Origin of the sequence: Niallia taxi (assembly GCF_004005475.1) — a bacterium.
In the GTDB taxonomy this organism is placed as follows: Bacteria; Bacillota; Bacilli; order Bacillales; family Cytobacillaceae; genus Niallia; species Niallia taxi.
In genome coordinates this window covers 57,672-115,342 of record NZ_RZTZ01000013.1, presented here as the reverse complement: position 1 = coordinate 115,342, position 57,671 = coordinate 57,672, and the positions used below count along the sequence as shown (strand labels likewise).

General features: G+C 37.9%; 56 protein-coding genes, 1 pseudogene and 1 riboswitch (2 of these 58 cut by a window edge). Of the genes and pseudogenes, 41 read left to right on the top strand and 16 right to left on the bottom strand.

Annotation, left to right across the window (positions count from 1 at the left end; genetic code table 11):
- From EM808_RS22740 to manA, 10 genes are all read left to right on the top strand, one after another.
- Positions 1-919: the 3' portion of a zinc-dependent dehydrogenase gene (locus tag EM808_RS22740; protein WP_235856694.1), read on the top strand. Its footprint begins 161 nt before the window's first position; the window shows 919 of its 1,080 coding nt (coding positions 162-1,080); its start codon lies beyond the left edge, outside the window; the stop codon is at positions 917-919.
- Positions 920-933: 14 nt separating this feature from the next.
- Positions 934-1,635: an SDR family NAD(P)-dependent oxidoreductase gene (locus EM808_RS22735; protein WP_127741090.1), complete on the top strand. Its 702-nt coding sequence runs from the start codon at positions 934-936 to the stop codon at positions 1,633-1,635.
- Entirely contained in the window at positions 1,632-2,372 is a 741-nt protein-coding gene (locus tag EM808_RS22730; protein WP_127741088.1) for an SDR family NAD(P)-dependent oxidoreductase, read from the top strand. The genes EM808_RS22735 and EM808_RS22730 overlap by 4 nt, the downstream gene beginning before the upstream one ends.
- Before the next feature lie 120 nt (positions 2,373-2,492).
- Positions 2,493-3,452: a sugar-binding transcriptional regulator gene (locus tag EM808_RS22725; RefSeq protein ID WP_127741086.1), complete on the top strand. Its 960-nt coding sequence runs from the start codon at positions 2,493-2,495 to the stop codon at positions 3,450-3,452.
- An 82-nt stretch (positions 3,453-3,534) separates the two neighbouring features.
- Positions 3,535-3,870 (top strand): bh protein, encoded by a 336-nt coding sequence (locus EM808_RS22720; RefSeq protein ID WP_127741084.1) that lies wholly within the window; start codon positions 3,535-3,537, stop codon positions 3,868-3,870.
- 372 nt (positions 3,871-4,242) lie between these two features.
- Positions 4,243-4,605, top strand: coding sequence for a GntR family transcriptional regulator (locus tag EM808_RS22715; protein ID WP_127741082.1), 363 nt, complete (start codon positions 4,243-4,245; stop codon positions 4,603-4,605).
- 16 nt (positions 4,606-4,621) lie between these two features.
- Positions 4,622-5,527, top strand: a complete 906-nt coding sequence (locus tag EM808_RS22710) for an ABC transporter ATP-binding protein (RefSeq protein WP_127741080.1) — start codon at positions 4,622-4,624, stop codon at positions 5,525-5,527.
- Complete coding sequence (locus EM808_RS22705) at positions 5,499-7,448, top strand: hypothetical protein (protein ID WP_127741078.1); 1,950 nt, start codon at positions 5,499-5,501, stop codon at positions 7,446-7,448. Before EM808_RS22710 ends, EM808_RS22705 begins: the two co-directional genes overlap by 29 nt.
- A 27-nt stretch (positions 7,449-7,475) precedes the next feature.
- Entirely contained in the window at positions 7,476-7,814 is a 339-nt protein-coding gene (locus EM808_RS22700; RefSeq protein ID WP_127741076.1) for a hypothetical protein, read from the top strand.
- Between the two features lie 103 nt (positions 7,815-7,917).
- Positions 7,918-8,865 carry a mannose-6-phosphate isomerase, class I gene (gene manA / locus EM808_RS22695; protein WP_127741074.1) on the top strand — a complete coding sequence of 316 codons (948 nt, stop codon included), beginning with the start codon at positions 7,918-7,920 and terminating at the stop codon, positions 8,863-8,865.
- A gap of 252 nt (positions 8,866-9,117) precedes the next feature.
- On the opposite strand, the gene EM808_RS22690 is transcribed toward manA, so the two are convergent.
- The gene (locus tag EM808_RS22690; RefSeq protein ID WP_127741072.1) at positions 9,118-9,915 is read right to left on the bottom strand and encodes a histidinol-phosphatase HisJ family protein; all 798 of its coding nucleotides are present in this window, start codon (positions 9,913-9,915) and stop codon (positions 9,118-9,120) included.
- Between the two features lie 186 nt (positions 9,916-10,101).
- Here EM808_RS22690 and EM808_RS22685 point away from each other — a divergent pair, with 186 nt between their 5' ends.
- From EM808_RS22685 to spoIIP, 6 genes are all read left to right on the top strand, one after another.
- Complete coding sequence (locus EM808_RS22685) at positions 10,102-10,878, top strand: alpha/beta hydrolase family protein (protein ID WP_127741070.1); 777 nt, start codon at positions 10,102-10,104, stop codon at positions 10,876-10,878.
- 189 nt (positions 10,879-11,067) lie between these two features.
- The gene (locus tag EM808_RS22680) at positions 11,068-12,801 is read left to right on the top strand and encodes a methyl-accepting chemotaxis protein (RefSeq protein ID WP_164849750.1); all 1,734 of its coding nucleotides are present in this window, start codon (positions 11,068-11,070) and stop codon (positions 12,799-12,801) included.
- The gene (locus EM808_RS22675) at positions 12,794-13,840 is read left to right on the top strand and encodes a sugar ABC transporter substrate-binding protein (protein WP_127741066.1); all 1,047 of its coding nucleotides are present in this window, start codon (positions 12,794-12,796) and stop codon (positions 13,838-13,840) included. The genes EM808_RS22680 and EM808_RS22675 overlap by 8 nt, the downstream gene beginning before the upstream one ends.
- 184 nt (positions 13,841-14,024) lie before the next feature.
- Positions 14,025-14,630 (top strand): lysophospholipid acyltransferase family protein, encoded by a 606-nt coding sequence (locus EM808_RS22670; protein WP_127741064.1) that lies wholly within the window; start codon positions 14,025-14,027, stop codon positions 14,628-14,630.
- Positions 14,627-15,046: a 3-hydroxyacyl-ACP dehydratase FabZ gene (gene fabZ, locus EM808_RS22665; protein ID WP_235856693.1), complete on the top strand. Its 420-nt coding sequence runs from the start codon at positions 14,627-14,629 to the stop codon at positions 15,044-15,046. The genes EM808_RS22670 and fabZ overlap by 4 nt, the downstream gene beginning before the upstream one ends.
- Positions 15,047-15,232: 186 nt before the next feature.
- Positions 15,233-16,372 carry a stage II sporulation protein P gene (gene spoIIP / locus EM808_RS22660; protein WP_127741062.1) on the top strand — a complete coding sequence of 380 codons (1,140 nt, stop codon included), beginning with the start codon at positions 15,233-15,235 and terminating at the stop codon, positions 16,370-16,372.
- Positions 16,373-16,412: 40 nt separating this feature from the next.
- Here spoIIP and EM808_RS22655 read toward each other — a convergent pair whose 3' ends face one another.
- Entirely contained in the window at positions 16,413-16,610 is a 198-nt protein-coding gene (locus tag EM808_RS22655) for an aspartyl-phosphate phosphatase Spo0E family protein (protein ID WP_235856692.1), read from the bottom strand.
- A gap of 214 nt (positions 16,611-16,824) precedes the next feature.
- Here EM808_RS22655 and EM808_RS22650 point away from each other — a divergent pair, with 214 nt between their 5' ends.
- The 4 genes and pseudogenes from EM808_RS22650 to EM808_RS22635 all read left to right on the top strand — a co-directional run.
- A complete protein-coding gene (locus EM808_RS22650) occupies positions 16,825-17,571 on the top strand; it encodes a sugar phosphate isomerase/epimerase family protein (RefSeq protein WP_127741058.1) in 747 nt (248 codons plus the stop codon).
- A 110-nt stretch (positions 17,572-17,681) separates the two neighbouring features.
- Complete coding sequence (gene bglX / locus EM808_RS22645) at positions 17,682-19,853, top strand: beta-glucosidase BglX (RefSeq protein WP_127741056.1); 2,172 nt, start codon at positions 17,682-17,684, stop codon at positions 19,851-19,853.
- A gap of 175 nt (positions 19,854-20,028) precedes the next feature.
- Positions 20,029-20,985 (top strand): LacI family DNA-binding transcriptional regulator, encoded by a 957-nt coding sequence (locus tag EM808_RS22640; RefSeq protein ID WP_127741054.1) that lies wholly within the window; start codon positions 20,029-20,031, stop codon positions 20,983-20,985.
- A gap of 126 nt (positions 20,986-21,111) precedes the next feature.
- Positions 21,112-21,369, top strand: a pseudogene (locus EM808_RS22635) (hypothetical protein); the annotation flags it as partial.
- 133 nt (positions 21,370-21,502) lie between these two features.
- On the opposite strand, the gene EM808_RS22630 reads toward EM808_RS22635, so the two are convergent.
- The gene (locus EM808_RS22630; protein ID WP_127741052.1) at positions 21,503-22,462 is read right to left on the bottom strand and encodes a tyrosine-type recombinase/integrase; all 960 of its coding nucleotides are present in this window, start codon (positions 22,460-22,462) and stop codon (positions 21,503-21,505) included.
- Between the two features lie 104 nt (positions 22,463-22,566).
- On the opposite strand from EM808_RS22630, the gene EM808_RS22625 reads away from it, so the two are divergent.
- The 4 genes from EM808_RS22625 (at position 22,567) to EM808_RS22610 (ending at position 27,985) form a co-directional block, all read left to right on the top strand.
- Positions 22,567-24,063 (top strand): aminotransferase class V-fold PLP-dependent enzyme, encoded by a 1,497-nt coding sequence (locus tag EM808_RS22625; RefSeq protein ID WP_127741050.1) that lies wholly within the window; start codon positions 22,567-22,569, stop codon positions 24,061-24,063.
- A 59-nt stretch (positions 24,064-24,122) separates the two neighbouring features.
- A riboswitch (TPP riboswitch) is annotated at positions 24,123-24,225 on the top strand.
- A 108-nt stretch (positions 24,226-24,333) separates the two neighbouring features.
- Positions 24,334-24,942, top strand: coding sequence for an energy-coupled thiamine transporter ThiT (gene thiT / locus EM808_RS22620; protein ID WP_127741048.1), 609 nt, complete (start codon positions 24,334-24,336; stop codon positions 24,940-24,942).
- 432 nt (positions 24,943-25,374) lie between these two features.
- Positions 25,375-27,090, top strand: coding sequence for a glycosyl hydrolase family 18 protein (locus EM808_RS22615; RefSeq protein ID WP_127741045.1), 1,716 nt, complete (start codon positions 25,375-25,377; stop codon positions 27,088-27,090).
- 145 nt (positions 27,091-27,235) lie between these two features.
- A complete protein-coding gene (locus tag EM808_RS22610; protein WP_164849749.1) occupies positions 27,236-27,985 on the top strand; it encodes an MBL fold metallo-hydrolase in 750 nt (249 codons plus the stop codon).
- 32 nt (positions 27,986-28,017) lie between these two features.
- Here the strand turns inward: EM808_RS22610 and EM808_RS22605 are convergent, their stop codons facing one another.
- Positions 28,018-28,560 (bottom strand): GNAT family N-acetyltransferase, encoded by a 543-nt coding sequence (locus tag EM808_RS22605; RefSeq protein ID WP_127741041.1) that lies wholly within the window; start codon positions 28,558-28,560, stop codon positions 28,018-28,020.
- A gap of 213 nt (positions 28,561-28,773) precedes the next feature.
- Between EM808_RS22605 and fni the strand changes: the two genes are divergently transcribed.
- The 3 genes from fni to EM808_RS22590 all read left to right on the top strand — a co-directional run bounded on the left by fni (position 28,774) and on the right by EM808_RS22590 (position 31,643).
- Positions 28,774-29,841 carry a type 2 isopentenyl-diphosphate Delta-isomerase gene (gene fni, locus EM808_RS22600; RefSeq protein WP_127741039.1) on the top strand — a complete coding sequence of 356 codons (1,068 nt, stop codon included), beginning with the start codon at positions 28,774-28,776 and terminating at the stop codon, positions 29,839-29,841.
- 138 nt (positions 29,842-29,979) lie between these two features.
- Positions 29,980-30,330: a hypothetical protein gene (locus EM808_RS22595; protein ID WP_127741037.1), complete on the top strand. Its 351-nt coding sequence runs from the start codon at positions 29,980-29,982 to the stop codon at positions 30,328-30,330.
- Between the two features lie 557 nt (positions 30,331-30,887).
- The gene (locus tag EM808_RS22590; RefSeq protein WP_127741035.1) at positions 30,888-31,643 is read left to right on the top strand and encodes a glycoside hydrolase family 25 protein; all 756 of its coding nucleotides are present in this window, start codon (positions 30,888-30,890) and stop codon (positions 31,641-31,643) included.
- A gap of 38 nt (positions 31,644-31,681) precedes the next feature.
- Here EM808_RS22590 and wrbA read toward each other — a convergent pair whose 3' ends face one another.
- From wrbA to EM808_RS22575, 3 genes are all read right to left on the bottom strand, one after another.
- The gene (gene wrbA, locus EM808_RS22585) at positions 31,682-32,299 is read right to left on the bottom strand and encodes an NAD(P)H:quinone oxidoreductase (RefSeq protein ID WP_127741033.1); all 618 of its coding nucleotides are present in this window, start codon (positions 32,297-32,299) and stop codon (positions 31,682-31,684) included.
- A 21-nt stretch (positions 32,300-32,320) separates the two neighbouring features.
- A complete protein-coding gene (locus tag EM808_RS22580; RefSeq protein ID WP_127741030.1) occupies positions 32,321-33,778 on the bottom strand; it encodes an aldehyde dehydrogenase family protein in 1,458 nt (485 codons plus the stop codon).
- A gap of 231 nt (positions 33,779-34,009) precedes the next feature.
- Positions 34,010-34,426 carry a MarR family winged helix-turn-helix transcriptional regulator gene (locus tag EM808_RS22575; protein ID WP_127741028.1) on the bottom strand — a complete coding sequence of 139 codons (417 nt, stop codon included), beginning with the start codon at positions 34,424-34,426 and terminating at the stop codon, positions 34,010-34,012.
- 101 nt (positions 34,427-34,527) lie between these two features.
- On the opposite strand from EM808_RS22575, the gene EM808_RS22570 reads away from it, so the two are divergent.
- Complete coding sequence (locus EM808_RS22570; protein ID WP_235856691.1) at positions 34,528-35,979, top strand: MFS transporter; 1,452 nt, start codon at positions 34,528-34,530, stop codon at positions 35,977-35,979.
- A 46-nt stretch (positions 35,980-36,025) separates the two neighbouring features.
- On the opposite strand, the gene EM808_RS22565 is transcribed toward EM808_RS22570, so the two are convergent.
- From EM808_RS22565 to EM808_RS22540, 6 genes are all read right to left on the bottom strand, one after another.
- Entirely contained in the window at positions 36,026-37,090 is a 1,065-nt protein-coding gene (locus EM808_RS22565) for a sensor histidine kinase (protein WP_205685891.1), read from the bottom strand.
- Positions 37,087-37,767, bottom strand: a complete 681-nt coding sequence (locus EM808_RS22560; protein WP_127741026.1) for a response regulator transcription factor — start codon at positions 37,765-37,767, stop codon at positions 37,087-37,089. Before EM808_RS22560 ends, EM808_RS22565 begins: the two co-directional genes overlap by 4 nt.
- A gap of 36 nt (positions 37,768-37,803) precedes the next feature.
- A complete protein-coding gene (locus EM808_RS22555) occupies positions 37,804-38,595 on the bottom strand; it encodes an ABC transporter permease (protein WP_127741024.1) in 792 nt (263 codons plus the stop codon).
- A complete protein-coding gene (locus tag EM808_RS22550) occupies positions 38,582-39,547 on the bottom strand; it encodes an ABC transporter ATP-binding protein (RefSeq protein ID WP_205685890.1) in 966 nt (321 codons plus the stop codon). The genes EM808_RS22555 and EM808_RS22550 overlap by 14 nt, the downstream gene beginning before the upstream one ends.
- A 487-nt stretch (positions 39,548-40,034) precedes the next feature.
- Complete coding sequence (locus tag EM808_RS22545) at positions 40,035-40,574, bottom strand: GNAT family N-acetyltransferase (RefSeq protein WP_127741020.1); 540 nt, start codon at positions 40,572-40,574, stop codon at positions 40,035-40,037.
- 144 nt (positions 40,575-40,718) lie between these two features.
- Positions 40,719-42,914, bottom strand: a complete 2,196-nt coding sequence (locus EM808_RS22540; protein WP_127741018.1) for a diguanylate cyclase — start codon at positions 42,912-42,914, stop codon at positions 40,719-40,721.
- A gap of 77 nt (positions 42,915-42,991) precedes the next feature.
- Between EM808_RS22540 and EM808_RS22535 the strand changes: the two genes are divergently transcribed.
- Positions 42,992-43,627, top strand: a complete 636-nt coding sequence (locus tag EM808_RS22535; protein ID WP_127741016.1) for a C40 family peptidase — start codon at positions 42,992-42,994, stop codon at positions 43,625-43,627.
- 31 nt (positions 43,628-43,658) lie between these two features.
- Here EM808_RS22535 and EM808_RS22530 read toward each other — a convergent pair whose 3' ends face one another.
- Positions 43,659-44,675: a Gfo/Idh/MocA family protein gene (locus EM808_RS22530; RefSeq protein WP_127741014.1), complete on the bottom strand. Its 1,017-nt coding sequence runs from the start codon at positions 44,673-44,675 to the stop codon at positions 43,659-43,661.
- Between the two features lie 168 nt (positions 44,676-44,843).
- Here EM808_RS22530 and EM808_RS22525 point away from each other — a divergent pair, with 168 nt between their 5' ends.
- The 3 genes from EM808_RS22525 (at position 44,844) to EM808_RS22515 (ending at position 47,067) form a co-directional block, all read left to right on the top strand.
- Positions 44,844-45,170 (top strand): hypothetical protein, encoded by a 327-nt coding sequence (locus EM808_RS22525; protein ID WP_127741012.1) that lies wholly within the window; start codon positions 44,844-44,846, stop codon positions 45,168-45,170.
- A gap of 192 nt (positions 45,171-45,362) precedes the next feature.
- Complete coding sequence (locus EM808_RS22520; protein WP_127741010.1) at positions 45,363-45,911, top strand: GNAT family N-acetyltransferase; 549 nt, start codon at positions 45,363-45,365, stop codon at positions 45,909-45,911.
- A gap of 175 nt (positions 45,912-46,086) precedes the next feature.
- Positions 46,087-47,067 carry a DUF3231 family protein gene (locus EM808_RS22515; RefSeq protein WP_164849748.1) on the top strand — a complete coding sequence of 327 codons (981 nt, stop codon included), beginning with the start codon at positions 46,087-46,089 and terminating at the stop codon, positions 47,065-47,067.
- A 258-nt stretch (positions 47,068-47,325) separates the two neighbouring features.
- Here EM808_RS22515 and EM808_RS22510 read toward each other — a convergent pair whose 3' ends face one another.
- Positions 47,326-47,835, bottom strand: a complete 510-nt coding sequence (locus EM808_RS22510) for a CBO0543 family protein (RefSeq protein WP_127741006.1) — start codon at positions 47,833-47,835, stop codon at positions 47,326-47,328.
- Positions 47,836-48,023: 188 nt separating this feature from the next.
- On the opposite strand from EM808_RS22510, the gene EM808_RS22505 reads away from it, so the two are divergent.
- The 4 genes from EM808_RS22505 (at position 48,024) to EM808_RS22495 (ending at position 50,886) form a co-directional block, all read left to right on the top strand.
- Positions 48,024-48,665, top strand: a complete 642-nt coding sequence (locus tag EM808_RS22505) for a DUF4272 domain-containing protein (RefSeq protein WP_127741004.1) — start codon at positions 48,024-48,026, stop codon at positions 48,663-48,665.
- A 188-nt stretch (positions 48,666-48,853) separates the two neighbouring features.
- Entirely contained in the window at positions 48,854-49,732 is an 879-nt protein-coding gene (locus tag EM808_RS22500; protein WP_127741002.1) for a DMT family transporter, read from the top strand.
- Between the two features lie 540 nt (positions 49,733-50,272).
- On the top strand, positions 50,273-50,410 hold the full coding sequence (locus EM808_RS28735; protein ID WP_164849747.1) for a hypothetical protein: 138 nt from the start codon (positions 50,273-50,275) through the stop codon (positions 50,408-50,410).
- A gap of 149 nt (positions 50,411-50,559) precedes the next feature.
- Positions 50,560-50,886: a YnfA family protein gene (locus EM808_RS22495; protein WP_127741000.1), complete on the top strand. Its 327-nt coding sequence runs from the start codon at positions 50,560-50,562 to the stop codon at positions 50,884-50,886.
- A gap of 48 nt (positions 50,887-50,934) precedes the next feature.
- On the opposite strand, the gene EM808_RS22490 is transcribed toward EM808_RS22495, so the two are convergent.
- Entirely contained in the window at positions 50,935-51,852 is a 918-nt protein-coding gene (locus EM808_RS22490) for an aldo/keto reductase (RefSeq protein WP_127740998.1), read from the bottom strand.
- A 258-nt stretch (positions 51,853-52,110) separates the two neighbouring features.
- Here EM808_RS22490 and EM808_RS22485 point away from each other — a divergent pair, with 258 nt between their 5' ends.
- From EM808_RS22485 to EM808_RS22465, 5 genes are all read left to right on the top strand, one after another.
- Positions 52,111-53,256 (top strand): tetratricopeptide repeat-containing glycosyltransferase, encoded by a 1,146-nt coding sequence (locus EM808_RS22485; RefSeq protein WP_235856690.1) that lies wholly within the window; start codon positions 52,111-52,113, stop codon positions 53,254-53,256.
- A 110-nt stretch (positions 53,257-53,366) separates the two neighbouring features.
- Positions 53,367-53,663, top strand: a complete 297-nt coding sequence (locus EM808_RS22480) for an antibiotic biosynthesis monooxygenase family protein (RefSeq protein ID WP_127740996.1) — start codon at positions 53,367-53,369, stop codon at positions 53,661-53,663.
- A 267-nt stretch (positions 53,664-53,930) separates the two neighbouring features.
- On the top strand, positions 53,931-54,524 hold the full coding sequence (locus EM808_RS22475) for a cell wall hydrolase (protein ID WP_127740994.1): 594 nt from the start codon (positions 53,931-53,933) through the stop codon (positions 54,522-54,524).
- Positions 54,525-54,695: 171 nt separating this feature from the next.
- The gene (locus EM808_RS22470) at positions 54,696-56,468 is read left to right on the top strand and encodes a helix-turn-helix domain-containing protein (protein WP_127740992.1); all 1,773 of its coding nucleotides are present in this window, start codon (positions 54,696-54,698) and stop codon (positions 56,466-56,468) included.
- Between the two features lie 149 nt (positions 56,469-56,617).
- Positions 56,618-57,671, top strand: partial view of a Zn-dependent hydrolase gene (locus tag EM808_RS22465; RefSeq protein ID WP_127740990.1) — the 5' portion only. 251 nt of this gene lie beyond the right edge of the window; 1,054 of the gene's 1,305 nt are visible here — the first part of the coding sequence; the start codon lies at positions 56,618-56,620; its stop codon lies off the right edge, out of view.

The window sequence follows — 57,671 nt, the reverse complement described above, 5'->3', positions numbered from 1 at the left end:
TTGCGGAACAGATATTCATAAAGTACTAGATGAAAAAGTAGCGCCTCAAACTGTTCTTGGACATGAGGTCGCAGGAACAATCGTAAAGATAGGAGCAAACATAAAGGATTATCAGGTTGGTGACAGAGTATTCGTTGCTCATCATGTCCCGTGTTTCACTTGTCATTATTGCAAAAGAGGTTCCTACAGCCTATGTCCTCAATTTACACAAACAAATCTTGATCCAGGCGGCTTTGCAGAATATATTCGAGTACCAGCATTACATGTAAAACACACGATGGGACATCTTCCAGAAGGGATGAGTTATGAGGAAGGAGCATTGGTAGAACCTATTGCCTGCTGTTTGCACGGATTTGAATTAATAGATACACATCCTGGAGATACCGTTGTTATTATGGGTGCAGGTCAAATTGGGCTCTTGCAAGTCCAATTAGCAAAAAATCTGCTTGCAGCAAACATTATTGTAATTGATATTAATCCATTTCGACTAGAAAAATCGTTGGAATTTGGTGCTGACGTGGCGATTAATAGTCTGCAGGAGGATGTCGTCACAAGCATTATGGAGCAGACAAATGGAAAGGGAGCCGACATTGTTATCATTTCAGCGGGAATTCAACAATTGCTTCCACAAGCAATGGAATGTGTGTCAAGAGGTGGTACTGTATTAGTTTTTGCTCCATTTTCAAACACAGACGTAGCCATTCCAGCAGCACGATTTTTTCTTGATGAAATAAAGGTTGTCGGCTCCTATTCATCCAATCCTTACAACTATGAAAGAGCTATCAACATGCTACGAAACAACGTATTTAAGGTAGAAGAAATGATTACACATCGTTTTCCATTATCAGAGCTGGATCTAGCAATAGCCACTGCTCATAATCCGTCGGAACAGGTTTTAAAGGTACTAATAAAACCATAGAAGGAGGGGAAACCATGTTCGATTTATCATTAAATAATAAGGTTGTCCTAGTAACAGGTGTGGACGATATGCTGGGTGCAGCTATTTGTAAAAGATTAGCGGAAGCTGGAGCAATCGTTTGGATACATCGTTTTAATACGAACGTTGCAGTCGATCTTCAAAGGGAGATTAGGGCATTCGGTGGGTTAGCTTCCATAATAACTAGTGACCTGCAAACAGCAGCTGAGGTTCAAGCGGTTGTTAAGAAAATAACGAAGGAAAATGAAAAAATAGATATACTTATTAATTATGCGGAAGAATCTGCTGATACATCCATTGATCAGCTGACACCATCAGCTTGGCAAGTGGCGTTTCGAGTGAATGTAGATGTGCCCTTTCTTTGCTGTCAAGCAATCATCCCTGTCATGCTGGGACTTAATGGTGGAACTATTATTAATATAACCTCGCAAGCGGCTAGCACAGGTGATGTTGGGCCAGTTTATGCTGCAGGTAAAAGTGCATTCCAATCCTTTACGAAGGGGCTGGCAACAGAATTTGCAGGAACAACCATTAAAGTAAAGGAACTGGTTGCACCAATTTCTTTACACAATCAGAATAGCAGCCTCCAAGTGAAAAATAAAGTAATGGCAGCAGTTGCAAATAAGATATTGCTTTTATGTTCTCCTTATTTAGATGAAGAGATAGAAGATTTGGATAAGGAGGGCGTGAATAAATGACGGTAAAAAACATTCTAATTATTGGCGGAGCAAGCGGAATTGGCAAAGAAATCGCTTTGCGTTTTGCTAAGGAAGGACATCAGGTTGCTGTTGCAGATATAAATAAGCAGACATTAACACAAATGGTCATGGACAGTGGTCACCATAATCTTGTCCCTTTTGAGGTTGATGCAAGTTGTTGGGAAAGCGTCGCGTCACTTGCAAATGAAATCAAAAAAAGGTTTGGTTTCCTTCACATACTAGTTTATTCAGCAGGTATTACTAAATCAGTGAAATTTTTGGATATTGACTGGGCTACATGGAATAAAACGATGGCTGTTAATCTGCACGGACTTTTTTACAGCATTAAATTCTGTCAACCGATACTAGAGCAGGGTGGAAGCATCATCATCATTGGCTCAGGCTCTGCCATAACAGGAACAGGTGGCGGCATTCACTATGCAGCATCAAAGGGCGGAGCCTTTGGCTTAATGAGATCACTTGTTACAGAGCTTGGCAAAAATAATATTAACATCAATGTTGTCGCCCCAAGAGTGATCGAGTCGGATATGCTTAAAAGTTTATACCCAACAGAACAATCAAAGCAGAGCTTAACAAAAGAAATCCCAATTGGCAGATTCGGAACACCTAGTGATGTTTTCCATGCAGTCAATTATTTAAGCAGTGCAAAAGGGAAATATGTGCATGGGCAAATCCTCCTGCTTGATGGTGGGAGAACGTATAAGCAATCACTATAAACAAATGCCGGGAATAGAAGTTTCCGGCATTTTTGTGCCAAGACGTGGTGATTTTAAAAAAGATATGCTGTAATATGTTCTTATACATAACATTTGTAATTTAGATTAGCGATTAAGGAGATGATAAAAGTGGAGTGGCAAGAAAAACGACAATTAGTGAAGGTTTCCAGCATGTATTATCATGATGGATTAACACAAGCACAAATTGCGCAAAAATTAGGTGTATCAAGACCAGTTATATCCAAGCTGCTGCAAAGGGCAAAGGATGAAGGAATTGTTAAAATATATATAAAGGATGAAAGTGTTCACACAGTTGAATTAGAAAGACAGCTTGAGCAATATTTTGGGCTAAGTGATGCTGTCGTTGTACCAAACAATGGACTGTCAGAGGAAATGGCCAAACGCGAGGTAGGTCAAGCAGGAGCGAGCTATATTTCCAACAATATTAAAGATGTTAAAAGCATTGGCATCTCCTGGGGAGAAACACTGGCACATCTTGTTCAGGAATATCCATATGAGCGCAGAGAGGATGTAACAGTTGTCCCATTAGAAGGGGGAATGGGAGTGAAGCAGGTGCAAATTCATGCAAATCAGCTTGCTAATGACTTAGCAAAAAAGCTGCAAAGTACTTGTACTTATTTGTATGCTCCTGCTATTGTGGAAACAGAAGAACTAAAAGAACGGCTCATGGGAATGGAGGATGTTCAAACAGTATTAGAAATCGGCCGCAATGTCGATGTTGCTCTTATTGGAATAGGAAATCCTTATGCAAATTCAACTTTGATGAGATTAGGGTATTTACAAGAACATGATTTAACACAGCTTCGAGAAGTTGGAACGATTGGCGATATAGGATTTAGGTTTTTTGATGAAAATGGCGCACCAATAAATGATTCTTTAAACACGAAAGTAATCGGGATTACGTTAGCTGAGTTTCAGAAAATTAAAAAAGTAATTGCCGTCGTGGAAGGACAACATAAAGTAGAAAGTATATTAGGAGCATTAAAAGGAAAATTTATTGATGTATTAATTACCGACGAATTAACGGCAAGTGCTATTATAAAGAAAATGACTATATAATTTATATATCTTCTTTTTTATAAGGTTTTTTGTGATCAAAACGGGTTCGAAAATTTAGACTAATTGGCGAGGAGAGGTTCGTTTGGAAATTACAGAGTTTGATGTCTCCCTTTATTGTTCACGCTGTCAAGATGAAACCCTGCATTATGTTCATTATTTAAACAATAAAATCTCAAGTACTGAGTGTACTAATTGCCACCGTAAAATTGACATGCACCTAAATCCGAAAAGGGAATTGTATAAAGAGATATATAAGCGAGTAGTTACAAAACCGACCCGTCTAACCGAGGAGTACAGTCAAGATTTAAATAAGTTTATCGTCGGTGTCCCAAAACGGGCTCTTAGTAAACCGTATCGGTTAATGAAATATGTTGACGAAACAAGAATTGCTTTAAAAAAATTTAAAAGTCATCATTGAAGCAAAGCAGGATAGAAGTTTCTATTCTGTTTTTTTTGTGTGTTAAAAATACTGTGTTTCTAAATTGAAATACAGTATTTTTTGACATTAAGGAAGTGTCCCGAATAGTACTGTTCCTATACACAAGCCTTTAAACATTTTGAAGAATAGGTAAATTGGATGTCATTTTCGGAATGCTGTGTTCCTGTATGGAGAATTTGAAAACTATTTAAGATGCTATTCTAAGTAAATAGGAGGCTTAAGAAAATAGGTAATAACCATTTTGGTAAAAAAGGAAAAAAATTCATTTTGGTACTTTTTTTCGGTTGAATTATAGATTATAATAACTGTACTACGCATAATAGTACACTTAGTACAGATGGGGGGCTGGATATGTTTGAACTGGATATTAGAAGCAGGACACCTATCTACGAACAGCTTGTAGAAAAATTCGTCGAGCTGATTGTCACAGGAGTATTGAAGGCAGATGAACAGCTTCCGTCTGTTCGCACACTTGCAACACAGGTGACAATCAATCCTAATACAATCCAAAAAGCGTATCGAGAGCTTGAAGTAAAAGGCTATATCTATTCTGTTAAAGGAAAAGGCAGTTATGTTAAGGCTTCTGAATTTATTCAAGATGACAGTAAGAAAGTCGAGGCACTTGCAAAACTGGATAAAGCAATAAAGGAAGCACTGTACTTAGGCGTATCGCCAGAGGAATTACTTTTGCATATTAAAAAGCAGATAAATTAATGGAGGTGTTAGGCCTATGATTCAATTGAAACAAGTCGTGAAACGAATGAATAAGGATGTTATTCTCGACAAAATGAGCTTGAACATACAAAAAGGAAGTATCTATGGCCTGCTTGGCTCCAATGGTGCTGGAAAAACAACCATCTTAAAATTACTCGCAGGTATTTATAAACAAAATGAAGGGACAGTTACAGTTGAAGAACAAGCTGTTTTTGAAAATTCGAAATTAAAAAGCAGAATGTTTTTTATTGCTGATTATCCCTCCTTTTTGCCTCATTACACGACTAAACAAATGGCTCTATTCTATAAGGAGCTTTACCCGAGTTGGAATGGAGAACTGTTTAAAAAAATAGGCAAACAGCTTGATATTAACGAAAATAAAAAAATCCATCACTTTTCTAAAGGTGTGCAAAGGCAAATCGCGTTTTGGCTAGCATTTGCAACAGAGCCAGAATACTTAATATTAGATGAACCGTTTGACGGGCTTGACCCGGTGATCCGCTCCAATGTGAAGAAGCTCATTGTGCAGCAGGTTGCAGAAAGGGAAATGACTGTTATCATTTCCTCCCATAATCTCTCAGAAGTAGAGGATTTATGTGATCATATAAGTATTATCCATAAAGGAAAATGCTTGATTGAAAATGATATTGATGAAATAAAGCTCGATTTTCATAAAATCCAAGTTGCTTTCCCTGAAGCAAACACCATCGAACAATTGAAAAAAAGCTTAAGTATGGTCCATTTCGAACAGCGTGGCAGTGTCAGCATGTTCATCGTAAAAGGTGAAAAAGACGATATCATCAAGCAAATCGACCAGTTTAACCCTTTATTACTAGATATCTTGGCACTCACATTAGAAGAGATATTTATTTACCAAATGGAGGAATTGGACTATGCCATTAAAGAAAATCTTTTATTATAAGCAATTATCCTTATTAATCTTTCGCAACGTTGGCTGGTTAGGTATTATCTCCTTTTTAGCACTCTTTTTTGCTGTACCGATGCATTTGATTTTAATGGATAAAAAGGATTATAGACGGTGGGAGGGAGATCAAGTATATTCGGAGATTTTTGATATTAATATCCTTGTTCAAGCTGGGATAATGATCATTATTCCTCTCCTGCTAGGGATCTTCCTGTTTCGATATATTCAAAGTAAAGCATACAGTGACTTGATTCATAGTTTACCAGTAAGCAGAAGCTTCCTGTTTCACTTTTTTACATGGAATGGCTTTCTTGTGTTAATCGTACCAATTATTTTAAACGCCATCGTTATCATGGCTGCATATTGGATTATGGATTTGCATCAGTTCATTTCATTTGCAAAAATATTCAGCTGGATTGGCATATTTATCATATTTACAGCAATTGTGTATTTTACATGTATATTTGTCGGCATGCTGACAGGACTTTCGATAACACAAGGTGTATTTACCGTATTGCTGCTTCTTTTTCCAGCAGGAATTATCTATATGGTTTTTTATAACTTCAGCAACTATGTCCACGGATTTCCTATCGACAAATACATATCTGATAAACTAATATATTTATCGCCAATATTGGCTCCTGTCATCATTTACAGTGATTACTCGGCAGTGAAGGTATTTACGTCCTATATTTTGGTATGTGTAATTCTTTATGTAGCAGCATTGCTTCTATATAAAAAGCGGAATGTAGAAACAGTTTATCAAACATTGACAGTTAGTAATTTAGGCGGATTGTTTAAATACACTGTAACAATTTGTTTTATGCTTCTGTTTGGTTTGTATTTTCAACTGATAAATCAAGGTCTGCCATATCATCTCTTTGGACTGTTAATCGGCTCATTTATTGGATATTTAGTTGGAGAAATGTTCCTTATGAAATCATGGCGGGTGTTTAACCGCTTAAAAGGTTATGTGTTCTTTCTGCTTGCAGCAATCGTTGTAGCTGTTGCAGCACCATTTCTTAACAGCAAATATGAAAAATTTGTGCCAGAGGTGGAAGACATTAAAGGTGTGAGATTAGTAGAGTCCAATAATTATTCAGACAAAAAAATAAAGGGATTAACTACTGAAGAAAATAAAAAGCTTGTAGCATTAATGCATAAGGAATTAATTAAGGCAGGTAAAACATACGATCAAGATTACTATGATGATAGTCTGAAGAAGCTGACAATTGAATACGAACTCAACAACAGAAAAGTAACAAGATTTTATACAATGATGAGAGAGGAATATAAAAAATTACTAAAACCAATTTATGAATCCAAGGAATATAAGGAGCAATTATATGATTTGGATACACAGGATAATATTATAAAAGTTACAGTCGACATGCCATATGGTAAAACTTTGAAAATAAATGACGAAAAAGAACTGAAGAACTTTCTTAAAACCTTAATGGAGGATAAACGAAACGAGTCCTTTGATCAAATGACCAATGAATATAATCTTTCAGCTAGTATAAGTGTAGATAAAAAAAATGAAACGACCGAATATTATAACTCCATTTCAGTAAATGATAGGAAAACGGTTGATTGGCTCAATGAACGAGGATTCCAAAATATTTTTGCCGTTGATTCTGAATATGTAGATAAAATGTACATCGTAAAATCAGAGGATATAGGTCTTGATTATACAGGTGCATATTTTAATGAAGAAATTGACAATAAAATAAGCAAGCTTCGAAACAAGGAAGAAGTAAGGAGTAAAGAGCAGCAAAGCGAAATTCTATCAAAGTATGTATATTCAAATGAAAAATATGCCGTTTTAACAAAGGGTAAATATCAGCTAGAAACGGAAGTCAATTTCATCTCTGAAGATGACTTACCAGACAGTGTTAAACAAAAACTGAAAAATTAACCGAAGCAGAAGGAGAGTGGATGTGCAATGGCTGATAATTACATAAACGAAGTGTATATGGCAGCTTTTGCACAGAAGCTTTTCCGTTCTGTATTCGGAATCGTTAGACAGCAGGAACTTGCGGAGCTTGTCGCTCAGAAGTCGTTGTCTGCAAGTTTGGAGAAAAGTGCCATTCTTTCGAATGAGGATTGGGAGAAATATACACTGAAGCTTGCTGTTCGCACGGCAATCAACTGTAAGAATTCAACAGATGAGCAAAAGGAGAAGCTTCTGCGGCGCTTCCATAAATATCCTGCTGCTATAAAAAATGAAATAAAGAGTAAACATAGTAAAGAAAATAAGGTTTTCAAAATGGCAGGAGGCTAATCCTGTCTTTTTTGTTTTCTTATTTTGAAAATAGATAGAAATCGCTCCATTATATGGTAGAATTAATTTGGTAAACAAACATTTAAAGGAGTTCTAACCTAATATGAATTTTGAACCTTTATTTTTTAATCCTATTTTTATGGACCGTATTTGGGGAGGGACAGAGCTGCGCAGCTTTGGATACGAGATTCCTTCTGAAACGACAGGTGAATGCTGGGCATTTTCTGCTCATCCGAACGGACAAAGCGTCGTTAAAAACGGCAAGTTCGCAGGAAAAATATTAGGCGAATTATGGGAAAATAACAAAGAGCTGTTTGGTCATGCTAAAGGAGATCGTTTTCCTTTGCTAACTAAATTATTGGATGCTAATCAAGATTTATCTGTGCAGGTTCATCCAAATGATGAATATGCTAACGTTCATGAAAATGGCGAATTAGGAAAAACGGAATGCTGGTATATTGTCGATTGTAAGGAGGGTGCTGAAATTATTTTTGGTCACCATGCCCAAACAAAAGAAGAGCTGGAAAGCATGATCCGTGAAAATAAATGGACAGAGTTATTGAATAAAGTTCCTGTGCAAAAAGGTGATTTTTTCTTTGTGCCAAGCGGGACAATCCATGCTATTGGAGAAGGGATTATCATCCTGGAAACACAGCAAAATTCGGATACAACATATCGTGTTTATGATTATGACCGAAAAGATGATAAAGGGAATACGAGAGAACTGCATGTGAAACAATCTGTTGATGTGACGACAGTTCCTCACAAAGCCGATTCCTTTGATGTCAAAGTGGAATCAAATGGCGATTTAACGGTAACTACCTTTATCGAGTGTGACTATTTCACAGTAGAAAAATGGGACATTCAAGGCACTAGCATAAATACACAAACAAAGCCGTTTCTTCTATGCAGTGTTATTGAAGGCGAAGGAAGCATTAAAAAGGATTCAGCTAGCTATCCTTTCAAAAAAGGAGATCATTTCTTACTACCTAGCGGATTTGGCAGCTTTGAAGTGGAAGGAAACAGTGAATTGATTGTTTCTTATCTATAAGCGAAAAAAGAGGCTGGGAAATAAGTATATGAATCAGTATAAAAACCGAACTATCCATTCTAATCTCGATTGGATAGTTCGGTTTCTTGTTTTTGTTTTTTTAAATACAATAATTAGAAATTTTAGCGCAATGAAACGAACTAATTTTAACTCCATATTCTATTTTGTCACAAGCTTCATTATTCAAATATGGATTTAATTTTATTATTCGTGTTTAGAAAGGTTATCTTTTGTTTTGTCCCAGCCTCTTTATTAGCCTATTCTATATGCGGTTGGTTGGCGTTTGGAGTAGGTATAAAGATGGGTGAATCCGCATGACTTTGCCAAGTCTATTGCTTGCTGAAAACCTGCGCCTGCTGTTTCAGCATGATGGGAGTCGGAACCAATCGTAAGCAGCTTTCCGCCTAGTTCCTTATAAAGTCCTAAAATGTAATGAGAAGGCATCGATAACTCTACACTTGTACGCCATCCAGAAGTATTGATCTCCAGGCCAATGTCTCTGCTTATTGCGATTGTCAGTATATCGGCAATTAAATCCTTATGCTTGTCAAAATCATATAAACCCCTTGGGGAAAAAGCATAGCGCTTCATTAAGTCAAAATGGGCAATAATGTCGATGTCTGCTGCTTGCACCATTTTTCTTAGCTCTAGAAAGTAATCCTCGTAAATATCTTTATCAGGATTAGCATTCATATATCTTCTTAACGTAGTGCCGCCTAAGTTATGAACAGAGCCTAAGATGAAGTCTAAGGGAATCGGTTTTAATTCCTTTTGATAAATACCTTTTAGCAAATGGGGCTCACATAATTCAATGCCTACCTTGATCATAAGCTTGTCTTTGAAAATATCCTGACATTTCTTTATATCAAGGAGATATTTATCCCAAACCATATGCCCATATGTTGGTGCATTTGGATTTACGGAGAAATGCTCTGTAAAACAAATTTCTTGGACTCCATTGTTAATAGCGCTTTTACAAATTTCCTCCATATCAGCCTTTGAATCAAAGGAATGATTGGAGTGATGGTGATAGTCAGTATAATACTGCATAATTCCTCCTAAGTAGAAAGACTTTGTATTTATTATTTCATACAGGAAAAGTTATGTCAGTTTTTTTATTTCCTTTTGACAAAAAAACACGTTTCCCCCTATAATAGAGGGAATAAGAAATCGATTTTTTAAAACCAAGTAAACCTGTAAGAAAAGTTTATTTAAGGGGATTGTGGAGGTAGACGAATGACTGTACACCAAAGGCTTATGTGGAAAAAGGAGGAGCTTGCCCTCTCCATTGATTATCCAGTAAACGGAATCAAAAAAAACGGGCATGTTGTGCTTATATGCCATGGCTTAATTGGAAGCCGAATTGGTGTTGACAGACTCTTTGTGAAATCAGCATCAGAGCTTGTGAAAAATGGCTATACTGTGTATCGCTTTGATTATGCTGGCTGCGGTGAAAGCACTGGAGAGTATGGCAGCTTTGGATTATGCGATCTTATTGCACAAACTAAAACACTTATAGATTATGCTTGCAGGCAGGAAGAGACAGATAAGATTATTCTGCTTGGGCACAGCTTAGGTGGAGCAGTGACATTGCTTCAAGCAAACAGGGATGACAGGGTAAAGAAACTCATCCAATGGGCCGCTGTTGGAAGCCCATATAAGGATTTAGCAAATATAGTGGGCAACAGTGAAGTTGAAAGTTTAAAAGACTATGAGACAGTAGATTTTTATGGATATCCTCTTTCTGAATATTTCTTTCAATCGATGAAGGAATATCATCCGCTAAAGGAATGCGCAAGCTTCAAAGGAGACGTTCTGATTCTCCATGGCAATGGTGATTCTGATATCCCCCATGATTATCTTTTTGAATATAAACATAAATATGAACAAAGAACAGTGGGAAGTGTGGAAGCATTTATCGTCGAACAAGGCGAGCATACCTTTTCTTCCTCCGCCCACTATAAAGAGCTTATTGGAAAAACAGTGAACTGGTTGAATAAACAAATGTTGTGAGTTTTTTGTTAATTTGCATTACCTGAAATAAAGACGTCGGAAACACGAAAACTTAGATGTACGAAGGATTCCTTTACGAGAATCCTTTTTTATTTTCTAGTGATTTTTTTAATTAAAAAATATTGCAAAATGCTATTCAACAATTGTTTATTGCTGTCGATATTACTCCTAGAGATAGGAGGGACTCTTTTGACAGAAAAATTTAAGTTCAAAAATTTAAGGATTGGTTACAAATATGGAATAGTGTTCTTGCTGACGCTTGTCTTATTTTTAACTTCTATCGGAATCACGTATGTATCCTTAAACAAAATGTCCAGTAATATGAATGAAATAAGCAGCAAAAATGAATTAAGCATTAATACAATGGAATTAGTAGCGCTTTTTCAAGAGAAAAATACGCAAATACCTTTGTATTTCCTTGATGCTAATGATGAAAAGCTTGATGAATACTTAGAATTAAGTAAAAAATTCACTTTGACTGCTTTAAAAGTAGAAAAAAATATCGAAGGCAAGGAAGCTAAACAAATATATTTAAAGCTTATTGCCAACAATCAAGAAATTGATGAAATTTTCTTTAATTCTGTCGTACCAAATGTTAAGGATTTTAATACAACTTCTTATAAAGAACTTGAAAAGCAAATTAGTGACTTAAAAGGGAAGGTAACCGAAGAAGGCGAACAGCTTAATAAACTTGTTTCCGCGGAAAATCAGCACTCACTGGCTGAATCTAAGTCATATGTAACTAGAACAAGCTTTTTAGTCGGTATCTTAACAATTGTGACAATTGCCATTTCAAGTGCTATCTTAATTATTATCTCTAAAAGAATACAAGGGAAGTTAAAGCATGTTATAGAGGTAAGCGATTCCATAGCTAATGGGAAATTGGATGTGTCACTGCTTGATGAAAGTTCCACAGATGAAATTGGAGTAATGTCCAAATCTATTAATAAAATGGGTCAAAGCTTGAAAGAGACGATTTATGGTATTTCATCCATGTCTACAAATCTTGATTCAAGAAGTTTAGAGGTATCTGAGGCAGCGGCTGAAGTCAGTACTACGATTGATACGATTTCAATGACTGTTCAAGAGTTAGTTGAAGGAGTAAATGTACAGGCAGATGCTTCATCAACGATTGCTGTCAACATGCAGGACTTTAACCAGCAAATTTCTATAGCAGATGAAAATGCGAATGAATTGGTGAAAACTTCAGCCATTGTCACTGCTTCTAGCAAAGAGGGCTCAAGACTTATGAATAAGTCTTTAGAGCAGATGCACACCATTAATACAGTTGTAACAAGCAGTGTGGAAAAAATGAAAGAGTTGGAAGGTAATACGGCAAATATCACGAAGCTTGTGACCTTTATTAAGTCGATTGCTGACCAGACGAATTTGCTATCGTTGAATGCTTCAATCGAAGCGGCCAGAGCAGGCGAGGCAGGTAAAGGCTTTTCTGTTGTTGCAGAAGAAGTGCGTAAATTAGCTGTGCAAACATCTGATTCGATAACAGATATAACCGGATTAGTCACTGCAATTAGAGAAAATAGTATTGAATCACTAACACAGCTAGAAAAGGGCTATGAGGAAGTGAATAAGGGCGCTGAACAAATTAAGATGACAGAAAGCACCTTTAATGCCATTATGGATGGAATTACTAATCTGACAGAGAAATCGCTGAACATTTCGGAAATCATTAAGGAATTTACAAAGACGGGCAATGGTATTAGTGCGTCTGTTGAGCAAATTGCCGCAGTATCTGAGGAATCAGCAGCATCCTTTGAAGAGGTTTCTGCTTCGATGATGCAACAAAATGACATGATGACAAGTATTTCAGCAAACTTCAGGGAAATTACGCAAATGGTCGATAATATGAACAGCATGATTCAAAAATTTGAACTTGATAAGGAGGGGAAGGGACATGCGTAAGTCACTGCAGAGAAAGCTCATGGCGGGAGCGTGTGTCATGGCCATGACGTTTTTGGCCGCCTGCTCCCAAACTACAACCGAAAATTCACAACCAAAAATGAAGCTTGCTCAAGATGACAGCAAGGTCTATGTAGGCTTTTCATTAGACACACTGCAAGAGGATCGCTGGTACAAAGACAAGGAAGCATTTGAGAAAAAAGTGCTGGAGCTTGGTGGTGAAGTGAAAACACTTGCTGCTAATGGCGTGGATAGTGTGCAAATCAAACAAGCAGAGCTGCTTATTGCAGAAGGTGTCGACGTATTAGTCGTAGTCCCGCATAATGCAGAGGTTTCTGCTGAAATTGTTGACAAAGCGCATAAAGCAAATGTGAAAGTCGTTTCTTATGACAGGCTGATTAAGAATGCAGATGTGGATTACTATATTTCCTATGATAATAAAAAGGTTGGACAATTGCAGGCACAGGAAATACTCAAAAAGCAAAAGAAAGGTAATTTTGCCTACATTGGTGGAGCTGAAACAGACAATAATGCTGTGCTCTTTCGAGAAGGGGCAATGGAAGTATTGCAGCCTTATATAGATAAAGACGACATAAAGCTCGTGTTTGATAAATATACAGATGAGTGGCAGCCTGAAATAGCAGAGACTAATATGAAGCAGGCGTTAAAGGAAAATAACAATGATATTCAAGCAGTTATCGCCGCAAACGACGGGACTGCTGGCGGTGTTATCAATGCTTTGCAGGCAATTGGGAAAACAATTCCTGTTTCAGGGCAAGATGCCGAAATCACTGGCCTAAAACGCATTCTTGCTGGGAGCCAAACAATGACAGTCTATAAACCAATTCAGGTGATAGCAGAAGATGCAGCAGCCATTGCCATGAAAGCTGGTAAAAACGAAAAAATCGATACAACGGCTACAGTCAACAATGGGAAAATCGATGTTCCATCCATTCTCCTTGATCCAGTTGCAGTCACCAAAAGCAATATAGACGAAACCGTTATTAAAGATAAGTTCATCACTGAAGATGAGCTGAAATAATGAAAAGGAGCTTCTAACGCTAGAAGCTCCTTCCTTTGTGTATAGATGACACTACTCTTTTTTGATTGGATAGTATATAATTAATCGTATAGAAAAAGATAGTATCTAGTACTAAGAGCAGATGGTATAATAATATAGAACTAATATAGATGATACGTTTTAATTTACATAAAGGAGTTTTAATATGTATACATTTACAAGTAACTTTGCCAATATCGTTTTGAAAATATTCGGACGCAGTGTAGCAATACATAAAGACAAGCTACCAAAGGATACCGGTTATGTTGTGGCTTGCTCGCATATTGGCTGGGTAGATGTTGTGGCGCTTGGGACTGCCATGCTGCCGAACCAAATTCACTTCATGGCAAAAAAAGAGCTGTTTGCCAAACCGAATGCAGGCAAGTTTTTGACAAGCATTAATGCATTTCCAGTCGACAGAGAAAATCCTGGTCCAAGCAGTATAAAAACACCTGTTAAATTGCTTAAAGAAAAGAAAATTGTCGGCATTTTTCCAAGCGGAACAAGAACATCTGAAGACGTACCATTGAAAAGAGGGGCAGCGACAATTGCTAATTTGGCAAAGGTTCCGATTGTCCCAGCAGCATTCAGTGGTCCGACAGATGTAAAGGGTTTACTGAAAGGGAAAAAAATCAGGGTAATATTCGGTGACCCTATTTCATTGCAAAAGGAAGATGGTACAAGAAAGGATGTTGCCGAGCTGACACAGGAAATGACCGCTGCAATGGCAAGCCTTCAAAAACGGCTCGACGAATTTGGGCAAAAACAATGATTGATTTAGCGATTGTTAAAGACATACTAAACCGCTATCCACTGCCACTTGTTGATGAAATATTAGAGCTTAAAGCAGGGAAAATGGCAGTAGGAGTCAAACAAATTAGTAAGGAAGACACGTTCGCCACTGGAACAAACCCAGAAAGCCCAATCCTGCCGGGTGTTCTTATTATTGAAGCAATTGCGCAAGTATCAGCAGTTGCCATTCACAGTGAAAAGAAGCATGAAGGAAAGTGGGCGCTTCTTGCGAAAATAACAGACTGTAAAATAAAAAGATCCGTTTTTCCTGGTGATGAGCTCTGTATGGAGGTATTTGTCACAAAGGTCAAAAAAACGATCGCGAAGGCAAAAGGCATCGCAACCGTTCGCGGAGAACTAATTTGCGAAGCAGAGCTGCTGTTTTCGTTCAAATAATAAAGCAAAAAAAGCATGCAATCGTAAATTTGCATGCTTTTTTTCAAAACAACAAATTAATTTTACGCACTCATTATCTCTATTAAAAATAAATAGGCAATTAAAAACAAATAAACCTAATCAAAATTCGTCCTTCTAAATCTCTACTAAAAAGAATATAAATTTTAGAGAGAAAGGAGACGACCTATGCCAATATCTAAATTTAAATATTATTTCCAATTCATCTATACTACTATTCTGGGAGTCATCCTTGTATTTATCTTAATTTCTGGTGCTACAACCTCATTTGTTTCACAAAAATTCTCCTCCGATTACATAAGAGGGGCATTGGAAAAGGTTGATGCGGCAAACCTTTATTCCCAGCTTTTTAACTTTGAAAATCATTATTTTCCAAAGGAAGGAAGCACCATTTCGTTATCAAACCTTTTCTTTCAGGTTGCTACAAATATAAGACTTGATGATACACGGACATTATTAGGAAGAGAACTCCCTCAGCTTAGCTTCTATCATACAAAAATCATTGTGGCAGAGGAAGGGACAACCATTGCTCAATTACCTTATGAATCAACTCCATCTGATGAAATCCTAAAAAATCCAAAGGAAGCCGATGAAGAAAAAATCACTGATGATACATCAAAAACAGATGACAATAACACACATCAATCCTCCACTGACAAGCGTGTGTTAATCTATCAAACACATAATTTAGAATCATATTTACCGTTGTTAAAAAATGCGCAAAATCCTAATGATGCAATAAGTGCGGACGAGCGGGTTAATGTTGTCAGCCTTGGTTCGAAGCTGACAAGCCTTCTCCAAAAAGACGGAATTGGGGTACAGCATGATAAGACAAACATGAACCAAAAGCTATTGGACCGTAAGTGGAAATATACGGCTTCCTACAGTGCATCGAGTGAGGTTGTTGAAGCTGCAATCTCCGAAAATAAAGATCTTACTTATTTAATTGATATCCATAGGGACTCAGCACGTAAAGCGGAAACAACTTCCACAATTAATGGTAAATCATATGCAAAAGTTGTTTTTGTTGTTGGTAAGGGCTATGAAGGCTATGAAAAGAACCAGGCATTTGCTAAAAAACTGCATAAGGAACTTGCAGCAAAATATCCAGGTATTAGTAGAGGAGTATTTGAAAAGAGTCAGGATTCAGGAAATGGAATCTACAACCAAAACTACTCTGATAAAGCCATCCTGCTTGAAGTCGGCGGTGTCGACAATAATCAAGAAGAGCTGAACAGAACAATTGATGCATTTGCCGATGTTTTCTCAGAAGTATATTGGGAGGAAAACGGCGCAACTGAACAATAAAACAAATAACATCCTCCTTTTCAATCGTACAAGGAGGGTGTTATTTGTTTTTTGGGAGTTTACTTCTGAGCTGTTGGTATTTAACGATATATGAATCAAGCTCTTCGCTTTTCTTTAATACCTCGACACTATCTATGCCCTGTCGTGACGCGGTTTCCAAAAGCTCAGAACGAAGATTATTAATTTTTATAAGCAAATCACTAAGTGAGTATTTAATGTATTCTTCTTTATTACACAAAATCCAATTCACCCTCATTATATACTCTATAAAATTGATTCTTATAGCCTATCATAATTGCAAAATATGAATAAACCATGAATATTCCTTTAACTTTTGTCTTTTGTCTATTATTTAATAGATAATATATAGACGAGAGGAGGAATAAAATGAAAGGATAACGAATATTGCTTCACAAATTTCTTTATAAAATCCTAAAAAGGAGTGGATACGTATGGCGTTGCCAATCGCACTACAGTTATGGAGTGTAAAAGAGGATGCTGAAAAGGATTTTTTTGACACATTGGAGAAAGTGGCAAGGATGGGCTATGATGGAGTGGAATTTGCCGGTTATCACGGAAAAAATGCACATGAGATTAAAGCAAAGCTAAAGGAGCTAGGATTAAAAATTGCCGGTTCCCATATCAGTATGGAAGAAATATTGGAAGAGACAGACAAGGTTATAAAATTTGAGCAAGAGCTTGGCAATAAATATATTGTTTGCCCATGGGCAAGCTTTCCTACAATCAATGAGTGGGATGACTTTGCAGAAAAGCTGCAGCAGGCAGGTGTTAAGATTGCAGCAGCTGGTTTGTCCCTGCTATATCACAATCATAATCATGAGCTTGTCAGCAAGGAAGGGACGGTTATCCTTGATAGGCTGTTTGAGGCAGTACCAGCAAGCTTTTTAAATGCTGAGCTTGACACTTATTGGCTAGAGTATGCAGGCGTGAATGCGATCAATTATATGGATAATTGGAAAGGCAGAACACCGCTTATCCATGTGAAGGACATGGATTCTAGTAAACGGGAAAGTACAGAAATCGGCAATGGTAGTCTAAATATAAAGGGCATTGTTGAGAAGGCGCACGAGAATGGAACAGAGTGGCTGATTGTTGAACAAGAAGCATTTACGCAAGCCCCGCTAATAAGTGTTGAAATTGGTTTGCAGAATTTACAAAGAATAGTCGCTGATTTGTAATATGAAGTCCTCCCCTTGCTTTTTAAGTTGACCTTCGAAATGAAAACGCTTATAATTCAAATTGTAATTGTTAGTGAAACGTTTCGATAAACAAAAAGGGGAGGCAGAATATGGCTCAGATTGATCTCAAGTCAATAATTCAAAACATGACGTTAGAAGAAAAGGTCGCACAATTAATGCAGCTGTCCGGAAATTTTTATTACGGACTGGCCGGGGAAATTACTGGACCATTTGAAGAGATGGGCATCAGCGAGTTTGTTGTGAAAAACAGCGGATCTGTTTTAGGTGTTTCAGGGGCAGACACGGTGCGGAAAATTCAAGCGGAGCATTTAAAAACAAATCGTCATGGCATTCCACTCTTATTCATGGCAGATATTGTTCATGGCTTTAAAACAATCTTTCCAATTCCTTTAGCGGTAGGCTGTTCCTGGGATATGGAGCTGGCAGAAAAAAGTGCAGAGGTTGCAGCTAGTGAAGCAGCAGTTGCTGGTGTTCATGTCACCTTTGCACCAATGGTCGATCTCGTCCGCGATCCGCGTTGGGGCCGCGTGCTTGAAACGACTGGAGAAGACAGCTATTTAAATAGTGCATTTGCCAAAGCCTTTGTGCGAGGCTTTCAAGGTAAAGATCTTGCGGTCGACCAAATGAGAGTTGCCGCATGTGTGAAGCATTTTGCTGCATACGGTGCACCAGAAGGAGGCCGTGACTATAACACTGTCAACATGTCTGAACGTCAGCTGCGCGAATCCTATCTTTCAGCGTATAAAGCAGCGCTTGATGAAGGCTGTGAAATGGTGATGACATCCTTTAACACCGTAGACGGAATTCCAGCTACTGGCAACAAGTGGCTTATGAGAGATCTTCTTCGCAAGGAATGGGGTTTTGATGGTGTGTTGATATCAGATTGGGGCGCAGTTAAAGAATTAATTCCTCATGGAGTCGCAGGTAATGAAGCAGAGGCGGCCCGCAAGGCAATCCTTGCCGGTGTTGATATTGAAATGATGACACCATGCTATATCCGCAGCCTGAAAAATTTGATTGAAAGCGGGAAAGTAACAGAGACATTATTGGATGAAGCGGTGCTGCGCATCTTAAAGCTAAAAGAAAAGCTTGGATTATTCGAAAATCCTTACAGAGCAGCAGATGCTGTAAAGGAAAAAGAGGTGATTCTTTCCGAAAGTAACCGGGAAGTTGCCTGTGAACTGGCAGAAAAATCCTGTGTTCTTTTAAAAAACGACAACGTTTTGCCATTGGACAAACAGCAGAATATTGCCCTGATTGGCCCCTTCGCACAATCATCGGACATTCTAGGAGCATGGTCCTGGCAAGGAGAAGTCGACAATACAGCTAACCTTCATGAAGCACTACAAGCATTGACAACTAATGTAACAGTCGCACAAGGCAGTCATGTGGAGACAATAACTGATGAACAAGTTACCGAAGCAATAGAAGCAGCAAAAGCAGCAGATGTAATTGTGCTTGCAGTTGGTGAATATGCCTCGATGAGCGGTGAAGCCTGCAGCCGGGCAGATATTACATTGCCAGAAGCACAGCTGCATCTAATCAAACAAATGAAAACAATAAACAAACCAATTGCTGTTATCCTGTTCAACGGCCGTCCCCTTGATTTACACGGTGTATTGGATGAAGCTGATGCAGTGCTTGAAGCATGGTATCCAGGTACAGAAGGAGCAAGCGCCATTGCCAATATTCTGTTTGGAAAAGTGAATCCATCAGGAAAACTGACCATGTCTTTTCCTCATACAGCAGGGCAAATTCCCGTATACTATAATGCCTATAATACTGGTCGTCCCTATGACGGTGTAAGCAGAGACCATTATTTATCCAAATATCTAGATATTCCAAATAAACCGCTTCTTCCATTCGGGTTTGGCCTTAGCTATACAAACTACATCTATGAAAATTTGCGATTGTCCTCCGATACGATGACCGCAGACGAACAAATTCAAGTATCAGTAACCATAACAAATACAGGGAATTACACCGGAGAAGAAATCGTCCAGCTCTATATTCGCGATATGACAGGTGATGTAGTCCGGCCAGTCAAAGAACTGAAAGACTTCCAAAAAGTAAGCCTAAACCCAAAGGAAACAAAGGAAATACAATTCCAATTAACAGAAGCACAGCTGCGTTATTATCACCAAGATATGAGCTTTACAAGTGATGAGGGCTTGTTTGAAATTTATGTGGGCGGCAGCAGTGAGGATGTTTTGACTGGTGGATTTACGTTGAAAAAAATGTACACTAACTTAAATGACTAACTTCTGTTTGCAGTTAATCTCAGAGGAGCCAGGAAATCAAAACGATTTCCTGGCTCCCTTCATTGTGTACAAAATAACTTTACACACAACAAGAACTATCCGGATAAGTTTGATAAAATGGTAGTATTGATATATTTCACATAGCAACTTTTATGAAGGTTTGGAGGGAGCTTTAATGGCAGGTATTAAGGACATCGCAAAGGAAGCAGGTGTTTCTATTTCTACTGTTTCGTATGCGCTTAATGGGAGTCCAAAAGTAACGGAAGAGACTAGAAGCCGGATTTTGGCAATTGCTGATCGGCTGGGATATGTGCCAAATGCAGCGGCAAGAATGCTGAAGGTGAAGCAAACAAAAATCATCGGGGTCTTTTTAGCTGATTATGGCGGCTATTTTTATGGTCCGCTGCTTCGCGGAATGCGTCAGGCTTTAAATGAAAAAGGGTATGAATTAATTGCGTGCTCTGGTGTTCAGTCCCATCGGCTTTTGCTGGAAAAGGTAATTGATGGCGGCATTATATTAGATCAAGCATTTACAGATGAAGAGCTGCTTAATTATGCAGACAAAAGCTATAAAATAGTAGTGTTGGACAGAGAGCTTGTTCATGAAAATATTAAAGGTGTGCTTTTGGATAATATAACTGGTGCAAGATTAGCTGTAAGAAAGCTTACTGAACACAAGGTAAATAAACTGTATGCGGTCACAGGTCCTGTAGGTTCGTATGATTCAAAAAAACGAATGGAGGGTGTCAGGGAGGAACTGCAGTCTTTCCCGAATGTGGAGCTGGTTGAGGTTCAAGGTGATTTTTTAAAAGATTCGGGCGAAGAGGCGGCAAGACAAATTTTTGCGAACTACAGGGAACCAATTGCCATATTTTGCTTTAATGATGAAATGGCGGTTGGAATTTATCGTTATCTGCAAGATAAAGAATATGAAATAGGAAAAGATGTGTTTCTTGTTGGTTTTGATAATATTGAGTTAGCGCAATATATGGTGCCAAGATTAAGCACCATCAGCTATTCAAGCTATGAATGGGGCTCTATGGCTGCTCATAATTTATTAAAGCTGCTGGCAAACGAACCAGCTGAAAATGAACAAGTTGAGGTAACGATTACGGTTGGCGGTTCTTCATAATTTTTTTTGAGTCTTAAGTTTTGTAACTTAAGGCTTTTTTGTTTTATATTCTCCTAATCCGCATATTTCCCAGTATCAACAGCAAACTAAAGGTATTGGCTATCTATCTTAAGGGGGAAAACGATGCTGGATTTTCCGACAATACAGACCAATTTCTGGGATGCCGTGGCAGCAGTGCCGATTGTGATGGTACTGACACAGCTGCTAAAGTGGATCTTTCATATACCCAAAAAATACAGACCAACAACCGCACTTATTTTAGGACTAATCATTTCTGTTTTTTTCAGTCATAGACATAGTTTAACAGCAGGTTTGTTTATGGGGTGGTTTTATGGTTATTCCGCAATTGGCTCATATGCATCTATGAAAACAAGTGTATTAACAATGATAAGTAAATGGGAGAAAAAGAATAAATTACCGCGGGTTAGACTGTTTTTAAAAAAGCTTTTTTTAATAAAAAAAGAGTACAACACTTTGCCTGACTAAAAAGCAGACGGAATCATCCATCTGCTTTTCATTATGTGGAGGAGACTTTCTCATCCAGCGCAAGCAAGTATTGTTTATATCTTCTCAATGCCGCTTCACTTGTAAGGGAAAAGCGCTCCATGATATATTCATCTGATTTGCCCTGCTGAATTTCCTCCAATATTGCTGTATTACGCAAGTTCACTGCTGATATTTTCCGCAAGCCTGCCCGCTTGACTTCATCCTTTATCATTTCCTGAATGGCACGAACGGACAAAGCTTTTGGCTTCTGTCTGTCGTAGTCATATTGAAAAGAAAGCGACACATTATTAAATGCGACAAAGAGTGGGTCCTTAGAATGGTATTTCGGGCGGAATAGCTCAGGAATCGAGTAAAAGTACGTCCTGATATCCTCCATTATTTGCTTTTCAACAGCAAACTTTTTCATCGTTGTCCCAAACGGAATCGAAAGCTCTCCTTGTGCAAGATTCACATGCTCCATCGTAATGGCATACACTTCCGTCGGTGTTAACCCGAATGCTCTGATAAGAGATGCGATGGCAGCATTGCGCTCTACAAGAAAATTCCGAGCCGCTTTTTTTCCGGTTGCTTCTGAGTACCGAAGCTTCATCGTATAAATGATTTTAGTGAACTCCTCACCCTCAATGAAATCATTGCTTGTTAAGGAACGGAGCGGTGCTGTATGTGATAACTTATGAATATCGTGTGCAGCAATACATTGATGATATTTTAGAAAACGGCTCAGTACGGTTGCTAACCGGCGAATTGTCGCATGAGAAAGCTTTTTATTATGCAAATAAACGAAATATTTCTGAATATCGTCTTTTCTCAATGCCTTCAACGTGTTCATATCCGTTTTTTTCTGCTCTGCTTCAAGCCAGGAAAAAAACTTCTTCAAGTCTGACTCATATTGTTTAAGTGTCAATTTAGAGCGTCCGGCTTCGTGCAAATCTTCAAGGAAAGCATGTGCAAAATCGGGTAATATAGCCATAAGCTTTCAGCCTCTTTCTTTTTTTGAAAATTTTTCTGTTTTTAGATTAACTTCTTTCTTTATTTTAACATAGGTTAGTAAGGGAGAGAGAGGGTGGATTTAGGTTGATTAGAGCTAAAATTGGAGAATCGACATATGTGATTGGAACAGAGCTAGAAGCACACTTTAGCTCATTCAAGAAACATATTATCGGAGATGATTTTGCCTACCCTACTGTTTATGGAACCCAGAAATTATTATATGCTGATTGGACAGCGAGTGGAAGACTGTATCGGAAAATCGAAGATAACCTTGTTGACATAATTGGTCCTTATGTAGCAAATACACATACAGAGTCAAATATAACGGGCACCTATATAACAAATGCCTATCATGAGGCAAAAAACATTATCAAAAAACATGTACATGCAAATGATGAGGACATTCTTATTTTTGATGGTTTTGGCATGACAGGAGTAATCAATAAATTTCAAAGATTAATCGGCATTAAACATATGGACAAACGAACACTGACCATTAGTGAAAAACCGATTGTTTTTGTGACACATATGGAGCATCACTCTAATTATCTGTCATGGCTTGAAACAGCTGCAGAAGTTGTTACGTTAAGACCTTCTGCCAATGGCGATGTGGATTACAGCCATTTAGAGGAATTGCTTGAGACGCATAAGCAAAGAACGATGAAAATTGGAGCGTTTACGGCATGCTCTAATGTCACTGGTAGAAAGACCGATTATCGCCGGCTTGCAAAGCTGATGCATCAATATGGTGGCATTTGCCTTGTTGATTTTTCGGCATCTGCTCCATATGAAACGATAAATATGCATCCAGATGATAAAGAAGCAGCCCTTGATGTTATTTGTTTTTCACCACATAAGTTTTTAGGTGGCCCAGGTACAAGCGGCATTCTTATCATGAATAAAAGCCTTGTTCATTCAAAAGTACCTGATCATCCAGGGGGAGGAACGATTGACTTTACGAATGGCTGGGGTGATGTCCTTTACAAAAAAGATATAGAAGAAAGGGAAGACGGCGGAACCCCAGGCTTTCTTCAGGCAATTCGGACTGCTCTCGCCATTCAGCTAAAGGAAGAAATGAATGTTGAGAAAATGCAGCAGCGTGAACAGGAGCTCATCGCTTTAATGATGACAGAGTTAAATAAAATACCGGGAATAACGATACTGGACGGGGAAAATAAAAACCGCCATGGCATCATTTCCGTGATTTGTGATGGGCTCCATTTTGACCTTGGAGCAAAGCTGCTAAATGACCGGTTTGGCATTCAGGTAAGAGGCGGTTGCTCGTGTGCCGGCCCTTATGGTCACTATTTACTTGGTATCAGCGAGGCACAATCTAAGCAAATAGTTGCGGAGGTTCAAAAAGGAATCTTTACTAATAAACCAGGGTGGATCAGAATCTCCCTTCACCCGACATTGACGAATCAGGAAGCTTACTCGATTGTTCATGCCTTTAAGAAGATAATCATGTATAAAGAAGAATGGCAAAAGGATTACCGCTATATGCCGAGAAGCAATGAATATGTATGTGCATTAAGAAGCACGGATAATCATACAGATATATTCAAAGCCTCCTTAAAGTAATAAAAGAATCTTTGTGGTTGAATGATAATCTGCTATAATAAGAACAATTGAATATAAAAGCAAACCACAGGGGGAGCATGTATGCTGAGAGTGATCTTAAATGATCAGACCCTTTGAACCTGTTAGTTAACACTAGCGTAGGGATCGTGGCTGAAGACTTTTTACTAGGTATTTAATGTATACTTACTTTTTTTCATACGGAAAAAAGCATGTTAATCCATCCTACTTCAACTCCCCTTTGGTATGCGTACATAACAAGGGGGATTTTTTATGAAAAAAATGGGGTTAGTCGTTTTAATTGAAATTGCTATTTTTGCAGCCATTGCATTAGTTTTAGATTTGCTGCCTTCTATCCATCTTGGTGCAAGCGGGTCCATCTCGATTGCCATGGTGCCGATTTTTATTATCGCTTTTCGCTGGGGCTTTAAAGCAAGTGCAACAGCCGGCTTTTTATGGGGATTATTGCAAATCGTAACAGGCGACTTGCAGGCACTAGCATTCTGGCAGGTAATTCTTGAATATTTCCTAGCATTTGCCTGTATTGGTTTTGCTGGTCTTTTTATGCCGACAATACAATCCAAGCTTAAAAACGGGGAAAAAGGGGCCGCTTCCCTTGTAATGGCTGCTGCCATACTAACAGGCAGTGCTATCCGCTACTTCTGGCATTTCCTTGCAGGTGTTACGATTTGGGCACAATACGCACCAGAAGGTCAGTCGGCTCTAGCTTATTCATTATTCTACAATGGTGTCCCATTCATTGGAGCATCAGTATTATGCTCCATTGTAGCTGTAATATTGCTTAGTGCAGCACCGCGATTGGTGCTTGATTGTCCAACTGGGCGCACTGGCCACTATTCTGGAAATTCGGAAGTAAAATAATGATGAACAAAGGAGTCCTGTACGGGGCTCCTTTTTCGTGTATATTCCTATAATTTTCACAAAATATGCTATTTCGGTTATTGTGAAGATCGTAACAATCTCGTATGCTTAGCTTATAAAAGAAGAGAAGATCTTCTGTGGACTTCGCTTCAACTGCTGTTGTTATTGATAGTATTGAATTGGTTATCAGCAGTGATGATGATATATTTATTTATGTTTTAGCAGACTTTTCGGTAAAAAATCCTTGCTGATTCAAACAGACACAGAGCTGTTGATTAACAGCCTGCTTGTTAAACTTTCAGAATAGTACTTATAAACAATTGGAAAAGGCTCTTTCTTTTGTCTGTTCTTTATTCATGTTAGAATAAAAATATCATTCTAGTAAAATAGAAATAATAAGCATCATTTGACATGCATCACAGGAGGAAGGTAATGGCAGAAATAACTTTTCAAGCGCCAAAAAGGCCAAACAAGTATAAAGCTTTGCTCGGACTAGCATTTGCTGTTCTATTGGTAGTGACAAGCGTCTTCTTTATATTCTATCCATTTGCAAGCTCTAAGACTGTGGATTACTTTAAAGGGGAGAACCCGATTATATTGGATGGTAAACAGGCTGGTAATGCAATAACGGTCAATGGGACAGTATACTTGCCATTAAGCTTCTGGCAGAAAAATATAGATGAAAGCATCACTTATGATTCACAAAGCAATTCGGTAATTGCGACAACAAAGGATAAAGTGATTCAGTTTCCATCAGAATCTGTTTCCTATTTTGTAAATGATGAAACAGTGGATCTGCAATTTTCCCCGATAAAGGATGAGAATGGCGAGGTTTATGTGGCAGTCGAACCGTTAATCGAGTTTTATCCTTATCAGTTTACACAACTAAGTGATGACACAAATGCGGTTTTATTGGAAAAGGACGGCACGGAAAAAACGGCAGCAACTTTCAGCTCCAAGCAAGTGCGAGATGATTTTGCGAGACTGCGTACAGAACCAACGCTTTTTTCTGCTTATACTGGTGAAATCGAGCAAAAAGAAGCTGTCACCATCGAGAAGGAAGAGGGCGACTATTATTTTGTCCGCAAGAACAATGGTGTTGCCGGTTATATTAAAAAAGACCTTGTTACAACAGGAGATACGATAACTGTTAAAGCGAATGTAGAAGAAAAAACACCTGCCCTAAAAAAAATAGACGGTCCAGTTAATCTAACATGGGAAGCTGTTTACTCTAAGAATCCAGACACTGCAGACATACCTAAGATGGATGGGGTTAATGTAGTTTCACCGACATGGTTTAAGCTGTCTGGCAACAAAGGAAATGTCAGCAATCTTGGCTCTGCGGAATATGTAAAATGGGCTCATAAACAGGGCTATCAAGTATGGGGACTGTTCTCCAATGACTTTGACCCAGAAAAGACGCATGATGTTTTTAAAAACTTCGAGACGAGACAAAAAGTAATCAGGCAGCTTCTCGTGTACAGTGAAATGTACAATCTTGACGGTATCAATATTGATATTGAAAATGTGAATGAAGAAGACGGCGAATATGTTACTCAGTTCGTAAGAGAAGCAACGCCTTACTTCCATGAAGCAGGCTTAACAGTATCTATGGACATCACCTTCATTGCCGGTGGAAACTATTCTGCCTTCTTTGAAAGAGACCATCTTTCAGAGATTGTCGACTATTTAGTTGTTATGGCATATGATGAGCATTGGGCAACATCACCAACAGCCGGCAGTGTTGCAAGCTTGCCATGGGTGGAAGAAAACCTAAAAACATTGCTTAAGCAAGTGCCAAATGAAAAGCTTGTTTTAGGTGTGCCACTATATGCAAGGCTTTGGGAGGAAAAAGAAAATGGTGACATATCATCTGAAAGCCTCTCGATGGAAAAAGTACAGGAATGGCTTGATAAATATAAGGTGAAACCAACATATGATGAAGAAAGCGGCCAAAACTATGGTGAGTACTATGATTCTAAATCAAAATCAACCTATAGAATTTGGCTTGAGGATGAATTATCCTTATCCAAGCGTGCCAAGCTTGTAGAAGAGTATGATTTGGCAGGCATTGCAAGCTGGTCACGCTATTTTGCAGATGAGTCTGCGTGGGTGGCTATGAATTTGGAAGAAGATAGTGAACAATAGATAGAATCCTTCTATATATACAGTAAATATTCGCTGTGTATATGGAGGGTTCTTTTTTTATGAAGAAAAATACATATACTTTGCTAATTACCAACATTAAGCTACACTAAAAGAAAATAAACGAAAATAGATGGAGGGAAGACAGATGATTAAAGTGAATCCGTTAGGTACAGGCGGTGCCTTCACAAAGTATTATCATAATAATTATATTATGGAGCTCGGGGACAGAAAGCTACTAGTCGATGCAGGGACAACTTTGCGCTCCAGCCTTCCTGCTGCTGGTTTTAATTATCCAGACATAACAGATATCATTATTACCCATTTGCATGCAGACCATGTTGGGGGCTTAGAGGAATTTGCCCAACGCTGTATGTATCTGCATCAATATAAACCGCATCTTTGGATAAGGGAAGAGCTTTCTGAAGGATTGAACAACACTTTATCAAGTGGTTTATGTACAGATGGATTAAGCTTGAGCGATTATTTTCATGTTCATTATGTGAAAGATCGCTTTCGTTTAGGAAGTCATTATGAGGTCGAGCTTTTGCCAACAGATAATTTGCATGCAAAGAATATGCTGTCAATGGGGTTAAAGCTATATGATACACAAGAAAATATCAATATTATTTATACGAGCGATATTGGCAAGCATGAAGAGGCTGCATTTGATACACATATGGATGAAAACACGAAGGCTCTCTTTCATGATATATCATTTATAAAGACACCTGTTCATTCATACATAGAGGATGTCATTGCCTACTATACAGGCAAAATAGAGCTTCAAGCAATATACGGCATGCATTATGCTGATGATATCGATATAACAGAAACAGAAGATAAATACGGCATTCAGATAGTACGTACGAATCTTCCTATAGTGTTCAAGAAATAAAGCAGACATGCCTCCATGTCTGCTTCTTTTTTCTATAAATCATGTGGATTAAGTATGGCAAGGACTTGATGATCCTCCCATTTACCATGGATTTTGACATTTTTCCGGGCTATCCCTTCTTTATGAAAGCCTGATTTCTCTAATACTTTAATCGACCCAATATTATGAGGCATTACGCCTGCTTCGATGCGGTGAAGATGGAGGCTATGAAAGGCGTAATCGACAGCAAGCTTGACTGCCTCTGTACCATAACCTCTGCCATTATGGGACAAATCTATAAAGTAGCCAATAAAGGCACTCTGCAGTGAGCCTCTAAGCACCTGAAATAAACTAAGTGTCCCGACAAGCTGCTCGGTTTCTTTTGAAAAAATACCAAACTGATAGTGAGTATCATCCTTCCAAGCATTGCTCCAGCCATTAATCAGTTCTATTTGTTTGTTTATCGTATAATAGTCTGACGCTCGCTCCATTGCATATTTTTCAAAGAATTCTTTATTGTTGTTTTGAAATTGGAGCAGCGCTGCTGCATCAATTACCTTAAAGGATCTGATATATATTTGTTCACCATAAATCATGAAAATGACTGCCACCTTTCTTAAAAAATGCTATTACACCTAATATACCGTAAAATAAGAAATGGTGGGTCTTTACGATTGTTTTTATTTATCGTTAAGGATACGTACATATAGTAGCCTTATAGCAACGAAAAGAAGGCATATGTTTTATGATTTAGGAAAAATTAACAGTAGTATACTGAAATTCAGTTAGAAAAGATATGAGGATTTTATATGAATGAGAATAAAAGACAAAAACGAAAAGAAGAGCATATTGAATTAGCACTGCAATCAGAACACGCATTGACCTCCGACTTTGATGAGTTGACCTTTATTCACCGGTCATTACCTGAAGCGGCCCTACAGGATATTGATTTGAGTACAAGCATTGGTCCTCTAGCGATGGAGTTTCCATTATATATTAATGCGATGACAGGCGGCAGCACTAAATCGGAAGCAATTAATGCTGCTCTTGCTGAAGCGGCAAAGGTGGCAGGTATACCAATGGCAGTTGGGTCACAGCATGCAGGCATAAGAAATGCCGAGCTTGCTAATTCTTATAAGATTGTTCGTGCAATCAATCCTAACGGTCTAATTTTTGCGAATGTAGGTGCAGATGTACCGCTAGAATTTGCTCGAAAAGCAATTGACATGCTTGAGGCAGATGCATTACAGGTTCATCTTAATGTACCGCAGGAGCTAGTTATGCCAGAAGGTGAAAGAGATTTCAGCGGAATGCTCTCAAAGCTGGAAAAGCTAGTTTCAAAACTATCTGTACCGCTGATTGTGAAGGAAACAGGATTTGGAATGAGTCTGGAAACAATCGAGCAATTAAAAGGTATTGGAATTCATTATATAGATGTCGGCGGAAGAGGCGGTACCAATTTCGTTCATATTGAAAATGAACGCAGAAGCAAAAAAGACTTTTCTTATTTAAAGGATTGGGGCCATTCTACGGTTATTTCGCTTTTAGAGGCAAAGTCAGTTTCAGAGGGTCTGACATTTATGGCTTCGGGTGGCATTCGCAATCCTCTTGACGCTGCAAAATGCTTGTCATTAGGCGCAAATGCAGCAGGGATTGCCGGTCCATTCTTAAAGATTCTTCATGAATTTGGAACAGAAGGCCTGATAGAGGAATTAGAAGAGTGGAAACAGCATTTACAGACGATCTTTCTGCTGCTTGGTGTAAAATCCATTCATGACTTGCAAAATTGTCCAATTGTTTTAGGAGGGAAGGTTAAGGATTGGTGTGAAGGAAGAGGAATAGACATTCTAGCACTAGCAAGACGAACGATACAATAAAAAGCTGAACATTAAATGTCAGCTTTTTTGTTTTGTTTTTTTAGTTTTTTTAATAGCCGATTCTTTTGCTTCCTATATAAATATGATATTATCAATATTCAATCAATATTGTTTATTTTTTAGAGAAAGAGGAACAGCATGTTAGCAACAATTTTTTGGACTATATACATAGGTTTACTTGGTACAGCAGCATTAGGTTTTTTGATAAAAGGGAAGTACAAAACAACTCTATCAAAAATTGACTTTGCTGTTTCTGTTATAACATGGATAGGTTTGTTTGGGTTTGTAACAGACACACAAATTTGGACGCCAATTATTTGGAAACTAGTGTTTGTTGGCGGATTGGCATGGGAAATTATCTATGGGATTTTTTTGAACGACTATTACGGAGAGGATCCGGAGGAAGAAGTTCCACTCACTGTGACAATTATATTTTTCATTGTGTTTGTTGGCCCGTTATATTATGGGTTATACCAATATGCATATTAATCTATACATACAAAAGAGCTTCCATTCAGGCTCTTTTTTTATTTGGAACTTGCCTGATACAATATCTTAATTATTGCTGTTTTAGCACATCGAATTATTTCAATCTGATAATCAAGTCTTCATATTTTGCGAGGATAATAGATTTTGTCAGGGGATTTTGTATTTCGGCAAGTCCGTTTCCATGGTCGAAGAAGAACAAATGAATTTTGCTTTTATAGATAACCTTTTGACCAAATCTGATTATAGCTCCTCCTTCAGGTAAAGCTTAAAATAAAAACACAACGTAATAATAGATGAAGAAGGATTCCCCATCTATTTATCGAATCAAAAATAAAGAAAGACTTAGCAAAAAGCAGAGGTTAAAGGATTGAATGAAGCTCCTATATTATCTTATGCAAAATTAAGCGTTAGGGCTCCTATTTAAAAATGCTTACGTTTGGTTTAAACCATCATGAAGTGTGAAATGTATATACTTAAATGAAAGAAAGAGAGGAAGCTGATGAAAATATATTACTTAAAAAGGCAAACTGAGATTTTTAATTTCAGCGGGTTAAAACATGGGAGGAACTAATAAAAGAAACACGTATATAACATGGATTTTATGGCTATTAGGAATAATTTTAGCTTGTGCGTTCACGCTTTTCTTTTTGTGGAGACAAGGAACCTGGATACCAAATGCCTTTCGTGCAGATGATTATGCTGTAAAAGGAATTGATGTATCTGCATACCAAGGAGAAATCAACTGGTCGAAAATCGAGGATCAAAATATGAAGTTTGCTTTTTTGAAAGCGACAGAAGGGAGCTCTTTTGTTGATGAGAGGTTCGCATACAATTGGGATGAAGCACATAAAACAACGCTGCGGATTGGGGCGTACCACTTTTTTAGCTATGACAGCAGCGGCAAAACCCAAGCAGAAAATTTCATAAGCACGGTCCCTAAAGAAGTAAATGCCCTTCCGCCTGTTATTGATGTCGAATTTTATGGCAATAAAGAAAAAAATCTTCCTGTGCGAAGCGACGTAGAAAAAGAACTAAAAACAATGATTGACATGCTCCATAAGCATTATGGAAAAAGAACCATTATATACACAACACAAAAGGCGTATGATTTATACATAAAAAATGGTTTTAGTGAAAGTGACATATGGATTCGCGATGTATTCACAGATCCTTCGCTTCCAGACAGGCGAAATTGGATCTTTTGGCAATACACAGATAAAGAAAGACTCGAGGGATATAACGGCGAGGAAAAATTCATTGATGTAAATGTGTTTCATCGAAGTTTAGCTGAATTTGAGGCATATGGAAAATAATAAAAGGAGCATTCGATTTTAAGAATGCCCCTTTTAGTTTATTGATTGCCTTTTTTCACCCAATCGGCAACAGTTACAACTCGTTTTGCCTGATGCTGAACGGCTTTTTTGTAGACTTCTTTATCGCCGACAATTTCATTGTTTTGGTCAACTGACACGCTTGTCCCATATGGATTGCCGCCAGCAGCATAAAGGGATTGATCGGTATATCCTGGTGTAACAACAATAGCACCCCAATGGTACATGGTTGTATATAAGCTTAAAATCGTTGCTTCTTGGCCGCCGTGTGGATTTTGAGCAGATGTCATTGCACTTACTACTTTATTAACTGTTTTTCCATTAAACCATATTCCACCTGTAGTATCTAAAAACTGCTTCATCTGGGCCGCCACATTTCCAAAGCGAGTGGGTGTACTAAAAATGATTGCATCGGCGTTAACAATATCATCTGGTGTGATAACAGGAATATCTTTCGTTTCCTCCACATGTGCTTTCCATGCTGGATTTCCTTCAATGACGCTTTGTGGTACTGTTTCTTCCACACGATAAATGGTAACATCTGCGCCGCTTTCTTTTGCTCCTTCTACAGCCCACTGTGCAAGCTGATAATTAGTGCCTGTTGAACTGTAATAGACGATTGCCAATTTAACTGTCATTTGAATTTCCTCCTAATAAAATTAAAATGGGTACTTGCGGAAGTTCGTTTGGACGGATATCCATTTCGTAATCGTAAATTCTTCGACAATCCATTCATTGCCAAATCGGCCCATTCCACTTGCTTTTGTCCCGCCAAAGGGAACGGTTGGACTATCATTTACTGTTTGGTCATTAATATGTGTCATGCCGCTTTCAACTGTTAATCCAAGCTTTCGGCCTTTATCAAGATCATTTGTGAAGATAGCGGAGCTTAAGCCATATTCTGTGTCGTTTGCTAGTTCAATTGCATGCTCATCTGAATCTGCTTTAATAATTGTCGAGATAGGTGCAAATAATTCCGTTTGTGCCAGCTTACTTCGATTATCTACATCGACAAACACAAATGGTGTTAATAAATTTCCAATCCTTTTGCCTTCAAGGGCCAATTTACAGCCTTCTGCTTTTGCTTCCTCAATGAAGGACATGGCTTTATCTGCTTGTTTTTCATTAATAAGAGGACCAATGATTGTTTTCGCATCTTTTGGATCTCCGTATGGTACACTCTTAACCCTGGCGATGAACTTTTCGACAAATTCATCATATACATCCTTATGGATAATCAGCCGATTAATAATCATGCAAATTTGCCCTTGATGGATGAATTTCCCGAAGATGGCTGCATCAACCGCTCGATCCACATCTGCGTCTGCCAAAACGATGAATGGGTTATTGCCGCCAAGTTCGAGTGCGACTCGCTTCAGCATTTTGCCTGCTAATTCGCCGATATGCTTGCCGACAGGTGTAGAACCAGTAAAGCTAATAAGACCAGAGTCTTTGCTTGTCAGCATTTCATCGCCAAGCTCCTGCAGGTCTGATTGAATTACTTGGAGCACACCTTTTGGAAGTCCTGCAACCTCAAATGCTCTCGCAATTATGGAACCCCCAGCAAGCCCTGTTTGCAAATCCGGTTTATGAACAACAGCATTGCCTAGTGCTAACGCAGGGGCAATTGTTCGCATAGATAAGTTCATTGGGAAGTTAAATGGAGAGATGGATGTAATAACACCTAGCGGCAGGCGATACACATAGTTTTTCTTTCCATCCATTTCTGGCATATCACGGCTTTGGTCAATTTTATCAACAAGCTCGAAGGAAGCATCCAAATAAGCAAGTGTCAGGTCAAGCTCCACATTTGCTTTAATAATACTGCCGCCTGTTTCCTGTGAAATAATGTCGACAATTTCCTCTCTGTTGTTCTTTAAAAATTCACTTGCCTTTTTCAATATAGCAAGCCTTTCTGTAGGCGTTGTTTTCGCCCATTCCTTTTGTGCCGCTTTGGCGGATGAAAAGGCTCCATGAAGCTGATCGACAGTCGCAATACTGAAAACAGTTATCGTTGACTGGTCATAAGGATTTTTGTCTTCAAAAGTTCTGCCTGTTTTCCCTTCCGTCCACACACCATCAATAAAACTCTTATTCAGATCTACAAAGCGTTCCATTATTACACCTCGGTTTTAATAAATTTCATGACATGATATTTTAGCCAATTTTATCTTTAATATTCTACCCGATGATAGATAGGACAAACATGCGATCGTGAATGAAGAGAGGCAATATAACAAGTAAGAGTATTCAATTAAACCCTGCATAAGCTGTCATTCTTGCACCATAATAAGGATGAATATATAAAAAAATCCCCAACCAATAATGGAGCTGGGGAATAGGTACACTTATAATCCGTTATCAATCTTTTTTAATAACGAAATTAATTGTTTTCTTTCATCGTCTGTCAGATTTTTCGTAAGCTCTTTGTTTAATTCATCTAAAACAAATTGAATATGGGGATATACTTGAATCGCTTTTTCTGTTGGAAACAGCTCGTTAGCTCTGCGATCGTTTTCAGAGGTTTCTTTCCGTATATATCCTGCCTTTTCAAGCTGGCTGACAGAACGGGCGGTTGTTGCTTTATCAAATTTTAATTTAGATGTCAGCTCATCCTGATTGATTCCAGGACTTTGGATAATCGATTTTAAAAATGCATATTGTCCACCATTGCCGATGTTATAATTTTTGAACGCCTTTAATAAAAATTTTTGATTTTGTCTATGGATGACAGAAATCAATCTGCCTAAAGGGGCTTCCTTCACATTTGTTCAACTCACTTAAATGTTTTTAATGTTGCTTCTATTTATGGATTACATTACAATAAATTTGTTGCGTGCGCAACTAATGGATAGAGGTGATTGTATTGAATAATGGTCAGCATGGCATTAATGGCCATGAAAAACGCTGGACTATTTTAATTATTTTAAACTTATTTACGTTTATGTCGACATTAGACGGCAGTATTGTCAATGTTGCTCTTCCTACTGTTTCAAAAGAGCTTGTATTGCCGCTCGCACAATCTCAATGGATTGTCAGCAGTTATTTAATGATGATATGTACAGCGATATTGTTCTTTGGAAAGCTAGGCGATATTTTTGGCAAAATTAAAATCTTCAAGCTTGGTTCGATTATTTTCATCATAGGTTCGTTTCTGTGCGGATTTAGTGATTCTCTTATGCTTTTAATTCTTTCTCGTGTTGTACAGGCAATCGGTGCTGCTATGACGATGGCGAACAACCAAGGAATTGTCACAGAAGTTTTTCCTCCAAAGGAAAGAGGGAAAGCGCTTGGATTAATTGGCACATTTGTTTCATTAGGAAGTATTGCAGGACCTAGTCTAGGCGGTATTATTCTTTCAAGCCTTGGCTGGGAATACATATTCTGGCTGAACGTGCCGATTGGTATTATTGCCATCATAATTGCCTGGAAGTTGCTGCCGAAGGATGCAACAGTAACAAAAGTGAAAATCGATGTTTCAGGAAGTATCCTGTTTGCCTTGGCAGTATTGTTTTTGTTTTCAAGTCTATTGTTAGGACAGCAATACGGCTATTCTAATATTTATATTCTGATGTCAGCTGTGTTAGGGGTTATTCTATTTGTCTTCTTCATACTTGTAGAACGGAAGGCAGAAAATCCAATGCTCTCATTTTCACTTTTTAAAAATTCCCTATTCTCGATTAGTATTTTATGTGGGTTTTTAGTGTTTGTCGCCAATTTTTGCTTCAACATTCTGGCGCCATTTTATACTCAGGATATTTTAGGATTATCGCCGCTTCATGCAGGCTATATCCTCATGCTGTTTCCGATTGCTATGGCAATTATCGCACCGATTAGTGGGGCGCTTTCCGATAAAATTGGCGGACAGATCATTACCTTTGTTGGATTAATCCTAATGATTGTGGCACAAATCGGCTTAACATTTCTACATGAAGGCAGCACAATCCTTACGTTATCATGTTTAATCGTGCTACTTGGGATAAGCACAGGCTTGTTCCAATCTCCTAATAATTCATTAGTGATGTCGACTGTTGACCGAAAACAGCTTGGAATTGCCGGAAGCATTAATTCTCTCGTCAGAAATTTAGGAATGGTCGTTGGTATTTCAGTGGCGACGAGCACGTTATTTTCTGTAATGAGCATCCAGGCAGGTTATCGTGTGACAGCATTAATACCAGACAGACCGGATATTTTCCTAGCAGGTATGCATGTCGTCTTTATTGGCTCAAGCATTCTGTGCTTTATTGGGGCCATACTAACGGGTGTGCGCCTGTATTCATCAAGAAAATCACTGAAAGAAAGAGAAAAAACGGCATAAAGCAAAGGCGCTTGACAGTTAGTCAAGTGCCTTTTTTAATATATGCTTATTGTAAGGGAAGCTTGATTGTGAAATCAGTTCCCTTATTTATTTCACTTTTGACTGTTATTTTCCCTTTATGCATTTCGAGGATTTTTTTGGTGATGGATAATCCTAATCCGCTGCCGCCATTTTGTCTGTTTCGTGATATGTCTGCCTTATAGAAGCGTTCGAAAATTCTCGCTTGAACAGCTTCTGTCATACCGATACCAGTGTCTTTAATCGTTACAATCGCACTGTCATTCTCCTTAAGCAGCGTTACAATTATTTCCCCATTTTCAGGGGTGAATTTAATACTGTTATGAATAAGATTTATCCATACCTGCTCTAATAAATCCTCATCCGCATGAATCGAGATATTTTCTAATTCAATTTGTGTATCAATGCATTTTGCTGTCCATTGTGGTTCACATGCAAGGATTACCCGCCGAATCTGGCGGTCAAGACGATATTGTTTAGGCTCAAACGGCGTTTTTTCTGATTCTAATGATGTTAGCTTTAAGAGATTTTCACTTAATTTAGAGAGCCGCAAGCTTTCTGTTTTTATAATTTGCAAATAATGATTTTTTTCCTTTTTTGTTAAATCTTCATTATTTAATGCTTCAGCAAAGCCGATAATAGAGGTAAGCGGTGACTGAATTTCATGGGAAACATTTGAAATGAATTCCTGACGCATTTGTTCCATTTCTCCTAATTCTGTTGCCATATGCTGCATGCTCTCTATTATGCCATGATAGGGATGATTTCGTTGTACTTGTTGACCGTAAAAAGACAAATCTATATTAAAATTCCCTTGTGCCATCTGTTCAAATGCATAAATCATGGGAGAGAAAAACTTGCGCTGTCTGTTTTGAACTCCCTTAATACGGCTAATGCAAGTAATTCCGAGCATGACGGATAAAATAACAAGCAACGTATTAATTACTTGTTTCCACACAGGAGATATCGACCAGCTATAATGAGTAAATAGCCAGGACGTGAAGGAAAAGACTAATAAGGAGGCGAGAATAATAATCACGAAGATTAAAGCGAAACCACCAATATGTAGTAATGCTTTCCAAAGCTTCTTCATAGTAACTCCAGACGATAACCTAATCCACGTATCGTGCTAATCTTGAATTGATGTTTATCCTCTAGAAATCTTGCTCTTAATCTTTTAATATGAACATCAACTGTTCTTTCATCACCCTCATAATCAAAGCCCCAAATGTCCTCAATCAGCTCATCACGCGAATACGTTTTGCCAGGCTGTGATGCCAGCTTAAAAAGAAGCTCAAATTCCTTTAAAGGCAGTGTGCAGGATTTATTGTCCATCCAAACCTCAAAGGTTTTACGATTAAGGATAACTTCGCCAATTTGCAATTTTTGGGAGGCGACGATTTTATAACGTTTTAATAGTGTTTTAACCCTTGCAGTCAGCTCAGGCGGATCAAAGGGCTTCACTAAGTAATCATCTGTACCTAACTCAAAGCCCTTCACTTTTTGAGCTGTTTCTCCTTTTGCTGTCAGCATAAGAATTGGTAATTCCTCTGGATAATATTTGCGAATTTCCTTGCAAACAGACCAGCCATCCATATTTGGCATCATAATATCCAAAATCACTAAATCAACCTTTTCTGTATCAAGGAGGGTTAAAGCTTCCTTGCCATCAGAAGCACTGATAACTTCCCAGCCCTCCTTGCTTAGAAATACCTCTAATAATTCTCTTATATATGGGTCATCATCTACGACCATTATTCTTGTTAACATTCGTATACTCCCTTTTAAATAGGATCTCATCTTACCTTATCGATTTTTTTCTGAACGTGCAAACAGGATTGTTCCAATTACAGAAAAAATCAGGATAAAGCAGACAATAACTATTAAGTCGAGTGCTGGATTAAACAGCACAATTTCATTATAAATGGGATCACCCCAATAAAAAACTGCTCTAGCTAAATCTACACAGTAGGTCATCGGCATAATATGTGCCAGAAAACCGAGTATTCCTGTTGAATGATTAACAGGTATTAATGCTCCGGATAAAAACATTTGTGGCATCGTTATGAGCATGGAGCCAATATCGGCCACTTTGCTGTCAGTGATAAAACTGATAAAGAAAATTCCTAACGCAGCACCGACAAGACTGAAGAGGGGGGACAGCAACAAGAGCCAAACAAACGACATTCCACCAAGCGGGATTTGCAGAACTAAGGCAACTGCTATAATACCAATTAACATCGCCATGCTTGAAAAGGCTGTCCCTATCATTTTCCCTAATACAATCGAATATCTCGAAATGGGCGAAACGAATAGTTCTTGCGTAAAGTTAGAGCTTCTTTCTTCCACAAGCTGGCTCATTCCGCTGACGGATGATTGAAACATGGAATTGACAATCATGCCAATCAGCATGAACTGCATAAAATTATAACCTACATTGCCGGCTAGATTTTGCGACATGCTACCGCCAAGAATGCCAATAAAGATAATTGGGAATATAATGCTTATCGCAATATAAACGGGATTTCGGATTACCCGGATGAGCTCCCTGCCAATGATAGCTGTAACAGCATTTACTTCTCTACTAATTACCGACATATTGTTTGTCACCTTCCTGCATTTTTATTAAATCAACATATGCCTCTTCAAGCGAAGGAACTCTGATTTCCAGTTTTGTTAATGGTGTCTTGATATGCTGCAACAGGCCATGTGGTGTTTTTTGATCATAATAGACTTTAACGCCATGCTCCCATTCTTCATAATCGCAGAAATTTGTTGCAAGCTCCTCTATTAGCTGTTTCCTGTTGGCTGCGTCTAAGTTCATCGTTTTTTTGACGAGAAGATGGTTTTTTATCTCTTCTGGCGTTCCTGCTAACGCGATTTTGCCTTTATTAATGATACAGACACGATCTGCACCTTCAGCTTCCTCTAAATAATGGGTAGTAAGGAAAATTGTTATATTCTCCTTTTGGCGGATATGCTGCAAGTATTCCCATAATGACCTGCGGCTTTCCGCATCAAGCCCCTGTGTTGGCTCATCAAGAAACAAAATCTTTGGATTATGCATTAAACTGCGGATTATCTCAAGCTTCCGTTTCATACCCCCAGAGAAAGTTTTTAGCTTTTTGAATAACTCGTCTTTCAAGCCAACCATTTTTGCCAGTTCTGCGACTCTTTCTTTATAGGCTTTTGGCATCATCCGATATAACGGTCTATATGGATATATCCCGTAAATACTCACATGGAGGCGGATGTTTTCTTCTGCTGTTAGTTCATAATCCAAGCTAGGATTTTGAAACAGTATGCCAATTTGCTGCCGGACTTTTCTTGCATCTGTTTCTAAATCAGCACCAGCAATTTTAACAACACCGCTTGTTTTTGAAAGGGTTGTTGTCAGAATAGAAATAGTCGTTGTTTTGCCAGCACCATTAGGACCTAAAAAAGCGAAGAACTCACCAGGATGTACAGAGAAACTGATTCCATTAACGGAAGGCTCTTTCGCTCTTTTGTATTTTTTTGTTAATTGCTCGACTTGAATAATTGGTTCCACCTTCATTCCTCCTTCTGTTTTGTATATGAAACAGAATAAAAGAGGAATGTGAACGGAGTATGAACGGAGGAAATATAATGAATTGTACATATTTACTCTAATCAGTTAAATAGAAAAAGGTGAGGAATAATACCATTTTTTGTATAGGCATGCTTTTACAGGCGGCGGCATATGCAGCAAATACGGCAATTGATGAACAGAGTAATAAAGAGAAAGCAGCCCAAAATGTTCATATGAGGAAATACCGCATCTGATCTTGGGCTGCTTTTTAAGTTTGATAAGCTCCTATTTACCTAATAAATAGTAAGCAGAGGGAAGGGGAGTACTACTATTTCAAAAAGAAGCGGAGACAGGAGTTTCTTTTACTAAACGGAGATAAGACAATGGTGGTACAAACAGCCTGCAGCTTTTGGCAGGACAAACTAGTTTGCGATGTGGGTTAAGGTGTTTTACAAAGCAAGACTACTATTTGCCTTTTAAATGATGTTTAGAATACTTTATACCAATACAATGTTTTGTCTATATTTGGGTTGAAAGCATGCTTTAGTGAATCAACTCCGCCGAGCTCCATTCCTTGTTTTACATAGAATCTGCAGGCTAGAAGATTGTCATCCTGTGCTTCGAGAGAAATTCCGTGTAGTCCTGCAGATAATGCCCAGTCTTCAGCTTTAGCAAAAAGTACTTTACCGACACCGTTTTGTCGGAATTTTTCACATACAGCAATATTTTCGATATAACAAAATTTATTCCAATCCTTTATAAGGCGAATTTGCCCAACATATTCACCGTTAATAAAGGCTAGAAATATAGCTTTGTCGTTATTTTCGATATAATCATGCCAAGGAAGCGTATCATCCAGAAATTTAGTATAGGTTGTCTGCTCATAAAGCTCTTCTTGAAAAGACCAAACACCATGCATAAGGGAAGGGACGAGGCGGCCAATTATAGGAAAGCGTTCATTTGTTTTATTAATAATGCTGATATGCTGAGCTTGAAATGGTAAAACAGTAATCTGCTGAAATGTCATCGTATTCCTCCCTACTATGTTATTTCCTACATAATAGCACCATTTTCATATACAAAGTGCAAATAAATTGAAATTTTTCGTTAATTCAAACGAAAAAGAAGACACCAGTTAGATGTCCGGTGTCTTGCTAATAAATGAATAACGTTAATAGACTTGGCTTCTCACGTTTTCTTGATAGGCTACAGCTCGATTTCGGCCCTGGTCTTTAGCAAGATATAAAGCATTATCCGCATGTAAGATAAGCTGATGCAAATTTGATTTACCAGGTTTACTAGTACTAAAACCAACACTGATTGTAAGTGGCAGGCTGATATTATTTTCTAGCTGCAATTCTTCCTGCTGCATTGCAGCAACAAGCCGATTTGCAAGTAGGGAGGCTTGGTGCTGAGAAGTATTAGGGAGAAAGACGATAAATTCCTCACCGCCATATCTGCCAACAATCCCGCTAGTATGGCAAACTTTGTGTATCATGTTTGCAACGTACACAATCGCCTTATCACCGACCATATGGCCATATGTGTCATTAACACTTTTGAAATGGTCAATATCTATTAAAAATAATGAAGACTGGTCATGAAAACTATTGGTAATTTGGAAAAGCTCTGTTATTTGTTCAAAAAAATACTTTCGATTATATAAATTGGTTAAGTGGTCAAACATAGCCGAAACTTTTAAATGTTGATAATTTTCCAGCTTTGTTAATATTCGCGGGAATTGATCTGCAAAGGAATCTGTAATAATTTTCGCTTCGAAATTTTGCAGCTTTCCTTGATTCTCATCAAAAACAACGAAAAGTCCTTCTTTTTTGGCAACTTTAACTGGAATAGAAAGTAACGAATGAATGTCATTTTGTATACCGAATGGATTATTATGAATATGAATATTTGCCAAGAACTGTGGTTTTTTCATAAGCTCTTCTGCAACAGTTAGCTGATTAGCTTCAATGGTCTGCCCCTGTTGTGCCGAAATATTCCAGCCGTCCTGTCCGCGCTCCAAAAACATACCATTTGGAAAATTAGTCGCATCCTGCAATGTTTTTAAACCACTTTCAATTAAAGCAGGTGTTTCTTCTATTTCCTCCATACTCTTATAGGAATTATGAAGCAGAGATTGGATATAATATTTTTTTGACTCCTTTTCCTTCTCCATATTAATCCGTTTGATTTTGTCTGCAAGGCCAAGCGATAAGATAAACACTTCTGCAAGCGCACCGATTTTTGGTCCATTTAGAATCAAAGCATGGAGCGGTACAAGCTTATAAGCAGCAAGTAAGTTAACGATGACACCTATTACTAGCAAGCCCCACGCTGCTAAGAAATAGATGGCTTCCCTTGAGGTGGCTCTAACTGTGATTGCAATAGCAATAATAAATCCAACAAACACCGTTGCAATGACCGTACTAATCATCGTGGCGAGAGAAGGTGCAAAAATAAATGGTGACAAGAGTAATACACCTGCAACAGCAACAACCCAATTAATCAGTCTATTAAGCAGTGGAGCAACAGTGTTTAGCTGCAGAAAATGCTTTGTAAATTGCAAAGCAAAAATAGAAGAGAAGATGATAAAGAACGAATTTGACCTTAATGCCCACCAAGGAAAATCCCCCCATAGAAATTGGAAAGCATATCCGTCCCAAATTAACTGCATGATCGTAAAGCCGATTACAAAGAGAATGTAATATAGGTACGTTTTTTCTCTCAAAGAAAAGAACAAAAAGCAATTGTAAATAATCATGGCAATCATGATCCCATAATAGATTCCATAGCCAGTTTGGCTGAGATAGTTATTTGTTGAAAAGGAAATCGGGTCCCAAAGGACTATTGGTGCTTGAAAAAAAGTTTCTGTCTTTATTTTCAGAAAATAATCCTGTTCGCCATCTGCCTTTAGTTTTATGGGAAATAGCAAATTTTTATGTTTTATTTCTCTGACATCAAACGGAAGGCTATATCCGATTGTATCCTCTTCTATAAGCTTACCGGCAACTTCTCTATATAAGGTAACTGAGCTTAAATGAGGCTTTTTAATTTCAAGCAAAAGTTCCTTTTCACTAGAAGAAGAATTAGTTAGAGGCACGTTTATCCAGTAGCTTGCAGTACTGATGCTACCAGAAGCGTCTGTTTCACTAAATGGCTTAAACTCTTTTTGCTTATCTAAAATACTTTTTGGATTTATTTTATCGTAATAATCAATATAGATGGATGTCTTATTTGTAATGTTGAGCTCGTCCAGGCTGTTCCCTATGCTGATTGGTTGTGCAGCTAATGCCTTTTGGGCAGGTGTCAACAATACAGCTACTAATAAAAAGAGAACCAAAAGACGATTCTGAGAGAATATTTTCATAAAATAACTCCTCTAAAGCAAATTAATAGTATAATTATACCATGATTTTATAGTCTCTCTACCAATGGAGGAAAAAAATGAATAGTATTTTATATAGTGAATTGGAAAAAACATTAAAAACTGGCGACATTGTTTTATTTAGCGGCCAATACCAAATAAGTAAACTCGTAGAAAAGCTGGAGCATAGTAAATGGTCTCATGTAGGCATGATTGTTAGACCTGATCCAAATGGAGAAGTATATTTCTTTGAATCTACTGCTTTAATTAATCTTGAGGATGTTATGGAGCATGATAACAAAACCGGTCCAAAGCTTGTTAAACTGATAGATCGTCTTGAGACATACGGAGCAGATCTTGTTCCATATGTTCCACCAGTTTATGCGGTTCGCCGATTCCTTAAAGACACAGTGAATGAGGAAATGCTGTTTGATTATATTAAAAAGGTGCATGGCATACCGAATCCAGGTGAATGGAAAATGATTGAAGAAGTTATTGAAGGAAGAATCTTTTCTATTCCGTCAAAAAGCCATGATTACACATGCAGCAAGCTGATTGGCGAAACATTAGAAACGCTTGGATTCTATCACCCGAAAATGCCTCTTAACGGGCTTATGCCGATGGATTTTTCCACAGATAGTCATATTAAACAGCTAACCTCTTTATGGGATAAAGAAATTATGATTAATCTTGTCCAACAAGAGGTGATAAGCTGATAAAAAAAGCTGGCGGAAGATACCGCCAGCTTTAAAAATGAATTTTTTCTCCTTTTTTGGAGCTTTCGACAGCTCCAAAAACCATCATCATGCTTTTTAAATTATCCCTGCAGTCCGTTTCTGCGTTTCTATTTGCTTCTATTGATGCAAACATTTCATCAAGGCAGCCCCAATGACCTTCTTGACCGTTCCAGCTTCCTTCAAAAACTTGTTTTTTGACTGGATAAATAAAACTATTCTCATCAGAAGAATCTTTTCTTTCTGCATATGGGGTATTTATACCATCCCAAGCACCGCTACCTAAGCTTCCGGTTGCACGCCAGTCTGATTCCCATGAGGTTTGGAGACCTTCTGCACACCAAGAACCGTTATACGTAAATACAGAGCCGTCATCCATTTCAAAAATACAAATGGCTGATGCATTGCCTTTATACCAGGAGCCTGGTGGATTGTATTCATAGCAATAGACGGACACTGGATTTGCCTGAAGAAGAAATCGTGCTTGGTCAAATGTATGTATGGCCATATCGACAATTAATGGGTTATCCATCATGTCCCGAAAACCGCCAAAATGAGGACCAAGGAAAAAGCTAGCATGAAGGGAGCCAATCTTTCCGATTACTCCGGATTGGAGCAGCTCCTGATAGGCTCGTATTTGTTTGTTGTACCGTCTATTCTGCATGACCGTGTATCTTTTACCTGATAGTTCGGACGCTAGGACCAAATCTTTCGCTGCATCGAGCGTTTCTGCCATCGGTTTTTCACCAAATACATGACAGTTAAGCTTTAATGCAGTAGATACAATCATTGGATGTGCTGCAGGAATAGTGATATCAAACACTAGATTCGCACCTGTATTTTTTATAGCTTCTGTTAAATCTGAAAACACAGGCACATTCAGCGTGAACTTTTCAGCTAATGCTGCAGCAGTTTCTGTTTGTAAATCAACGAGCCCTACAATCTCAGCGTTTTTTCGCTGTAAGGCATATTCAATCCAAGTATGAGACATTCCTCCACAGCCGGCAACGACAATTTTATGGTTAACCAAGCGCAACACCTGCACTTTCATAAGGTTATTAAAGCGTTTACATATATTGAGTATAACGAATTCCTGCCCTCCTGGGAACAGGAATATTGGAGTAAAAACACAAAATTTCATCCATAGAAAATAGCACAAGGGCAATACTATAGAAAGAAAAAGGCAAGGAGGCTGACTATGCCAAAGAAACCAGAGGCTTCACTAGATGGGACAGCAGAAAAAGAATCAAATGTTGTACCGCTTAATAAAGAAAGCAGTAAGGATCAAATAGCTGAGCTGAATCGAATGCTGGCAGCTGTTATGAATTATATTTCGGACGATGAAGTAGAAGAAATAGATGTTACATATTTACTTCAGAACACAGAAGGTCTCAAAGAATGGTGGGATGAATTTAAGGAAAGCAACAGGAAGGATGTAGAAGAAGAAATAAAAAAATCATTGAATAAGCTTTCCTTAAAGGAGCTTGAACAAATCCGTGAACAAATAAAGGAGAAACAAGAGTGAAGCTGTCTTTTTTAGGACAGCTTCCTATTTTTGTAAAGAAATCAGCAAATGTATTGTAGCCATTTCACTTGATTGTTAAAATAGGAAAATAAGCTATTTATGTTAAAACCCTACTAACAAATAAAGCACAGACTCTGCGCACAGGAGTCTTTTTTTGCTTTGTAACATAATAAAAAACAGGGAGAGATGCTCATGAAAGTAAATACAGAGGGAATGCAATTCCAAAACAAAAACGAAACGTTTTACATAAGAACAGCTAAAGAAAAAGATGCTCAAAGCCTATCAGCCCTGAGGCTGCAAATTGATGGAGAAACCGAAAATCTGGACAGGGAAAAAGGCGAAGGCTACTTAGACGAGCAAGCTTTCATAAAGGTGATTATGCGTGATGCCTATGCTAAAAACAACCTATTTTTAGTGGCAGAATCAAAAGGAAGGCTTGTTGGCTTTTCCAGATGCGAAGGCAGCGATTTGAAGCGCATATCTCATAAAGCGGAATTTGGTGTTTGTGTTTTGAAGGACTATTGGGGATACGGAATCGGCAGTATGCTCCTTAAAACCTCCATCAATTGGGCGGAAGGCAAAGGCTTAAAGAAGCTTTCCTTACATGTTCTGGAGTTAAATCAAAATGCGATTTCTTTGTATAAAAAACATGGCTTTGAAATAGAAGGTATATTAAAAAACGATAAACTGCTGGCGGATGGCTGTTATTACAATACGATTGTCATGGCAAGACATACTTAAATGTTTTACTAATTTTGAGAAAGGAGCACAGGTCGGTCCATTGTATTGTAGTATTTAGAGTATGAGCGAAATCATCCCTCTTTCTTATAAAGAAAAAAATGGTATAGAATTGTTTTTGCAACAAATACTAATGATACCGTAAAAATTTTCAGTGTTTTGAAGGAGCATGAAACAGATGAATAGTGATAAATTAACCTCTGTAGAATTTGGTGCATTATGGACAACCTATCATAAAAAAACAATGATACTACGAATTTTAGAGCATCTAATTCAGCATGCAGAAGATCATAAAGCGAAGACATTAATGAGTGGCTTATATGAAAAGCTTGAAAAGAAAGTTATCGAAATGGAAGAAATCATGGAAAGAGCTGGAGCAGCAAAACCAGTCGGCTTTACAAAGGAAGACTTTCATGAGAATGCGCCTGCATTGTTTACAAATGGTTTTGATATTATGTTCTGCCGAATTTTAAAGGAAATAAGCATGGGGATGTATGTCCTTCATACGACCATTTCTTACCGAGCAGAAATTATTAACTTTTATCGAGAACTGACGGAAATAACGCATTTATATTACCACCATTTCACAGATTATTTACTTAAGGATGGTTTTTCTAAGCTGCCGACGACAGTAAAGCTGCCTGACTCCATTGATTTCATCACAGATACTTCTTATATGAAAGGAACCAATCTTCTTGGTCAAAAAAGGCAATTAAATACGGTGGAATATGGACTCCTTTATCATTCTGTGGAAACAAATCTTTTCGGCATGCAGCTGATGAAGGCATTCGCACAATGCTCGAAGGATAAAGAGGCAAAGCAATATTTCACAAAGGGACAGCAGATTTCAGAGGAAATATTGCAAGGGACGGAGAAAATACTTTTAGAGAACAATATTCCCTCTCCGACAATGCCAGGAGGTGTGCTGACTTCCTCGGTTGATGCCCCTTTTTCAGAAAGGCTAATGCTATACTGTACATATCTATTAGGAGGATTCAGCATTGGCGGACAAGGATTCAGCTCAGCTTTTACATTGCGAAATGATATTATTGCTAAATCCGCCATTTTTGCAAAAGATGCCTTTGAATATACATTAGAAGGAGCTAAGCTAATGATGGAAAAAGGCTGGATGGAAGAACCACCAAAAATGGATATTTAACACCAGAAGGACAGCTTTGGTCCTTTGCGACAAAATAGTATGGGCTATCTTCCATAACGAGAAGATAGCCTTTTTTATTTATACTTGTCAGTGAGACTCGTACTAGATTAATCTGAATCATTTAATAATTCTCTTAGTCATGAGCTCTCTTTTAGTTATACTAAACCTCTATTACAATTTTTTATACAACTATTGTCGGTACGTAGGATGACTGAATTTATGTATGGCTCTATAAGAATGAAATAGAATTCGTTCCTGTTATGCTCTTAAAGGTATTTTAAACACAAATAATAAAAAGATTACGATTAATACAGACAGAAAATAAGATAGGAAGGGACGTTTATGATGCAAGCGAAGCATCACGAACATAGTACTGTAAAAAGGAATCTCCATCCATACCTCATAGCCGTTTATCAATTCAATCCGCTTAAAATACAAAAAGACCAATTCTACTAAAAAAGAGCATATGATCCATTTAATAATATATTTGCTTTGGATGACATTGTTCCCTTCAAAAGGATAGTTCGCCAAGTAAAGCAGTGCTAAGACAGGCAAATTTACGAAGCTGTGCAGTATATCCACTAAAATGGGATAATGCTGAAAAATATCAGGCGTATATCTCCATAATGGTTTACGATGGCAAAGAAGATTATATAGTAAGTCACAAATAATTATGTACATCACAGTAAGATGATAGGTATGGATTTTTTTCCAATCCTTCCTGAAATAACATACTAAAATCAGAGTTATGGAAAGTAGAAGATGCATTTTTTTCCTCCTATCACCTTAAACAAGCAGGCATTAATCTTATGTGCATGTATATATAGTTTGTTGTTATTTACAGTTATTATTCATAGCTATGGATAACTGCTTTTTTTCTGTTGGAAAAGGAAAATGAAGCCTAAATGTTGAAATAAAAAAAGAAGGAAAAAAATGTTTTAAAAGGTTGTGATAAAATGTCGAGTCAAATGCTGCGTAAATCGCGGTCAGAAAAGGAACTAATGCGTATAAATGTGCCGATAAACGAACACTTACCATATGTAGAGGCTGAAAGAGATGTACTTATCCGTTCTAGGGTGGAGATTATTAACCGAATAATCCCTTTAGCGATAACTGCTGCTAAAGCACTCGAAGCACCTGACGAGTATTTGGCAGAAGCGGTTGAGGAATTTCAAGCTAACAATCTTTTTACAGATGAAGAACGGCAATTTATGGAGTCTGCGACCACAAATGAGCAGGACAAAATAAATTATTCATGGAAATTAGAAAGTATATGGGTGCTTTTATGGTCTGTAGGTCTTGTCCCAGAATTAAATTCCCCTGCTAAAACTTGTGATGTTGATCTGTTGTTTGATGTTGTTCTGAACAGCTCGAAGGATGACCTAATAAACAAGGCTTCTGTTAAACAAAAAAGCATCATTCTCGATGAATTAGACTTTATCTATCGTGCTCATTGGTCAGTCCGAAATGCCCAGCTGCACGGGACTGACATTCCTGCTGCATTAGATGAAGGTGTTGTATATGAAAGGCATTATGCTTTTAATTGGCTTGTTCACTATATGGATCAGGAATGGGAAGAAATAAGCACGGATACATAGTCGTTTATCCAGCTGGCAGCATGTCAGCTGGATTTTTACACTTATAGTCGAGTAAGACGAGCGAATAAAGCTGCATAACCAGCAGATTCTACTGTGTTAACAAATGATGAAAGAACCATCCATCTGTTCATTCATAAAATAATACTAGCCATTAAGAAAGAGAATAATTAGGTACAGGAGGTTAACAATTGCTGAAAGGATATATGTATAATATTTCCTCCATACTGATGATGGGGATTGGGCCGCTAATTGCGAAGTTTGGTCTTCAAACAATATCTGCGAGCACTGCCGCTTTCATCAATGCATGCACAATAATTATCGCCTGTTATATTTGGGGACTCCTGCTAAAGCGCCCTGTTAGATTTTATGTGTCCAAGGATATGACCATTTTATCTTGCTGTAATGTAATGGGTGTATTACTCATGTATGTTAGTTTAAGTTTACTTTCTCCTGTTCAAATCGGTTTTTTAGGTAGGTTTTATACAGTGTTTGCTGTTTTGTTATCGTTCTTTATGTTAAAAGAAAAAATTTCGAAAATGGAGTGGATGCTTGTTCTGGTGGCAGTTGGTGGCACATTTATGTTTATTGCACCGAAGGATAGTGGCAGCCTATCCATTATCGGAATCATTTGTGCAATAATGTATACCTTCTTTTTTGCATTATGTAATGTATTAGTGAAACAACGAATGGAGAAGGGCGTTCATTCCAATTCGATTTTGTTCACAAATAGTATATGGACAGGGGCTTTACTTGGGATATATATGTTGATTTCCCCGTCAGGCTGGCAAATAACGCCAAGCGGTGTGGCATTTACAACAATTGCTTCCCTTATGACAGGCTTCTTAGGAACATTGTTTTTGTATGAGGCATTGAAACGAATTAGATTTTCAATAGCAAATATTATGAGGGCCTCAAGCCCAGTTTTGCTGGCAGTTGTATCTTTCCCGTTTTTCCCTGTTGAATTAACACCTTTGAACATCATTGGCGCAGGCATTCTTTTGGCCTCGATTATGTTAATTGGAATTGTCGATTTTAAAGGGAGAAGAGTGGATAAAGGAATACAATAATGGAGAAAAACACATAAAAGAAGGAAACTCTAATTATTTTACTCCATGAAACTTTGTAAGCGGTTCAATAAAGAAAGATTCAAGGTTATTTGTTCTAAACTGCTTACCTCTGGACATACCATTCTCTTATACAAAAGAGCATCATACATTACAGCAACCTGTCGTTTTAAACGATAGCAGCATATGTTGAAAAAATTAATCGAGGAAAAACCGCTTCGCTATAAAAAATGTAATGTATTTGCTGATCCTTACTCTCCACATTACAGACAAGATAATGCGGAAACAGCACAGAATTTGTTGCTAGACTTTATACAAGACAGAGGAGGATACGTTTACCATACTAAAGAACTAAATGATTGCTGATTCTGGACGATATAAAGGGAGATAAGAGTAAAATGCCTATTATGATTCTTATCACTATTGTATTTTAGCCTTAAAAGGACGGGGACTACCGCTACTTTTAAGGCTTTTTATTTAGCTCCTTTTACATAAAATTTCTGCTAAAGCAAAAAATACAGAAAGGATAAAGGAGGAATAGCAATGGGTAAACAAGAAGATACAACAAGTGAAGGCTTAAATCAGATTTTTGAGATTATTAATGCAAAGGGCGATATTGGAGAAATTAAGCAAATATTAAAGAACCCTTTAAATGAAGATACAGATGACCAAAATGAATAAGTACTAACAAGCCCACATTTTGAGAATGTGGGTTTTTTATTGAAGTTAGGGCTGTTTTCCATCATAATTTTTAATGAAAGACACTGTGAGAATGTATAAATTAGTTTGATAGTAACAAAAATTAAATTGTTTTTAGGAGTTAACTCTATATGTTTTATTCTATTATGATGTTTATCATTGCAGGGCTTGCTGAAATAGGTGGCGGCTATCTTATTTGGATATGGTTAAGAGAGGGAAAACCGCTTCATTTCGGAATAGTTGGTGCTATTGCTTTGGTGCTGTATGGGGTAGTAGCAACTTTTCAAACCTTTCCTTCTTTCGGCAAGGTTTATGCAGCCTACGGTGGCGTATTTATTATTCTGTCTGTGCTTTGGGGTTGGGGCATTGATAAAAAAACGCCTGATTTATATGATTGGATCGGTGCAGGAGTATGTTTAATTGGTGCAGGTATTATTTTATTTGCTCCCAGATCCTAATTAGTATGAAAAAGGGCAGCTTCTGTAAAGGAAGCTGCCTTTTTATTATTATGGAAGGATATTTCCGGCTGCGCGGAAAATGTCATACCATTCTTGTCGTGATAAATGAATGTCGCTTGCTTTAATGCAGTCCTTCAATCTTGTTTCATTCATTGTACCGATGACTGGCTGCATTTTTGCAGGATGGCGTAATAGCCATGCGATGGCGATTGTTGTGTTGCTGACACTGTATTTTTCGGCGATTTCATTAATTTTTTGGTTCAATTCAGGGAATTTCTCATTATCCAAGAATACTCCTTCAAAAAATCCGTATTGGAATGGTGACCAAGGCTGAATGGTTATATCATGAAGTCTGCAAAATTCAAGAATTCCTCCGTCACGATTAACAGCAGCATCATTCTCCATATTCACATTAAAGCCACTAGAAATCATGGTGGAGTTTGTAATGCTCAATTGAAGCTGGTTAGCAACAATCGGTTGTTTAACAAACTTTTGTAATAACTGAATTTGCATAGGGTTTTGATTAGACACACCAAAATGGCGGACTTTCCCTGCGCTTTCAAGAATGTCAAAAGCCTCAGCTACTTCCTCAGGTTCAACAAGTGTATCAGGGCGATGCAATAGGAGGATATCAAGATAGTCTGTGTTCAATCTTTTTAAGCAGTTGTCCACAGATTCTAAAATATGTTCTTTAGAAAAATCAAACATTCCTTTGCGAATTCCGCATTTTGATTGCAAAATAATTTTCTCCCGAACATCTGCATTCATATGTATTGCTTCAGCGAAAATTTCCTCACAGCTTCCTGCACCGTATATATCAGCATGGTCGAAAAAGTTTGCTCCTTGTTCTAAAGCAGTTTGCACAAAATGCTCTGCCTCTTTCTTATCAAGTGAGTTAATACGCATACACCCAACCGAAACAACTGGAACTTCTAAGCTGCTTGCTCCTAGCTTCATGGTTCTCATGATTTTTCCCCCTTTATGGTTGTCCTAAAAAATTCATCTAGGTTATTAGCCTGCTAGATGTTTAAGAAATGGCAATAGTGCCTAATAAGCCTAAATTGAATTATAAATGAGAGCGATTTCACCGTCAACTTTCAAGATTTATGGGATAAGGAAAAATAGAGACACTTATAGAGATACTCGTCCTGCCAAAAATAAGCATAAATCATACTATATTTGTGACAGGTAGTGGATCGTACCGCAAGTAGAGGAGGAAATACCATGACCAATATAACACTTTGCATGATTGTCAAAAACGAATCCCGAATTATAGAAAGATGTCTTCAATCTGCCGCTCCCATCATTGATTCTTTATCGATTTGTGACACAGGCTCAACAGACGACACTGTTCAAATAATAGAAAACTGGGCGAGTGTTAATGGCAAGAACTGTACGGTGCATCATACACCATTTCAGAATTTTGGTTACAATAGAACACTATCCGTGAAACTTGCCCAACAGACATATCCTGATTGTGATTATATTCTTTTACTCGATGCAGACATGATTTTACAAGTAGAGGAAGGATTTACGAAAAAGGAATTATCAGCTGATCAATATTTACTGATGCAAATGAATAATGCTTTGAAATATTGGAATACGAGGTTAATTAGTGCAAGGAGGCAGTGGGAATCTGTCGGAGTGACACATGAATATTGGGAAATGAGAAGAGATGCCACTAACATAATCGAGATTGGAAAGCTGACATCTTTGTATATTTTAGACAAAGAAGATGGCGGAAGCAAGCAGGATAAGTTCGAAAGAGACAAACGATTATTAGAAGCTGCAATTAACAATAATGAGAATGATAAGCATTTGAAACGGAGATATATTTTTTATTTAGCACAAACCTATTATGATTTGCAGGAATGGGACAATGCGATTGCAGCATATCAAAAGCGAATAAAGGAAGGTGGATGGGAGGAAGAAATCTACTATAGTATGCTTAAAATCGGTCTAGCATATGAACAGCTTTCCATGTATTTTCCAGCGGGAGAAAAAGCAGACCGTTTTATTGCATTAGCTTTGCTTCATTTACAAAGAGCATGGGAATTTCGGCCATCAAGAGCGGAACCAATTTATCACCTCGCGAGAATTCATCGAGAAAATAAGAATTATCGTATTGCATACTTGTATGCTGCAGAAGGAAAAACGATTTCTTTTCCTGTCAATGACCTGCTGTTTGTCGATTTTCCTGTTCATGACTATTTGTTTGACTATGAAATAGCCATATCCGCTTATTATATAGAAGAAAAAAGAGAAATCGGCTTAAAGGCAATAAACAGCTTGAAGGAAAAGCAGGATAAACTTCCGGCCTATTTGCAACTGTGGTTAAACGAAACAAATAAATTTTATCAATCCTATTAAAAAGACATTGCGGGTAAGTCAGTGTCTTTTTTTTATTTAAGAAAAACATAGCAGGAATCTTACAACGAGTGTAGAAAAGAATTACATTAATAAAGATGGGGGGAACAAGCATGATTTTAGAAGCTGCTATGCTTCAAGTAAGGGAAGGAATGGAGCCAAAATTTGAACAGGCCTTTATCGATGCGTCCCGAATAATTGCCAGCATGGAGGGCTATATTGACCATGAATTACAAAGCTGTCTGGAGGCTAAGGGGAAATATCTGCTGCTTGTAAGATGGAAGGAGCTTGAGGATCATACGATTGGCTTCAGACAGTCTGCAGAATATGAACAATGGAAGAAGCTGCTTCATCACTTTTATGACCCATTTCCGACAGTAGAGCATTTTACAAAGGTTTATCCTCGATAATTAATAGACTTAAATATACTATTAGTTAAATAAAGGGCCGCTAATCATGCAATACTGCTGCAATACTCCTGTAACAAATGGAGAAATATGCAGTTTTTGAGGTTTTTTTATTGGTAATGCCTTCCTAACTCAACAAAACAGATACTTATGCAGCAAGCATTTATGATGTTACTTTGCTAATAGCTAAAATTTGGTACATGTATAACTATATTACATCTGTTAATCTACTAGAGTATTAAAAACGTAGTCTTAGGAGGCTAATCATCTATGAAAAACGTAAAAAAACTTCTTGTTGTTTCAACAATTGCCCTATCTCTATTCGGGTTTAATACACAATCAAAAGCTGCATCTAATCATGTAGTCAAAAGCGGCGAAACGTATTGGATTATTGCAAAAAATTTCGGTGTTTCAGCAAACAGCATAAAAAGCGCGAATAAATTAACAAGCAATATGCTTTATACTGGACAGACTCTTACTATTCCAGCTTCTACTATTTCCGCAGCGGATAAGGATTTAATGGCACGTCTTGTTTCAGCAGAGGCAAAAGGCGAACCTTATGCAGGTAAAGTGGCAGTTGCAACAGTTATTTTGAACAGACTGGATAATGCTGATTTTCCTGACTCTATTAAAGCAGTTATCTATCAAAAGGATAGTGGGTATTATGCCTTTACTCCAGTGCAAAACGGTACGATTAACAATGCTGCAGACGCAGATTCGAAAAAAGCTGTAACAGAAGCAATTGCATCACGAGGACTAAGTCAAGGTTCTTTATACTTCTATAATCCTAAAACATCAACAAGTGACTGGATTCTTTCTCGTCAAGTAACAACGAAAATTGGTAACCACACTTTTGCTAAATAATAATAAAAAGGTGAGCATCACTTCATTTACGGAGTGGTGTTTTTTGTTCCATTTTAGTAGGATTGGCTAAACCGAAAACGCTATACATCAATTTACACTATTTATTGTGTGAATATTTTGTTGTATTCTACAATATATAGACTGAATTAGTGCTGGCTGGAGGAATCATCATTGAATAAAGATAAACAACTTATGAGTTTGATTAATGCTGCTCAAGCACTTACCTCTACATTGGATTTAGATGAAGTACTGCAGCAATTAATAAATGAGACATTAAATGTAATAGATGGAGCCGATGCGATTCTGCTGTTTGTCTATGACAAGCGTTCAGGCAAACTTGCGGCAAAAAACGGGGTTGGTGTCGAGCTTTCCTATTTGCAGGAAATTAAACTGCATCCTGGTGAAGGGATGACAGGCAAAACCTTTTTGAGTAAAAGAGGGCAAATATTTAGTCATGTTCAAGAAACAGAAAGAGGCATGGAAAATATTAGAGGAGATAATAAAAGTCTGTTTCAAAAGGCAGTAGGGGCCTTTCGTTATCATCCTGTCAGCACCATTTGTGCTCCCCTTCTGTCCAAAGACGAATGTATTGGCGTACTGACAATTGACAGTTTTTCAGAGGATGTTCATTTCACAGAGCATCATTTGCTTTTGTTAGAAACTTTTGCCGCTCAAGCAAGCATCGCGATCGAAAATGCGAAGTTTTTTGCTGATACAGAGCGCTCCAAAAAGATACATGCAGAGCTTGCAACAGCGTCCATTAACCAAAAGGGATTAGAACAGATAACTAGTACATTATCACAGCTCATTGAAGAAGAGGTGTGTGTGTACAATGAGTTTTTTGACCTTCTTTCTGCCTCGTCTCCATATTCTGAGGAATTAGGTGCTTCTAAAAAAGCAAAAATAATTACCTTATTTAAGGAAGAGATGCCAAAAGACGGCAGCTTGTATTGCCAAGAAGAAAAGTTAACGCTCATACCAATAAAAACAGATGCAAGGATTATTATCGGACTACTAGCCATATTTAGCGAGGGTACAGATAATCTTGATACATTGGATTTACTGGCAATCGACCTTGCCAACAATATATTTGCACGAGAAATTATCGGTCAGGAAAGGCTGCTTTCTGATTACTATAAATATGAAGGCTATTTATTAGATCAGCTTTTGAGCCAGAGATTTGATTTCTTTTCTGGTCCGCAAAAAAACATTATTGGTCTGTCAGACAACTACCGGTATTTATGCATTAATATTCAAATTCCAAACCAGCTGCTAGAATTTGAAGAGCTGAACGTTAAGAAACAGCATTTCCACCGATTGTTATTCCGAGAGATAAAAAAACTGAATTATAAAGTTCTCGTATCGGAAAAAAATATGGAATACGATGTGCTTGTGATGATTCACGATCGAAAAACGGAGGAGGAAATCATCGAGATTTTCTACAGCTTCTTTAAAGATTTGAAAGCAAAACTTTCTGATTTAATACATTTTGAATTTCATGTCGGTGTTGGAAGAGTATTTATGCAGATAAGTGAAATTCAAAGCTCTCATCGTGAAGCAAAGATTTGCTCCGATTATATAAAAGCAAATGGCAAGGATTTAATTATCCTTTCCTATAAATCGCTTGGTATATACCGTTTATTTATTAAACAAGAGCAACAAGAGCTTCACGAGTATGTAAATAGCACAATCGGCCTGTTAATTGATTATGACAGGACACATAGCACGGATTTACTGTCAACGTTAACGGTTTATATGGAAAATAAGCAGAATATGACACTGACAGCAAAACAATGTTTCGTCCATTTAAATACTATTAAATACAGGCTGCAAAACGTGAAGGAAATCTTGGGACTTAAAAGCCTGGAGGGCAAGGAAATGTTTGAGCTTCAGCTTGCTATTTATTTGTATGAATACGTAAAAAAAGGGATTGGAAGACAGTAGACAAATGTCGAAAATCTTCAGATTGAATCGACGCACTATCCAAACCAGACAAAAATACCTGTATTATTTTGTCTGGTTTGGATATGTTTAAAATTATCTAACTATTCTAGAATTTCTAAATAATGATACAAATTATGAGGGGGTACAACATGGTAGCTTCAACAGCTAGAAAATTGGATGAGCTTCTTTTATCTGACTATAATCATTCCCATGATTATGGAGGGGTTAGTGGAGCGAGGCTGGCACAAAGACTGTATGAATTGTCCAAGATAGGTCTGACGGAGGAAAACGGCTCGTATCGAATCGGCTTCTCTGCAGAGGAACAACAAGCAAAGCTGCTAGTCGCAAAATGGATGACAGAAGCAGGTCTTGATGTCACACAGGATGGTGCAGGCAATATTATCGGCAGATTAGCCGGGAAACAAGCAGATCTGCCTGTTATTCTTTCTGGTTCTCATGTAGATAGTGTGCCAAATGGAGGTCATTTCGATGGACCGTTAGGCGTACTTGCCGCACTGGAGGTTGCCGAAAGCTGGAAGAAAACAAACCATCAGCCTGAGCATCCATATGAAGTAATCATCTTTACAGATGAAGAGGGAGCCCGATTTAATGGTGGTTTGACTGGAAGCAGAGCAATGGCTGGTAGCATAGAAGCAGACAAACAGCTTGGTCTTGTTGACATCAATGGAGCAAGCTTTCAACAAGTAATTGAGAATATTGGTTTGTCTGTACCTTCCTTCTTTGCTGCTAAAAGAGACTTGTCAAAAATCAAAGCATATGTCGAGGTCCATATTGAGCAAGGCAAACGGCTGGAAAAAGAGAACCTGCCTGTTGGAATTGTCTCTGGAATTGCTGGACCAAGCTGGCTGAGAATTACGTTTACTGGTGCTGCAGGACATGCTGGTAATACACCAATGGATGACAGACAGGACGCTTTAGTTGCTGCAGGCGAATTAATTGCCGCAATTCCTCATTTGCCACCAAGTGTAAGCCCAACCGCTGTTGCGACAGTCGGGAAGCTCCAAGTACATCCAAACGGTGTCAATGTTATTCCAGGGAAGGTCGAAATGTTTGTTGATATTCGCGACATCTATGAAGACAAGGTAAGTGAGCTCGTTCAGCTCACAATTGACAAGGCTGAAGCTATTTCTGCTAAGTATGGAATTACATTGTCCTATGAGCAAACCCTAAAGGTTTCGCCGA

Bases quoted from the DNA above. Each gene is read 5' to 3' on its own strand.
- EM808_RS22735 (WP_127741090.1), top strand. From the start codon at position 934: ATGTTCGATTTATCATTAAATAATAAGGTTGTCCTAGTAACAGGTGTG.
- EM808_RS22730 (WP_127741088.1), top strand. From the start codon at position 1,632: ATGACGGTAAAAAACATTCTAATTATTGGCGGAGCAAGCGGAATTGGC.
- EM808_RS22725 (WP_127741086.1), top strand. From the start codon at position 2,493: ATGATAAAAGTGGAGTGGCAAGAAAAACGACAATTAGTGAAGGTTTCC.
- EM808_RS22715 (WP_127741082.1), top strand. From the start codon at position 4,243: ATGTTTGAACTGGATATTAGAAGCAGGACACCTATCTACGAACAGCTT.
- EM808_RS22710 (WP_127741080.1), top strand. From the start codon at position 4,622: ATGATTCAATTGAAACAAGTCGTGAAACGAATGAATAAGGATGTTATT.
- EM808_RS22705 (WP_127741078.1), top strand. From the start codon at position 5,499: ATGCCATTAAAGAAAATCTTTTATTATAAGCAATTATCCTTATTAATC.
- EM808_RS22700 (WP_127741076.1), top strand. From the start codon at position 7,476: ATGGCTGATAATTACATAAACGAAGTGTATATGGCAGCTTTTGCACAG.
- manA (WP_127741074.1), top strand. From the start codon at position 7,918: ATGAATTTTGAACCTTTATTTTTTAATCCTATTTTTATGGACCGTATT.
- EM808_RS22690 (WP_127741072.1), bottom strand. From the start codon at position 9,915: ATGCAGTATTATACTGACTATCACCATCACTCCAATCATTCCTTTGAT.
- EM808_RS22685 (WP_127741070.1), top strand. From the start codon at position 10,102: ATGACTGTACACCAAAGGCTTATGTGGAAAAAGGAGGAGCTTGCCCTC.
- EM808_RS22675 (WP_127741066.1), top strand. From the start codon at position 12,794: ATGCGTAAGTCACTGCAGAGAAAGCTCATGGCGGGAGCGTGTGTCATG.
- EM808_RS22670 (WP_127741064.1), top strand. From the start codon at position 14,025: ATGTATACATTTACAAGTAACTTTGCCAATATCGTTTTGAAAATATTC.
- fabZ (WP_235856693.1), top strand. From the start codon at position 14,627: ATGATTGATTTAGCGATTGTTAAAGACATACTAAACCGCTATCCACTG.
- spoIIP (WP_127741062.1), top strand. From the start codon at position 15,233: ATGCCAATATCTAAATTTAAATATTATTTCCAATTCATCTATACTACT.
- EM808_RS22650 (WP_127741058.1), top strand. From the start codon at position 16,825: ATGGCGTTGCCAATCGCACTACAGTTATGGAGTGTAAAAGAGGATGCT.
- bglX (WP_127741056.1), top strand. From the start codon at position 17,682: ATGGCTCAGATTGATCTCAAGTCAATAATTCAAAACATGACGTTAGAA.
- EM808_RS22640 (WP_127741054.1), top strand. From the start codon at position 20,029: ATGGCAGGTATTAAGGACATCGCAAAGGAAGCAGGTGTTTCTATTTCT.
- EM808_RS22630 (WP_127741052.1), bottom strand. From the start codon at position 22,462: ATGGCTATATTACCCGATTTTGCACATGCTTTCCTTGAAGATTTGCAC.
- thiT (WP_127741048.1), top strand. From the start codon at position 24,334: ATGAAAAAAATGGGGTTAGTCGTTTTAATTGAAATTGCTATTTTTGCA.
- EM808_RS22615 (WP_127741045.1), top strand. From the start codon at position 25,375: ATGGCAGAAATAACTTTTCAAGCGCCAAAAAGGCCAAACAAGTATAAA.
- EM808_RS22610 (WP_164849749.1), top strand. From the start codon at position 27,236: ATGATTAAAGTGAATCCGTTAGGTACAGGCGGTGCCTTCACAAAGTAT.
- EM808_RS22605 (WP_127741041.1), bottom strand. From the start codon at position 28,560: ATGATTTATGGTGAACAAATATATATCAGATCCTTTAAGGTAATTGAT.
- fni (WP_127741039.1), top strand. From the start codon at position 28,774: ATGAATGAGAATAAAAGACAAAAACGAAAAGAAGAGCATATTGAATTA.
- EM808_RS22595 (WP_127741037.1), top strand. From the start codon at position 29,980: ATGTTAGCAACAATTTTTTGGACTATATACATAGGTTTACTTGGTACA.
- EM808_RS22590 (WP_127741035.1), top strand. From the start codon at position 30,888: ATGGGAGGAACTAATAAAAGAAACACGTATATAACATGGATTTTATGG.
- wrbA (WP_127741033.1), bottom strand. From the start codon at position 32,299: ATGACAGTTAAATTGGCAATCGTCTATTACAGTTCAACAGGCACTAAT.
- EM808_RS22580 (WP_127741030.1), bottom strand. From the start codon at position 33,778: ATGGAACGCTTTGTAGATCTGAATAAGAGTTTTATTGATGGTGTGTGG.
- EM808_RS22565 (WP_205685891.1), bottom strand. From the start codon at position 37,090: ATGAAGAAGCTTTGGAAAGCATTACTACATATTGGTGGTTTCGCTTTA.
- EM808_RS22560 (WP_127741026.1), bottom strand. From the start codon at position 37,767: ATGTTAACAAGAATAATGGTCGTAGATGATGACCCATATATAAGAGAA.
- EM808_RS22555 (WP_127741024.1), bottom strand. From the start codon at position 38,595: ATGTCGGTAATTAGTAGAGAAGTAAATGCTGTTACAGCTATCATTGGC.
- EM808_RS22545 (WP_127741020.1), bottom strand. From the start codon at position 40,574: ATGACATTTCAGCAGATTACTGTTTTACCATTTCAAGCTCAGCATATC.
- EM808_RS22540 (WP_127741018.1), bottom strand. From the start codon at position 42,914: ATGAAAATATTCTCTCAGAATCGTCTTTTGGTTCTCTTTTTATTAGTA.
- EM808_RS22535 (WP_127741016.1), top strand. From the start codon at position 42,992: ATGAATAGTATTTTATATAGTGAATTGGAAAAAACATTAAAAACTGGC.
- EM808_RS22525 (WP_127741012.1), top strand. From the start codon at position 44,844: ATGCCAAAGAAACCAGAGGCTTCACTAGATGGGACAGCAGAAAAAGAA.
- EM808_RS22520 (WP_127741010.1), top strand. From the start codon at position 45,363: ATGAAAGTAAATACAGAGGGAATGCAATTCCAAAACAAAAACGAAACG.
- EM808_RS22515 (WP_164849748.1), top strand. From the start codon at position 46,087: ATGAATAGTGATAAATTAACCTCTGTAGAATTTGGTGCATTATGGACA.
- EM808_RS22510 (WP_127741006.1), bottom strand. From the start codon at position 47,835: ATGCATCTTCTACTTTCCATAACTCTGATTTTAGTATGTTATTTCAGG.
- EM808_RS22505 (WP_127741004.1), top strand. From the start codon at position 48,024: ATGTCGAGTCAAATGCTGCGTAAATCGCGGTCAGAAAAGGAACTAATG.
- EM808_RS28735 (WP_164849747.1), top strand. From the start codon at position 50,273: ATGGGTAAACAAGAAGATACAACAAGTGAAGGCTTAAATCAGATTTTT.
- EM808_RS22495 (WP_127741000.1), top strand. From the start codon at position 50,560: ATGTTTTATTCTATTATGATGTTTATCATTGCAGGGCTTGCTGAAATA.
- EM808_RS22490 (WP_127740998.1), bottom strand. From the start codon at position 51,852: ATGAGAACCATGAAGCTAGGAGCAAGCAGCTTAGAAGTTCCAGTTGTT.
- EM808_RS22485 (WP_235856690.1), top strand. From the start codon at position 52,111: ATGACCAATATAACACTTTGCATGATTGTCAAAAACGAATCCCGAATT.
- EM808_RS22480 (WP_127740996.1), top strand. From the start codon at position 53,367: ATGATTTTAGAAGCTGCTATGCTTCAAGTAAGGGAAGGAATGGAGCCA.
- EM808_RS22475 (WP_127740994.1), top strand. From the start codon at position 53,931: ATGAAAAACGTAAAAAAACTTCTTGTTGTTTCAACAATTGCCCTATCT.